Origin of the sequence: Aliivibrio fischeri, assembly GCF_009727955.1 — a bacterium.
Lineage (GTDB): Bacteria > Pseudomonadota > Gammaproteobacteria > Enterobacterales > Vibrionaceae > Aliivibrio > Aliivibrio fischeri_A.
In genome coordinates, this window is record NZ_WOBR01000004.1 from 265916 (window position 1) to 323586 (window position 57671).

The 57671-nt window shown below is 37.0% G+C and carries 46 protein-coding genes, 3 tRNA genes and 1 riboswitch (1 of these 50 cut by a window edge); of the genes, 34 read left to right on the forward strand and 15 right to left on the reverse strand.

The window, feature by feature from the left end; genetic code table 11:
* Positions 1-194: 194 nt before the first annotated feature.
* Both GNP81_RS04730 and GNP81_RS04735 read right to left on the reverse strand, forming a co-directional pair.
* Complete coding sequence (locus GNP81_RS04730; protein ID WP_155674302.1) at positions 195-2003, reverse strand: DUF3413 domain-containing protein; 1809 nt, start codon at positions 2001-2003, stop codon at positions 195-197.
* A 19-nt stretch (positions 2004-2022) separates the two neighbouring features.
* Positions 2023-2250 (reverse strand): YejL family protein, encoded by a 228-nt coding sequence (locus tag GNP81_RS04735; protein WP_005419945.1) that lies wholly within the window; start codon positions 2248-2250, stop codon positions 2023-2025.
* 80 nt (positions 2251-2330) lie between these two features.
* On the opposite strand from GNP81_RS04735, the gene yejK reads away from it, so the two are divergent.
* Together yejK and GNP81_RS04745 are read left to right on the forward strand one after the other, a co-directional pair.
* Positions 2331-3347 carry a nucleoid-associated protein YejK gene (gene yejK / locus GNP81_RS04740; protein WP_026029399.1) on the forward strand — a complete coding sequence of 339 codons (1017 nt, stop codon included), beginning with the start codon at positions 2331-2333 and terminating at the stop codon, positions 3345-3347.
* A 140-nt stretch (positions 3348-3487) separates the two neighbouring features.
* Positions 3488-4678 carry a chemotaxis protein gene (locus GNP81_RS04745; RefSeq protein WP_155674303.1) on the forward strand — a complete coding sequence of 397 codons (1191 nt, stop codon included), beginning with the start codon at positions 3488-3490 and terminating at the stop codon, positions 4676-4678.
* An 86-nt stretch (positions 4679-4764) separates the two neighbouring features.
* On the opposite strand, the gene nhaC is transcribed toward GNP81_RS04745, so the two are convergent.
* Complete coding sequence (nhaC, locus tag GNP81_RS04750; protein ID WP_011262206.1) at positions 4765-6201, reverse strand: Na+/H+ antiporter NhaC; 1437 nt, start codon at positions 6199-6201, stop codon at positions 4765-4767.
* Positions 6202-6825: 624 nt separating this feature from the next.
* On the opposite strand from nhaC, the gene asd reads away from it, so the two are divergent.
* A complete protein-coding gene (gene asd, locus GNP81_RS04755) occupies positions 6826-7941 on the forward strand; it encodes an aspartate-semialdehyde dehydrogenase (RefSeq protein WP_155671623.1) in 1116 nt (371 codons plus the stop codon).
* A gap of 105 nt (positions 7942-8046) precedes the next feature.
* Here the strand turns inward: asd and ansA are convergent, their stop codons facing one another.
* Both ansA and sppA read right to left on the reverse strand, forming a co-directional pair.
* Positions 8047-9060 carry an asparaginase gene (ansA, locus tag GNP81_RS04760; RefSeq protein ID WP_005419937.1) on the reverse strand — a complete coding sequence of 338 codons (1014 nt, stop codon included), beginning with the start codon at positions 9058-9060 and terminating at the stop codon, positions 8047-8049.
* A gap of 92 nt (positions 9061-9152) precedes the next feature.
* Positions 9153-11009, reverse strand: coding sequence for a signal peptide peptidase SppA (gene sppA, locus GNP81_RS04765; RefSeq protein ID WP_155674304.1), 1857 nt, complete (start codon positions 11007-11009; stop codon positions 9153-9155).
* A gap of 218 nt (positions 11010-11227) precedes the next feature.
* Between sppA and GNP81_RS04770 the strand changes: the two genes are divergently transcribed.
* From GNP81_RS04770 to GNP81_RS04785, 4 genes are all read left to right on the forward strand, one after another.
* Positions 11228-13231, forward strand: a complete 2004-nt coding sequence (locus GNP81_RS04770) for an NADPH-dependent 2,4-dienoyl-CoA reductase (protein WP_155674305.1) — start codon at positions 11228-11230, stop codon at positions 13229-13231.
* A gap of 80 nt (positions 13232-13311) precedes the next feature.
* Entirely contained in the window at positions 13312-15255 is a 1944-nt protein-coding gene (locus GNP81_RS04775) for a DNA topoisomerase III (protein WP_196587405.1), read from the forward strand.
* 82 nt (positions 15256-15337) lie between these two features.
* A complete protein-coding gene (locus GNP81_RS04780; RefSeq protein ID WP_155674307.1) occupies positions 15338-16159 on the forward strand; it encodes a DUF5718 family protein in 822 nt (273 codons plus the stop codon).
* A 124-nt stretch (positions 16160-16283) separates the two neighbouring features.
* Positions 16284-17756, forward strand: coding sequence for a sensor domain-containing diguanylate cyclase (locus GNP81_RS04785; RefSeq protein WP_155671633.1), 1473 nt, complete (start codon positions 16284-16286; stop codon positions 17754-17756).
* Positions 17757-17801: 45 nt separating this feature from the next.
* On the opposite strand, the gene dusC is transcribed toward GNP81_RS04785, so the two are convergent.
* Together dusC and GNP81_RS04795 are read right to left on the reverse strand one after the other, a co-directional pair.
* The gene (gene dusC, locus GNP81_RS04790; RefSeq protein ID WP_155651707.1) at positions 17802-18749 is read right to left on the reverse strand and encodes a tRNA dihydrouridine(16) synthase DusC; all 948 of its coding nucleotides are present in this window, start codon (positions 18747-18749) and stop codon (positions 17802-17804) included.
* Between the two features lie 51 nt (positions 18750-18800).
* Entirely contained in the window at positions 18801-19358 is a 558-nt protein-coding gene (locus GNP81_RS04795) for a type II secretion system protein (RefSeq protein WP_155674308.1), read from the reverse strand.
* A 101-nt stretch (positions 19359-19459) separates the two neighbouring features.
* Here GNP81_RS04795 and GNP81_RS04800 point away from each other — a divergent pair, with 101 nt between their 5' ends.
* Positions 19460-20074 (forward strand): YecA family protein, encoded by a 615-nt coding sequence (locus tag GNP81_RS04800; protein WP_005419922.1) that lies wholly within the window; start codon positions 19460-19462, stop codon positions 20072-20074.
* A 70-nt stretch (positions 20075-20144) separates the two neighbouring features.
* Here GNP81_RS04800 and dsbB read toward each other — a convergent pair whose 3' ends face one another.
* Positions 20145-20654 (reverse strand): disulfide bond formation protein DsbB, encoded by a 510-nt coding sequence (gene dsbB, locus GNP81_RS04805; RefSeq protein WP_065595420.1) that lies wholly within the window; start codon positions 20652-20654, stop codon positions 20145-20147.
* Positions 20655-20722: 68 nt separating this feature from the next.
* Complete coding sequence (gene nhaB, locus GNP81_RS04810) at positions 20723-22315, reverse strand: Na(+)/H(+) antiporter NhaB (RefSeq protein ID WP_005419920.1); 1593 nt, start codon at positions 22313-22315, stop codon at positions 20723-20725.
* A gap of 447 nt (positions 22316-22762) precedes the next feature.
* Between nhaB and fadR the strand changes: the two genes are divergently transcribed.
* Both fadR and GNP81_RS04820 read left to right on the forward strand, forming a co-directional pair.
* Positions 22763-23605, forward strand: coding sequence for a fatty acid metabolism transcriptional regulator FadR (gene fadR, locus GNP81_RS04815; RefSeq protein ID WP_155671641.1), 843 nt, complete (start codon positions 22763-22765; stop codon positions 23603-23605).
* A 149-nt stretch (positions 23606-23754) separates the two neighbouring features.
* Positions 23755-24507, forward strand: a complete 753-nt coding sequence (locus GNP81_RS04820) for a MipA/OmpV family protein (protein ID WP_336495445.1) — start codon at positions 23755-23757, stop codon at positions 24505-24507.
* A gap of 277 nt (positions 24508-24784) precedes the next feature.
* Here GNP81_RS04820 and GNP81_RS04825 read toward each other — a convergent pair whose 3' ends face one another.
* On the reverse strand, positions 24785-25189 hold the full coding sequence (locus GNP81_RS04825) for an H-NS family histone-like protein (protein ID WP_005419917.1): 405 nt from the start codon (positions 25187-25189) through the stop codon (positions 24785-24787).
* Between the two features lie 243 nt (positions 25190-25432).
* Positions 25433-25616: riboswitch (Lysine riboswitch) on the forward strand.
* 81 nt (positions 25617-25697) lie between these two features.
* Here GNP81_RS04825 and GNP81_RS04830 point away from each other — a divergent pair.
* The 13 genes from GNP81_RS04830 (at position 25698) to GNP81_RS04890 (ending at position 40161) form a co-directional block, all read left to right on the forward strand.
* Entirely contained in the window at positions 25698-27284 is a 1587-nt protein-coding gene (locus GNP81_RS04830) for a Na+/H+ antiporter NhaC family protein (RefSeq protein ID WP_065604914.1), read from the forward strand.
* A 108-nt stretch (positions 27285-27392) separates the two neighbouring features.
* Positions 27393-28169 (forward strand): nucleotidyltransferase domain-containing protein, encoded by a 777-nt coding sequence (locus GNP81_RS04835; protein WP_155674310.1) that lies wholly within the window; start codon positions 27393-27395, stop codon positions 28167-28169.
* Positions 28170-28173: 4 nt separating this feature from the next.
* The gene (locus GNP81_RS04840) at positions 28174-30543 is read left to right on the forward strand and encodes a DNA polymerase II (RefSeq protein WP_155674311.1); all 2370 of its coding nucleotides are present in this window, start codon (positions 28174-28176) and stop codon (positions 30541-30543) included.
* A 177-nt stretch (positions 30544-30720) separates the two neighbouring features.
* On the forward strand, positions 30721-31365 hold the full coding sequence (gene uvrY / locus GNP81_RS04845; protein WP_005419913.1) for a UvrY/SirA/GacA family response regulator transcription factor: 645 nt from the start codon (positions 30721-30723) through the stop codon (positions 31363-31365).
* On the forward strand, positions 31365-33191 hold the full coding sequence (gene uvrC, locus GNP81_RS04850; protein ID WP_336495408.1) for an excinuclease ABC subunit UvrC: 1827 nt from the start codon (positions 31365-31367) through the stop codon (positions 33189-33191). Before uvrY ends, uvrC begins: the two co-directional genes overlap by 1 nt.
* A 45-nt stretch (positions 33192-33236) precedes the next feature.
* Complete coding sequence (gene pgsA / locus GNP81_RS04855; RefSeq protein WP_005419911.1) at positions 33237-33791, forward strand: CDP-diacylglycerol--glycerol-3-phosphate 3-phosphatidyltransferase; 555 nt, start codon at positions 33237-33239, stop codon at positions 33789-33791.
* A gap of 313 nt (positions 33792-34104) precedes the next feature.
* Positions 34105-34178: transfer RNA gene (locus GNP81_RS04860), tRNA-Cys, on the forward strand.
* 18 nt (positions 34179-34196) lie between these two features.
* Positions 34197-34272, forward strand: a tRNA-Gly gene (locus GNP81_RS04865).
* A 77-nt stretch (positions 34273-34349) separates the two neighbouring features.
* A tRNA-Leu gene (locus GNP81_RS04870) sits at positions 34350-34436 on the forward strand.
* 292 nt (positions 34437-34728) lie between these two features.
* A complete protein-coding gene (locus GNP81_RS04875; protein ID WP_155674567.1) occupies positions 34729-36897 on the forward strand; it encodes a hypothetical protein in 2169 nt (722 codons plus the stop codon).
* A gap of 167 nt (positions 36898-37064) precedes the next feature.
* Positions 37065-37616: an ECF-type riboflavin transporter substrate-binding protein gene (locus GNP81_RS04880; RefSeq protein ID WP_005419808.1), complete on the forward strand. Its 552-nt coding sequence runs from the start codon at positions 37065-37067 to the stop codon at positions 37614-37616.
* Positions 37617-37619: 3 nt separating this feature from the next.
* Positions 37620-39329, forward strand: coding sequence for an ABC transporter ATP-binding protein (locus GNP81_RS04885; RefSeq protein ID WP_155674566.1), 1710 nt, complete (start codon positions 37620-37622; stop codon positions 39327-39329).
* Entirely contained in the window at positions 39319-40161 is an 843-nt protein-coding gene (locus GNP81_RS04890; RefSeq protein WP_155672187.1) for an energy-coupling factor transporter transmembrane component T family protein, read from the forward strand. The genes GNP81_RS04885 and GNP81_RS04890 overlap by 11 nt, the downstream gene beginning before the upstream one ends.
* Before the next feature lie 31 nt (positions 40162-40192).
* Here GNP81_RS04890 and GNP81_RS04895 read toward each other — a convergent pair whose 3' ends face one another.
* Complete coding sequence (locus GNP81_RS04895; protein WP_336495410.1) at positions 40193-40561, reverse strand: VC1380 family protein; 369 nt, start codon at positions 40559-40561, stop codon at positions 40193-40195.
* Between the two features lie 199 nt (positions 40562-40760).
* Here GNP81_RS04895 and GNP81_RS04900 point away from each other — a divergent pair, with 199 nt between their 5' ends.
* Together GNP81_RS04900 and GNP81_RS04905 are read left to right on the forward strand one after the other, a co-directional pair.
* Positions 40761-42041 carry a MipA/OmpV family protein gene (locus GNP81_RS04900; RefSeq protein WP_196587429.1) on the forward strand — a complete coding sequence of 427 codons (1281 nt, stop codon included), beginning with the start codon at positions 40761-40763 and terminating at the stop codon, positions 42039-42041.
* Between the two features lie 301 nt (positions 42042-42342).
* On the forward strand, positions 42343-43674 hold the full coding sequence (locus GNP81_RS04905) for a GGDEF domain-containing protein (protein WP_155672189.1): 1332 nt from the start codon (positions 42343-42345) through the stop codon (positions 43672-43674).
* Between the two features lie 55 nt (positions 43675-43729).
* Here the strand turns inward: GNP81_RS04905 and GNP81_RS04910 are convergent, their stop codons facing one another.
* The 3 genes from GNP81_RS04910 to GNP81_RS04920 form a co-directional block, all read right to left on the reverse strand.
* On the reverse strand, positions 43730-44407 hold the full coding sequence (locus GNP81_RS04910) for a SanA/YdcF family protein (protein ID WP_155672190.1): 678 nt from the start codon (positions 44405-44407) through the stop codon (positions 43730-43732).
* A gap of 26 nt (positions 44408-44433) precedes the next feature.
* A complete protein-coding gene (locus GNP81_RS04915; RefSeq protein ID WP_065622443.1) occupies positions 44434-44766 on the reverse strand; it encodes a DUF3392 domain-containing protein in 333 nt (110 codons plus the stop codon).
* Between the two features lie 110 nt (positions 44767-44876).
* A complete protein-coding gene (locus GNP81_RS04920; protein WP_155672191.1) occupies positions 44877-46565 on the reverse strand; it encodes an NAD-dependent malic enzyme in 1689 nt (562 codons plus the stop codon).
* 154 nt (positions 46566-46719) lie between these two features.
* Between GNP81_RS04920 and GNP81_RS04925 the strand changes: the two genes are divergently transcribed.
* The 3 genes from GNP81_RS04925 to GNP81_RS04940 all read left to right on the forward strand — a co-directional run bounded on the left by GNP81_RS04925 (position 46720) and on the right by GNP81_RS04940 (position 50729).
* Positions 46720-49062, forward strand: a complete 2343-nt coding sequence (locus GNP81_RS04925; protein WP_155674565.1) for a helicase-related protein — start codon at positions 46720-46722, stop codon at positions 49060-49062.
* Between the two features lie 95 nt (positions 49063-49157).
* Complete coding sequence (locus GNP81_RS04930) at positions 49158-49931, forward strand: phospholipase A (protein WP_155672193.1); 774 nt, start codon at positions 49158-49160, stop codon at positions 49929-49931.
* Between the two features lie 150 nt (positions 49932-50081).
* Positions 50082-50729, forward strand: a complete 648-nt coding sequence (locus GNP81_RS04940) for a TPR domain-containing protein (protein WP_155672194.1) — start codon at positions 50082-50084, stop codon at positions 50727-50729.
* A gap of 90 nt (positions 50730-50819) precedes the next feature.
* Here GNP81_RS04940 and nrfA read toward each other — a convergent pair whose 3' ends face one another.
* The gene (nrfA, locus tag GNP81_RS04945) at positions 50820-52256 is read right to left on the reverse strand and encodes an ammonia-forming nitrite reductase cytochrome c552 subunit (protein WP_336495411.1); all 1437 of its coding nucleotides are present in this window, start codon (positions 52254-52256) and stop codon (positions 50820-50822) included.
* Between the two features lie 468 nt (positions 52257-52724).
* On the opposite strand from nrfA, the gene nrfB reads away from it, so the two are divergent.
* From nrfB to nrfF, 6 genes are all read left to right on the forward strand, one after another.
* Entirely contained in the window at positions 52725-53318 is a 594-nt protein-coding gene (gene nrfB / locus GNP81_RS04950; protein WP_072054661.1) for a cytochrome c nitrite reductase pentaheme subunit, read from the forward strand.
* A 1-nt stretch (position 53319) separates the two neighbouring features.
* Positions 53320-54006, forward strand: coding sequence for a cytochrome c nitrite reductase Fe-S protein (nrfC, locus tag GNP81_RS04955; RefSeq protein WP_155674564.1), 687 nt, complete (start codon positions 53320-53322; stop codon positions 54004-54006).
* A 1-nt stretch (position 54007) separates the two neighbouring features.
* A complete protein-coding gene (gene nrfD / locus GNP81_RS04960) occupies positions 54008-54964 on the forward strand; it encodes a cytochrome c nitrite reductase subunit NrfD (RefSeq protein WP_155674563.1) in 957 nt (318 codons plus the stop codon).
* 71 nt (positions 54965-55035) lie between these two features.
* Positions 55036-56922 carry a heme lyase CcmF/NrfE family subunit gene (locus tag GNP81_RS04965; protein WP_155674659.1) on the forward strand — a complete coding sequence of 629 codons (1887 nt, stop codon included), beginning with the start codon at positions 55036-55038 and terminating at the stop codon, positions 56920-56922.
* On the forward strand, positions 56919-57446 hold the full coding sequence (locus GNP81_RS04970) for a DsbE family thiol:disulfide interchange protein (protein WP_155672196.1): 528 nt from the start codon (positions 56919-56921) through the stop codon (positions 57444-57446). Before GNP81_RS04965 ends, GNP81_RS04970 begins: the two co-directional genes overlap by 4 nt.
* Positions 57446-57671: the 5' portion of a heme lyase NrfEFG subunit NrfF gene (nrfF, locus tag GNP81_RS04975; RefSeq protein WP_155672197.1), read on the forward strand. It continues 224 nt past the right edge of the window; only the first 226 of its 450 coding nucleotides appear in the window; it begins with the start codon at positions 57446-57448; the stop codon falls past the right edge of the window. The genes GNP81_RS04970 and nrfF overlap by 1 nt, the downstream gene beginning before the upstream one ends.

Sequence of the window (57671 nt, forward strand, 5' to 3'; positions counted from 1 at the left end):
ATAATAGCGATACCCTTACTTATTGTAAAGTATTCTTTTTGAAATATTTTCCGTTTGCTTTAAAAATATTCATTTTGATCGCAATTGCGACAATTTAGGATGGAAAAAGCAGTTGTTCGTATTTTATAGGTAAAAAAAATCCCTTCACAATTAAGGAAGGGATTAGAAATATCCTTGAGTTTTTAATTCACACCTTACTTTTTAGGGTGATAAAAACGCTTCAATTCAGAGATGCCTTGCATTAATAAAGACAGCTTTGGTTTTTCATCTTTCAAGCGACGGTAGTTTTCATCGTAAACTCGATAGTTACCAAAAGTATCAATAACAACAGTATTTGTTCCTGTTATTAACGCGATGTTTTTTCTGTCTCCGGCAAGTAACCAGTTTCGTTCTTCTGTTTGATTAAATAGATTTATACCGCTGCTATAACTGTTTGCAGGTGTTGTTGTACCTAAAAACTCTTCCATTAGGGTAGGAGTTAGATCTAAATGACTTGATGTTGTCGTTATTAGTTCTGGTTCTACATTTGGCCAATGAATAAGCATAGGAACACGTAGTTGATATTCACTAAAGTTGGTACTTGAACCCCAGCTGTTTGTCTGCGTTTCATCAAATTCCATACCATGGTTAGATGTGATGATAACGATGGTTTTTTCCCAATCTGGAGATTGCTTTAACGTCGATAAAACTGTTTTAAGCTGTTTGTCAGTTCTTTGTACCGCTTTACGATAATTTACTTCAAACAGGCTTTGGTTTACGTTTTCAGTAGAAATTGGTTCAGCATCATCATATTCAGACACAGATGTAAGTTCTAAGTAACTAAACCAAGGTTTTTCACTTGTTTGTTTACCGAACCACTCTTTCCATTGTGAAATCGCTTTTTTATCATTCATTTTTTCTGTTGATTGAGCAATCTCACCTTTGGTAAAGATGATTTGTTTATACAGAGATGAATCAAAATCATCGCCGCTAAATAGACCAAATTGATAATTTCTAGCGTGTAACTCGGTTAAAATTGGAGATTCGATGTGTGAATTTCTAAAACTGTCTACGTAATTGCCAGGCAGACCATAGAATAACCCGAATAAACTCGTTGGATTATTACTCGCACTATAGTGATTGTTATAGTTCAGGTTATTTTGTGCAAATCGAGTTAAATTTGGCGTGTCAGTATGATTAAGCGTATCTGCTCGAAGGCTATCAATCATAATGATTTGCAAGTTGTAATCTTTTTGTTTTGTTTTAAATACAATAGGTTCAAGAGGGTAACGCATGGCTTCTGTTGCGCCACCAGTCCCTTCATTTTGAATTTGTTTTGCAAGTGCTTCGCGATCAATGAAGCCGTGCTTTTCTAAAAATGAACGAGCTGTCATAGGGTAAGAGAGCGGGAATGTAGCACGTTGAGCAGTTACTGGACCATAAGCTGATGCATCAGCCCATGTGTGAATTAAGTGACTACCAATAAAAGCGATGGCAAATGTGATCGCAAATGGACGACCAACGTGCTTATGTGCAAGTCTACGTAACTTATTCCAAACCCATTCAGATAATGAGAGTTGCAGTAGGAATATTACAGGTACCACAATGAATAAGTACTGCCATTGTGTATTTAAATTAGATTTATCATTGTTAAGCAACATATCCCACACAAGCGGCGTGATATGCAAATGAAGATTCTGATAAGCGTATGTGTCTAATAAGAGTAGAGTCATTCCTGCCGTTGCAATGATGACACTTAAAATACGCATAAGTCGTTGTGATGGCGTAATAAAGGTCAGCGGAAACAGAACAAGAATATAAAAACCAAAGATTAAGAAACCAAAATGACCTATCCAGTTTAATACAAGATAGGTTTGACCAAGAAAGGTCTCAGGCCATGGTGATTGCGCTATATAACGCGTACCAATAAGCATTGCTGCTATGATATTGAAAAAGCTAAACCAGTGACCCCAAGTAATTAACTTAGAAACTTTGTCGCCGTATGTATTCCCGCTATCAACCATGGTCTGTGAATTCTCGCTCTTAGTGAGTTTTTGGTTTATCTAGTGAGCTAAGTAGTGCTTGAGCAAATTTTTCAGCGATGATTTGGCGCTGTTCTGCTGGCACTTCTTGGTTTAGAACGTTTGTTGCAATGTTACCAACTAGCATTAGAGATAAATCAGCTGGTGCACGATGTTTGTCTAATACATCGACCATCTCTGTTAACATTTGTTCAATTTGTTTGTTGCTGTATTTTGAAGTAATAGCCATAAGTCTTTTCAGTCAGTTAATGATAGTGAAAGCGGCTTATGATAACCTACTATGTACGTCAACTAAAAACCTTTTCTATTATGAGTTTAACCCTTTCAAACGTAATTTTACATAAATTAGTAAAAAATGAGCAAGATGAACTTGAAGTTTGTCTAAGAAATCAAACTCTTGAGAACGAAGAGTTCACAGAAGCTCTTGTTTCTGAGTTACATCGTGTATTTAATTCAAAAGCGGGTAAAGGCTTCGGTGTTTTCAAAACTGAAAGTGAGTTTGGTCATTGGTTATCATCTGTTCGTAAGAACGAAACGCCATTTTTAGAGTTTAGCAATAATTCAGCAGAGAAGTTAAAGTCTGAGCTGATTAAATATCCATTTGCGGAAGAAGGTATTTTAGTTATCGCTGAATACCAATCATTGGCTACAGAATACCTGTTTGTTGCAGTATTGCCTTCAAATGAAAGTATGAAAGTTACTGAGCAGCTAGATATTAGTGCGACTGATTACCTTGATATTGCAAAAATGGACATTGCAGCACGTATCGACTTATCTACTTGGGAAACAGATTCAGATTCAAATCGTTACCTGACTTTCATTAAAGGTCGTGTTGGTCGTAAAGTTTCTGATTTCTTCTTAGATTTTTTACAAGCTGATGTTGGTATGGATACTAAGGTTCAAAACCAAGTATTAATGCAAGCGGTTGAAGATTTTTGTGCTGATGAACGTTTAGATAAAGAAGAAAAACAACAATATCGTAAACAAGTTTATGATTACTGTAATGGTCAACTGCAAGCGGGTGAAGAATTAACAGTTAAAGAATTGGCAAGTGAATTACCAACGTCTGAATCTGGTTCTAATTTTTATCAATTTGCAGAAGAGCAAGGCTATGAGTTAGAAGAGTCTTTTCCTGTTGATCGTACAGCATTACGTAAATTAACTAAATTTGTTGGTGCTGGTGGTGGTTTATCATTAAATTTTGATGCAATGCTGCTTGGTGAGCGTGTTTTTTATGATCCAGAAACAGATACGTTAACGATCAAGGGCACACCACCAAACCTTAAAGATCAATTAACGCGTCGATTAGGTTCTTCTGAATCATAATTATTGTTTATATGATCAAAAGTAAGCTGTCTATTTGAGTACGTTTTGACAACTCTTCTCAAATATTTGATAGCTTGCTTTTTACAAAATGATACCCTATCTATTCTTTAATTATCATTTTTGGTTAGGTAGGGTTGTTCATGAAACACACCTCTAAATTCTTTTCTATTATTATCTCTCTTTTGATGCTTAATGGCTGTTCTCTTCTTGAAGTTAAGTTAGAGTCTCAATCCGTGCCATTAACAACAGCAGAGTTAAACACACGTATTTTAACTCGTGAATACAGTAAGCATTTCTTTAGTGAAGTAGAATCTGCTGCAGATGAAATCGCATCAACTTACCCTAAAGACGACACCTTACATCAGTCTTATGTTTTATTATGGAAGATTCATGCAGAAGAGGGGCTTCAACGTGCGGCTTATCAGGTCTCCCCAAAAGTTGCTCTAATTGATACTTGGGTATTTGCTGCACAAATGGAGCAGTTTTTCTCTCCTGAAGGTAAAGGTGCAGAGCTTTTTGATAGCGATATTGATTATAAAACCAGTCAGGCTTTATACGTCGATATTGAAAATATGGCAGAAAAACTATTATCTGGCTCAGAATTTAAATCAGGGAAAGAGTTTGTTACTCAATTTGTAAAAGATCATGCATTTGATAGTTTAATGATGCGTAGAACACCTGCATTAAAGGCTTGGTTAGCTCATCAAAATATTGATGAAACAGAAGCAGTAGCGACACTAGGTACTATGCCTGAAGCTCTAGGAGATGTTTCTGATCGTCTTGGTTTAGTTTCTGAACAAACGCCAAAAATTATGACGTGGAAAGCTGAATTGATTGCCATGAATAGTACTATTAATGGTAATGACGTGAACAAAACACTAGAGAGCTTACGAAATACATCGCAATCGTTCCAAGATTTTGTGAAAAACAACCCAGAATATATGCAAAACCTTGCCGAGCAGATGAGCATTCAGTTGCAGCCATTGCTTGATGATTTGGATATGAAAACCGATGATAAACTGAATCAATTAAGTGCAGAGCGTATTGCTTTAGAAGCTATGGTCGCTCGTGAACGTAAAGAATTGGTTGATATGGTTGAAAGAGAGCGTAAGGCGATTGCTATCATTGTAACTCAAGAGCGTGAGAAGTTTACTCAGGATTTAGATCAAGTATCCCAAGATGTTTTAACTCTTGCTATGGATAAAGTGATCGATTTAATTAAGAGTACAATCATTTACTTCATTTTGTTTATCTTAGCTATTTTCTTTGCTCCTTTGGGTTTAGGCTATTTCTTAGGAAAAAGAGCGGCAGTTAAGAAAACCGCAGTGTAATAAACATAACCCGAATAATTAAGCGTTAGATACAAAAAATGCCAGTGATCATCACTGGCATTTTTATTTAATGAGTAATCTAAGAATTATGCTGTTTTTGTTTCTACAGCGATAGCTTCATCAGTTTCTTCTACTGTTACTGTTGGTTCGCATTTATCAACAAACCAACCGAAGTACGAAGTTACAATCGTTACGATAATACATACGAAGCTTAACCACATGAATGGAGCATAAGACAGTGTAGCGACGCCTAAGATACTTGCCATGTAGATACCATTATCACTCCAAGGAACCATACCTGAAGTTAACGTACCACCAAACTCAGCATTACGAGATAGGTTCTTACGTTTGTAACCTAAACGGTCGTAGTTTTTCGCACAAATTTTTGGTGTAAGGATAAGCGATACATACATCGCTGAACCGAAGATGTTACCAAAGAAAGCAGTAGCAATCGTACTCGTTGCAAGAGAACCTGGACCTTGAACTCGTTTTTCAAATAGTTTCGCAACGGTTTCAAGAACACCTACTTTATCTAATAGACCACCAAAACCTAGACCAAATACGATAACGGCAACTGATCCAAGCATTGAAGACATACCACCACGATTTAGGATCGCATCAATAAACTCAACACCAGATGAAATTGAGAAAGGTGCCCATGCTGTATTAAATGCTGTCAAGAAATCGATATCTTGTACCATTACTGCCCAAACGATACCTAGAAGAGAGCCAAAGCTGATCACTGGGAAAGAAGGCATTCTCATCGCCAATAGGCCAAGAACAATAACAACAGGTACAAATGAGAATGGAGAGATAACAAATTGCTCTTCCATTGCTAAGATAACAGAATCAACTTGGCTCATGTCTACGTTACCAGCAAAGTGGAAACCGAATGCAGTAAACATAATACCAGTGATGATGTAGCTGATAAGAGCAACAGGCAGCATGCCTTTAATATGCTCCATAACTTCAACGTTAGACATTGAAGAAGCAAGGATTACAGAATCTGAAAGAGGTGACATTTTGTCGCCAAAATAACAGCCTGAAAGGATTGCACCTGCAGTAATTGGTGCTGGAACACCAAGACCTTGACCGATCCCCATCATTGCGATACCCGCTGTACCTGCTGCGCCCCAAGACGTACCCGTAGCAAGAGCGGTTAATGAACAGATGATCATTGTTGCAAGAAGGAAGATAGAAGGGTGAATTGCTTTCAAACCATAGTAAATAATGGTTGGAACAATACCGCCAGATATCCAAGTACCCACTAACGCGCCAACAGCCAAGAGAATTAATACCGCTCCTAGTCCATTGGAGATGCCATTTAGAGCTGCTTTTTCTAAAGATTTGTAGTCATGGCCTAATTTGATACCTAATGTCATGATAATGAACCAGCCAATGTAAAGAGCTAGTTGGATAGGTAGATCAAGTTGTGCCGTGAACGAAAAGGCAAGAAGTAGAAATAGCCCTAAAGATATAATCACCTGCGTAATCGAAGGTAACTTTGTTGTTGCTTGCTTCATGTATAAAGCCTCTTTTTTGTATGTATGAATAAAATTCACACGATAAGGGATTGTGTTTTCTAAACGAGGTGCACTTTACCTTATGATCAACAATAGATCGATTAACTCTAGTTGATTTGTGATTTTTATCTCTACTCTTGTTAATTCAATAATAAAAGCGTAATTATCATGTTAATAAATGGTTTTTATTTATGGTGTCGTTGATTTTAATCCTAGGTTAATGTGTTTATTTTGTATTAAAAAATGGCGTAAAAAGTAACTTAACCTTAAATTTTGTCTGTGATTACTAGTTTAAACGTTTGCTTTTTTTGTATCTGGCAAGATTTTGTGAAATGTAACTAGGTGTAAGATATGTAAAGTGTTCACTTTTAAAGGGTTTTAATGTTTATTAGTGTAAAGCTCATAAAAGTTATATTTATGTTGTTTTAAATTTTCGTTTAATAAAAAGATAAATATTTTATTGGTGAATAAATGCACTTTGTTCTTTTTAGGTATTCGTTAATTTGTAAGGAAAAAAGACGAGATTAATTTTACGCCATACAAAAATAGTTCTTGAGATTTTATTCTGTTCATCATATAGATGGAGGAAGCATATTTATTTTTTAAGATTACAGGGAGAGTAAAATGAGAGTAGGTTTAGTTGGTTGGCGCGGTATGGTTGGTTCTGTATTGATGCAACGTATGGTTGAAGAACGCGATTTCGATCATATCGAACCTGTATTTTACACCACATCGCAAGTTGGAATTCCAGCTCCAAACCTTGGTAAAGATGCAGGGTTATTACAAGATGCGTTTGATATTCAATCACTATCAAAATTAGATGCCATCATTACGTGTCAGGGTGGTAGCTATACTGAAAAAGTGTACCCAGCACTTAGACAAGCGGGTTGGAAAGGTTACTGGATTGATGCTGCATCAACATTACGTATGAAAGATGATGCTATTATTACTCTTGATCCTGTTAACTTTGATCAAATTCAACAAGGTATTCATGCAGGAACAAATACCTACGTAGGTGGTAACTGTACTGTTAGTTTAATGCTTATGGGGTTAGGTGGCTTGTATAAAGCTGGCCTAGTTGAATGGATGAGTGCAATGACGTATCAAGCGGCTTCTGGTGCTGGTGCGAAAAACATGCGTGAATTGATCTCACAAATGGGCGTGATTAACGATTGTGTGACTTCTGAGTTGGCAAATCCTGCGAGTTCAATTTTAGATATTGATAGAAAAGTAGCAGAAACCATTCGTTCTGGTTCTTTCCCTACCTCTGAATTTGGTGCTCCATTAGCAGGCTCGTTGATCCCATGGATTGATGTAAAGCGTGAAAATGGCCAAAGTAAAGAAGAATGGAAAGCAACAGTAGAAACGAACAAGATTCTAGGGCTTGAAAATGCGCCAGTGCCAATTGATGGAACGTGTGTACGTATTGGTGCAATGCGTTGTCACTCTCAAGCATTGACGATTAAACTAAAACAAGATGTTCCAATGGATGAGATTGAAGAGATCATCGCAACGCATAACGATTGGGTTAAAGTAATCCCTAATGAACGTGATATTACGGCACAAGAATTAACACCTGCAAAAGTAACAGGGACGTTATCTGTTCCTGTTGGCCGTTTACGTAAAATGTCGATGGGTAATGAGTTCTTAAATGCCTTTACCGTTGGTGATCAGTTGCTATGGGGTGCAGCAGAGCCACTTCGTCGTACATTACGTATTATTTTGAACGAAAAAAGATAAGCTGTTAATACTTATTGATTGGAATTAAAAAAGGCTTCCTATGAGAATATCAGGGAAGCCTTTTTCCTACGAAATTATCTGAACAATTACTTATTCGGATTGATATTAATGCGTTAATTCACCACATAAATTCTGCTGCATCATCGTACGCATGGTTTCATATGGTAATTCTTTGCTTAAAATATAATGAAGCTTAGCTAGAGCCGCTTCTGGCGTCATATCATACCCACTAATTACACCAGCTTCAGCTAGAGCACAACCTGTCGCATATCCACCCATGTTTACTTTTCCAGATAAACATTGAGTTAAGTTAACCACTACAACACCACGTTCCGATGCTTCTTTTAATTGAGCAAGAAGCTCTGGATTTTGCGGAGCATTACCAACACCAAAGGTCAGTAAGATCATCGCATTCACTGGTTGGCGCAGTGTGTTTTTGATCACTTCTGCTGAGATCCCAGGGTACATTGTCACTACACCGATTGGTTGTGGTGTGATGTTATTTACCGTGAACTCACCTTCAGGTTGTTTGTTGATCTCTGCACCATTAATTTGGATATTAATACCAGCCTCTAATAGAGGTGGTAAATTTGGTGAAGAAAACGCATCAAAACCATCCGCATGGGATTTCGTACTACGGTTACCGCGGATCAACTTGTTATTAAAGAATAACGTTACTTCGTTGATAGGGTAGTTTGCTGCAATATGTAATGCATTTAATAAGTTGCTTTGGCCATCAGAGCGAAGTTCTGCAAGAGGAATTTGTGAACCCGTTACAATAACTGGTTTACCAAGGTTCTCTAGCATGAAAGAAAGAGCTGATGCTGTATAGGCCATGGTATCCGTACCATGAAGAATTACAAATCCGTCGTATTTGTCGTAATTTGCACGAATATCGTCAGCAATACGCTGCCAATCTTCAGGCGTCATGTCTGAAGAGTCAATCAAAGGCTCGTATTCGTGAATGGTGAAAATTGGCATTTCTGCACGGTGAAACTCTGGCATTTGTTTTAGTTGATGTTGCATGAATCCAGCAGCTGGAACATAACCATGGTCATCAGACTTAATCATGCCGATTGTGCCGCCTGTATAGGCGATGTAAATGTGTTTTCTTTCCATAATAACAACGGTACAGAGTTATGGGAGGTGGGGGGATTATACTGTGCATTTGGCATAAAGAAAGCCCGACATGTGTCGGGCTCGTCATGCTTTTAAAGATTGCTACAGTTTAAACAGAAGAGATATTGCCCTTTTGGATCATTAAAGTTATTTAACATATTGATATCTGTTGCAACTTTATTAATCGTAGGTTGCAAAGCTTCAGGGGCAAATGAAAATAACTCTGTTCTGACACTCGCATTTAGGTTCATGCTTAATTCTTCTAAGAACTGCTCCATTGGCGTTAGTGGTTCTTTTACCCAATATAGGTTGTATGATTCCATATTTGCTAATTGAGCAGCTGCTTGTACTGCATCATCAAAATCACCCAGCTGATCAACAAGACCATGTTTTAACGCATCTTTACCTGTCCAAACTCGGCCTTGCGCCACTTTGTCTACGGCCTCTAATGATAGGTTACGATGATCGCTGACTAATTTGATGAAGCGATGATAACCATGTTCAATACCTAGCTGCATAACTTGAGCAACATCATCATTTAAAGGACGAGTAATACCAACACCATTAAAAGGAGAGGTAGAGATACCATCACTGTGGATTCCCATTTTCTCTAACCCTTTCTCAAACGTCGTTAAAATACCAAAAATACCAATAGAACCTGTGATTGTTGTTGGCTGAGCAATAATTTTATCAGCACTTGCTGAAATCCAATAACCACCAGAGGCCGCTACACTAGACATAGACACAACGACTGGTTTTCCAGCTTCTTTTAATGCATCAATTTCGTTACGAATGACTTCAGAAGCAAACGCACTACCTCCTGGACTATCAACACGAAGAACAACTGCTTTTACTTTGTCATCGCCACGAGCTTGACGCAGAAGAGACGCGGTTGAATCACCACCAACAGTACCTTGGCGCTGTGTTCCATCCATAATTGCACCACTAGCGACAACAACTGCAATATCTTGAGCATCAGGAATGACGGTTGGTTGAACTTGCGGCAAGTAATCGTAATAGCTAATTTGTTTAAAACTGTCGTAACCATTTGAACCAAATTGCTCAATGAGGTCCTTGCGAACTTCTTGTCGTGTCGCTAGCTTATCGACTAAACCTAGCTCTACCGTCATTTGCGATAGATCGCCATTCACTGATTTTAATTTAGCAATAAATTGATCCATTGGCATAGTGAGTGTTTTTGGATCGATTTGACGATTGGTTGAAACGTCATCTAGATAAGCATCCCAAAGCTGCGTTAACCAAGCTGAAGCTGATTCTTTTGCAGCATCAGACATGTCATTACGAAGGTAGGGTTCAACTGCCGATTTATATGTACCGACACGGAATACATGAGTAGACACATTCAATTTTTCTAACAAATCTTTGTAGTAAAGTGTATACGCACCATAACCACGTAACAAAACAGTACCATCTGGAGCCATGAAGACCTTATCTGCATAACTTGCTAAATAATATTGGCTTTGATTGTAATAATCGCCAATAGCATAGACTGGTTTGCCTGCTGCTTTGAATGTATTGATTGCTTTAGCAATGTAGCGCAGTTTAGTTAGGCTGGTTTCGTTCATTTCTTTTAGATGAAGCACCAAGCCAGACACATTATTATCATGTGCTGCAAAACGAATCGTATCGACGATATCAAATAACACATTTTCTTGTGATTTTTGGCTACCTAAAACATCAGAAGTAATTCGTTCTAATGGCTCTCTAAATTTGCTTTCTTCAACAATTGGGCCAGATAAGTCGAGAATTAATGCTTTGGGTTCAACAATTTTATCTTCTGTTGATGGGGGAGTGCTATCTAAGAATGCGAAAGCAATGACGCCAATAAAAATGAGAAAAAACAGATTAAGTACGAGCTGGCGCGTAAAGGAAAGTAACTTCCATATCGCTTGAAAACATTTGCCTATGAAGTGGAATAACCCTTTCATATATTTCCTTATTATACATTTTATGATCTATGTCTATATCCTACTCTAAGTAGTAAATAAAGTAACTAGGCCAAAAGGTCTAAGTGAGAATTAGTCTGATTTATGCGTAATAAGTAAAAGATTTGATGAATGTTGCATAATTGTAAAAAGGTAATTGTAACAAACGTATATTGATACTATTCTGGTCAGACCACAATAATTATAAGTGATGGATTGATATGAGCTACCCACATTTGTTTCAGCCGTTAGATTTAGGATTTACTCAGTTAAAAAACCGAGTGCTGATGGGATCCATGCATACTGGCCTTGAAGAAAGTAATGATGGATTTAAAAAGTTATCTGCTTTTTATGCCGCAAGAGCAAAAGGTGGTGTTGGGCTCATTGTCACAGGTGGTTTTGCTCCAAATTTTAGAGGTCGTTTAACTCCATTTAGTGCACAGTTTAGCTCGTCTCGTGCAGCAGAAAAACATAAAACACTAACTCAGGCTGTGCATGATAATGATGGTAAGATTGCCCTTCAGTTATTGCATGCAGGTCGCTATGCCATGCATCCACTTGCATTAAGTGCTTCAGATATTAGAGCACCTATCGGTATGTTTACCCCGTCTCAAATGAGTGAGCGACAGATTCAAAAAACAATCCGTGATTTTGCTAATAGTGCCTATTTTGCGAAACAAGCAAATTATGATGGTATAGAAGTCATGGGCTCTGAAGGGTATCTAATCAATCAATTTATCTGTGCTCGTACTAATGTTCGTTATGATAATTGGGGAGGGAGCTACCAAAATCGAATTCGTTTCCCTCTAGAAATTATTAAAGCCATAAGAGAAAAAGTGGGTTCTGACTTCATCATTATTTTCCGCTTATCTATGCTTGATTTGGTTGAACAAGGCAGCACTTTTGAAGAGGTCGTTGAACTTGCACAAGAGTTAGAAAAAGCAGGCGTCACGATTTTAAATACAGGGATTGGTTGGCATGAAGCTCGTATCCCAACAATTGCGACCCAAGTACCAAGAGCGGCGTTTAGTTGGGTAACTGAAAAATTAAAAGATAAAGTATCGATACCTTTGGTTACTTGTAATCGAATCAATACACCAGAAGTAGCGGAAGATATATTAGCAACGGGGCAAGCTGATATGGTGTCAATGGCTCGTCCATTTTTAGCGGATCCTGAGTTTGTAAATAAGGCAGAACAAAACAAAGCGGAGCTCATTAACACTTGCATAGGATGTAACCAAGCATGTTTAGATCATGTGTTTAAGGCTAAAAGAGCAACCTGCCTAGTTAATCCTCAAGCGTGTTATGAAACTGAATTATTCTTAGAACCAAGTAATAAAACGAAATCTATTGCGGTGGTTGGTGCTGGGATGGCGGGTTTATCTTGTGCGGTATCATTGGCTGAGCGTGGCTATCAGATCACCGTTTTTGAACGCAATGAGCGTATCGGTGGGCAATTTAATTTAGCAATGCAAATCCCAGGTAAAGAAGAGTTTAAAGAGACCATTCGTTATTTTACCAATAAGCTCGACCACCAGAACATTGTCGTGAAATTAAATTACAGCGTTGAAATGGATGAATTACGCCAATTTGATGACGTCGTCGTAGCAACGGGGGTCAAACCAAGAGCTCCTCACTTAGAAGGGAGTGAACATCCTAAAGTGATTGATTATCAAACCTATATTAAAACCCAACCGACATTAGGGCAAAAAGTAGCGGTTGTTGGTGCGGGAGGAATCGGTGTTGATGTCGCTACAATGATAACTGAACCGGGAAATCAGACATTAGAAACATGGTTACGAGATTGGGATATTGATAAAAATATTGAATTTGAAGGTGGATTAAAGCCTCAAGATACCCATAAATCATCACGAGAAGTGTGGCTCATGCAGCGTAAAAAAGGAAGCATAGGTAAAGGACCTGGAAAAACCACGGGTTGGATTCATAAGCGTACGTTAGAAAAACGTGGCGTGAATATGCTAGCAGGTGTTGAATATTTAAAAGTGAATGATGATGGTCTTTATATTCGACATAATGATGAGGTTAAGTTGTTAGATGTCGACCATGTCATTATGTGTGCAGGGCAGGTGTCTGTTAATGAGTTAGCTGAAGCATTAACAATAAATGAAATCAATCATCATGTTATTGGTGGGGCTGATTATGCAGGTGAACTGGATGCGAAAAGAGCGATTCGTCAAGGAGTAGAGTTGGCTTCAAAGTTATAGCCTCTTAATAAACAAAAACTTGATAACTGTCTATTCATACAGGTATAGTGCTGATGTTATTCACAACATCAGCATTTTTTATGTCACGATTATTTATTGCCGAAAAACCAAGCCTTGGCAGAGCGATTGCCGCAGGCCTAGCAAAACCACAAAAAAATCAACAAGGCTACATTGAATGCGGCAATGGAGATATTGTGACATGGTGTATTGGTCACCTATTAGAACAAGTTGAACCTGATGCGTATGATGATAAGTATAAATCATGGCGTATGGAACACTTACCTATCATTCCTGAGCAATGGCAGCTTAGACCAAGAAAAGCCTCCAGTAAGCAATTAACGGTAATTCGAAAATTGCTAAAAAATGCAACGCAAATCGTTCATGCTGGCGACCCCGATAGGGAAGGTCAGTTGTTAGTGGATGAAGTGCTAGATTATTTAAAATTATCTAAGACAAAGAAGACTGCAACTCAACGTTTATTGATTAGTGATTTAAACCTTCCAGCGGTGAAGCGTGCGTTGACTTCTATGCGAAGTAATCAAGAGTTTATTCCTCTCTCTATTTCGGCCTTAGCTCGTTCTCGTGCCGATTGGTTATATGGTATGAATATGACACGAGCTTACACGCTATTAGGCCAACGAGGTGGTTATCAAGGTGTGTTATCGGTAGGAAGAGTACAAACTCCTGTTTTAGGTTTAGTTACTCGTCGTGATGAAGAAATTGCCAATTTTGTACCAAAAGCATATTACACGCTAGATGCCCTTATTCCTTATCAAAATGATCAATTAAACGACGGTGTTCCTTTTGATATCAGAGCAAAATGGAAACCGAGTGAAGCGTGTCAGCCATGGCAGGATGAAGAGGGGCGAGTTCTTAATCTTAAATTGGTTGAAAATGTCGCTCAGCGCATAGCGAATCAATCGGCGACAGTAACTAAAGCTGAAAATAAAGAAACCAAACAAAATGCGCCTTTGCCATATTCTTTGTCATCACTTCAAATCGATGCGTCTAAACGTTACGGATTAAGTGCACAGCAAGTGCTAGATGCATGTCAGGCATTATATGAAAAACATAAATTAATAACCTATCCACGTTCAGATAGCCGTCATTTACCAAAAGATCATTATAAACAGCGTGAGCAAGTGTGTGCAGCGATAGGGAATAATGATAAGCAACTATCAACTGCCGTTACAAAAGCCGACCTCTCACTAAAGTCTCGAGCTTGGAATGACAGTAAGGTGGATGCTCACCATGCCATTATTCCAACACCAAAATCCAGTGGGTCAGCCGGATTATCTGGCTATGAAGAGAAAGTGTATCATTTAATTGCACGTCAATATCTTATGCAGTTTTATCCTGCTGCGGTATATGCTGAGGCGGAATTGGTCTTTGATATTGCAGGTGGGGTGTTTGTTGCAAAAGGAAAACAAATGCTATTTGCGGGATGGAGAGTATTACTTGGTAAAGTTCAATCTCAAAATAATGAGGACGATGTTGCCAATAAAGTTCCACCATTAAAGAAAGGTGAGGTTCACACTTGCCGAGAAGGTGAAATAAAACATCGCATGACTGAGCCGCCAAAGCACTTTACCGAAGCTACATTATTGCAAGCAATGACAGGTATTGCGCGCTTTGTAGAAGATAAAGAGCTGAAAAAAATACTAAGAGATACGGATGGCCTTGGAACAGAAGCGACTCGTGCGGGGATTTTAGATACGCTATTTAAACGCCAGCTATTAACACGAAATGGAAAGTCAATTCATGCCAGTGAAGCAGGCAGAGGGCTTATCCATGCTCTACCAAAAGAAGCAACTTACTCGGACATGACTGCTCATTGGGAATTTCAGCTACAAGGTATGACAGAGAAAACTCATGCTTATCGACCTTTTATGTCGGAATTAGAAATAAAAGTGACTAATTTTATGCAAGGTGTTCAGCAAGGCCCAATCCCTCAGTCATTGAGAACATTAAAAAGCTCAGTTAAACCACAATTTAAACGTAAAAGAAAAGCAAAGAAATCTTAAAATACGATCCCCATCATCGATTCATTTTTAAGAATACACTATTGTGCCTTGGTATTTATAACTCATAATAAAAAGGCACGATATGTTTAAAGATGTAATTGGTTTTGGTGTTGCAGGTAATTTTGCTGGTCATTTAGAGCAAGCGGGTGAAGCGACTGATTTTTTGAATGTAAAAGTTGAGAACAATATTCAACCTAAAGCATTATTTCCTTTTTATGTTCCATCACAGCATGCAGGTTTTCTATCTCAATATCCATTATCTTCTGACACTATTGTTCCGCCAAATGATGCCGATAACCTACAAATTGAACCAGAAGTTGCGATTGTTTTTGATATTAGTTACCAAGACAATAAAGTGGTGGCACTGACTCCCGTTAAATTTGCAGCATACAATGATTGTTCAATAAGAAAACCCAATGCAAAAAAAATCAGTGAGAAGAAAAATTGGGGTGCAGAAACAAAAGGCATTTCTAAAGATTTCATCGAATTATCATCATTTACTAAAGGTTGTGAGTTAGATAAATATCGTATTGCAAGTTTTCATATGCGAAATGGTGAGCTTAATCGATACGGAGAAGACAGCGCTGCGATTGATTACAGCTACTTTCATGAGCAATTAAATGATTGGATTATCGATAAAATGAATAATCAGAAAGATGAAGGGCCTGCGGAAAATCTATCTATTTATTTGGCTAATGCTAATTACCCTGAGCAGACAATTATTAGTATTGGAGCGACAAGATACACTCCATACGGTGAGACGAATTTTTTAAAGTCGGGGGATCAAAGTATTGTAGTTGTTTATGATGGTGAAAAATATACAAGCGACGAAATTGAAATAATGGCAAAAATGAATTCGTTTGAAAAATCAGGTATTTCACTATTAAATCAACAGGTTATCTAAGCAGTAGATATAATGAAGCACACCATTAAAATGTCAGTTGTCTGTTAAAACTGACATTTTTGGAAGAAATAGCACAGAAATGTATGTAATATAGCCTGTTCACTTTGTATTGAAGAATTTATACATGCCGAAATTTAATTTAAAACATATTTTCCTTATACCAACACTATTCTTAGTGTTGATCGTAGGTTTTATCTTAAATAACCATATTAACTCAGTACAACGTCAAGTTAACCGTGAATACGATCGTATTATAAATTCACTTCAACGATCAATTAAAGTAATTATTTCGTTAGATTACAATATTTCGCAGCTATATAAGCAAAATCAAGGTAGTTTTTATAATCACAACTTTGAATTAAAGAAAGAAAGTGGTCTTTGTGTTATTCGTCCAAGCGAAAATTTAGATGCGGTAATGGCAGAACAAGACATTAGTGTTGCAGAAGGACGTCTTGATTATAGCATTGCAGGCAAAAAAGATTTATGTGATCCATCGTCTGAAGTATATGAAATAGCATCAAAGAAGGTGAGCCTTGCCCCGGTTATTTCTTTTATTCATGATTATGAAAGTTATCTTCATGGGATCTATTTCATTTCAAAATATAATTATATTATTTCGTCACCAAAAGAAATTGCTGAGAACTTAACACAAAAGAAACTGGATGTTATTTATTCACGACCATACTGGAAAAATAGTATGAAAAACGACAGTGAAAAATACATTACGTTTACACCTCCATATACTGATGCTTTTGCTGATGGTCTTGAAGTATTAACGTTTTCAACCCCTATCTACTATAAAGGTATTTTCAAAGGTGTATTAGTTATTGATCTATCGGTAGACAAACTTTTACGTTCTCAAAATGAAATATCACAACATATCCAGTTGCTTAATAGTGCTGAATATAAGCGATTTGAACAATATCGCTTTATGCAACCAGTTAATTTAGATTTCACAGATTTTACGTACTTTTTGTATTATAAAACCACAGTGAAAGAAGAGCTAAAAGGGTTCTTATTACATGATTCTAATTCGTTAATTTTAACGTTAGTAATGTATATCCTATCTTTGCTATCTATGTTTTATTACCAAAGTCGCGTATCTCAAAAATACTATCGTGATTTGGCTAAACAAGATCCAATGACAGGTTTATATAATCGTCGTGGTTTTGAGATGAGCTTACAAGATCGTGTCGTGAAGAAGTACGTTGGTTTTGCTATTTACGATATTGATGACTTCAAACAAATTAATGACGTGTTTGGGCATGATGTGGGTGATGAGGCGATTAAATATGTCGCGAGAATGCTGAATAAGAGTGTACGTGATAGTGATATTGTGTCTCGATTTGGTGGTGAAGAGTTTGTTATCTGTATTAATGCTGAATCAAGGAATAGTTTAGAAAGTGTTTGTGAGCGTGTAAGAAAATCAATTCAGGACTCATCAGGAAAAGTGGTTAAAGGTGGTTTTACTGTTTCTGGTGGTGTGACGGTAATTGATTCACATCAGGAGTTTTCTTTTGAACATGTGATTAAGAAAGCCGATGCTTTGCTTTATAAGGCGAAACAAGATGGTAAAAACCGAGTTTACTTCTCATAAACTCGGCTATTTATTAGGATAAATAAACGCTAACAAAATTAAGAATTAGCTTACCTTTTCTAATTCTTGGTTGAGGCGTGCAACGATAGGTTCTGATTTTTTATGGCTTCTAATATCCATAAAAATATCTCTTGCTTCGGTGTACTCTTGACGAAGATAAACAAGCCATTGTTTTACTCGGTTTGAATAATATTGCCCCTTGTCTCCCGCCATTTGAAGCTTCGAATAATGAATAAGCAAAGCAATGACTTCAGGCCAAGGCATTTTTGAATGGTTGTGTTTAACTACATTACCTAAATTGGGAACATTAAAAGCGCCACGGCATACCATTAATGAATCGATCCCTGTCGCAGCGATACAGCGTTGGCCGTCATCATAGTTCCAAATTTCACCATTTGCGATAATTGGAATATCAATTTTTTGGCGAACTTGATTAATGTAATCCCATTTAATCTCTTCTGCTTTATAACCATCTACTTTGGTTCTTGCGTGAATGGTTAACTCATCCGCACCAGCTTGTTTGATGGCATCGGCAATCACAAAGCATTCTTCAGGATTCTCCCAGCCCAAACGAATTTTAGCCGTCACTTTCTTATCTTTACTTACAGCATCTCTACAAGCCTTAACGACTTGATAGATGAGCTCTGGCTCTTTTAAAAGCGCGGCTCCGCCACGACTTTTGTTTACGGCTTTAGCTGGGCAGCCAAAATTCAGATCAATACCGTCAGAGCCCAGTTCAATTGCTCTCGCAGCATTTTCTGCCATCCAGTTAGGCTCTTGACCTAATAGTTGAAGACGAATTGGGGTACCTGATTTAGTTTTACTGTTATTTAGTAGCTCAGGACAAATACGATGGAATACATGAGGAGGTAGCAGTTGATCGACAACGCGAACAAACTCTGTGACACAGAAGTCGTAATCATTAATTTCAGTTAGTAACTCGCGCATTAAATGATCGAGTACGCCCTCCATAGGGCCTAGTATTACTTGCATATCCCACCTCTTTTATTGGAGGTGGGATTGTAGGAGGAAAGAAAGCTTATGTCACTTACTTCCTTTGTTATAAGTAGTAATTATTGTTTCTCCCGTCGATGGGAAATAATTCAGTCGATAACCCTGCTGATTTTTATTAGTGATGTCTGATGTATAGTAATACATACAAGCTTGTGGTTTACCTGTAACAGGTGAACCATACCAATATTCAATATCTGTACTAGAAGTAATAAAATCATCACCTTTATATTCAGAAATAGTTAAGTCTTGATTTAGTAGTGCATTCCAAAGCTCACCACAACCTTCTCCGGTAATAGTGCCTTGATGGTTTGTTGTACCAAGTGGAAACCCTTCAGCAGATGGAAATATCTTTTCGTCTCCGTACTCTACAGCTACACCTGAACTGACTGATGGTTCACCTTGTGTTAACCAAGCAGCATGGTACAAATTAACTCCAGAGGTGAATTCGGCAAAGACACCTTTAGCTCTAGATTTATGAGCATCGTTTTGCAAGCTTAAAAATCGTGGTGCAGCCGTAACGGCTAAAATTCCTAAGATAACAATAACAACGATCAACTCTATGAGTGTAAATCCTCGATTTTTTTTCATAATGTTCTCAACAAGCAAAAATTAATAATAACGGCACTTAGGCTCTAATAATTATTTGCGCTATACTACGCCGAAAACTTAATTTAAAAAGTGAAAAAATAATGAAGTACCAATTAATTTCTCTAAGTGATGCAGATTTAAGCTGTACAAATGTATTTCTTGAAGGTGCTGTGCTAGCTGCAAATATGGCAACAAAACCTTTAGAGCCAGAAGTGTGGTTGAATGGTCTTGTTGGTACTGATGTAACTTTGAATATTAAAAATGCAGTTATTCATCAAATTGAACAGCAATACACATTACTTAAACGTAATGAATATGAAATTGCCAATTTGATTGATACTGAGAACGTTGACTTATTGGCTGATTTCGCTGAAGGCTTTATGAGTGTTTGGCCTTTAATTGAAGATATGTGGGCTGAAGTAAGCATTGGTGATGGTACTTCTCGTATGTTATCAGCATTACTAACAACGTTAATGCTTGCGCTTGATGAAGAGCAAACACAGGCTCAAATGAAAGAAGCGGGGATTGACACACCACCAACTCTAAAAAGCATGCTTCCACAATTAGATATGATGATTCTTGAAGTCGCAATGGCTGCTGATGAGTTGCAAATTGGCTATAAAGGCCAGAAAGTAAATCCATATAAAGATATTGGCCGTAATGATGCTTGTCCGTGCAATAGCGGTAAAAAATTTAAACAATGCTGTGGTAAATAAAGCACTAAAAATAAAAAACCGCCATTAATACGTAATTAGTGGCGGTTTTTTACTATTAGCAATATTGCTATTATTTTTTATTGAAGAATTGTGCGATAACAAAAATAGCCAAAGCAATTAAGTTACCTGCAAAAATAATAACTAGCCACTGAGGCATCGTTAGCGTTAAGAATTGCCATACGATCTTGCTACAGTCACCATAAGCTTCAAACATCCACGGTGCCCATTTATTTAATGGAGCCCATGAAGGGAAGGTTACAAATAAATCGCAGGTTGAAAATGGTGAAGGGTTTAATTGGAAATCAACATGTTCAAGCGCAAGTTTAAGCCCCCACCCAGCACTGATCCCCCATGCAACAAAGCCACACCAGCGGATAATAAGGTTATTTGGATTTAATAACCCAATAATCGCGGCGCCACCAATCCCCATCATTGCAACACGCTCATAAATACACATAACACAAGGTGGAAGTTTCATTATGTGTTGAAAGGTCAGTGCGGAGGCTTCGAAAAAAATAATACAAAGGAGTAGCAGAAACCAAGATAGGCGAATGCGTGAGAAATGATTAAGGGCTTGCATTTTTATTCCTTATAAAAATAAAGGCCCCGTATCTACAGAGCCTTTGCTATCAAAAGTAGTTTACCTTATTAATGACCACTAGAAATCGCAGAAGTTGCACTTTCTATTGTTCCAGGTGCAATCCAACCAAGATCGTAGAACATTGCTGTCATAGGTTCAAGGAAGAAAATGATACCAAACATACCAACTAGTGCTAATACAATTGTATAAGGAAGAGCCATCCATACCATACGGCCGTATGATAATTGAATTAACGGAGCAAGAGCAGACGTTAATAAGAATAGGAAAGCTGCTTGACCATTTGGTGTAGCAACAGACGGTAAATTTGTACCTGTATTGATAGCTACAGCTAGTAGGTCAAATTGGTCACGCGTAATAACACCATCCATTAATGCCGCTTTTACTTCATTAATGTAAACCGTACCAACGAATACGTTATCTGAAACCATCGAAAGAACGCCATTTGCTACATAGAATAAAGCAAGCTGAGCCCCTTTGTCTTCTACTGCAAGTACAGCGTCAATAATTGGTTTAAACAGTTCTTGGTCAATGATTACGGCTACAACGGCAAAGAATACGGCTAATAGTGCGGTGAATGGCAGAGCCTCTTCAAACGCTTTACCCATAGAGTGTTCTTCAATAACACCTGTAAATGCTGTCGCAAGGATAATCACTGATAAACCAATTAGACCAACGGCAGCAAGATGAAGTGCCAAACCAACAATTAGCCATACCGCAATTAAACCTTGGATGATTAATTTAGCGTTATCGATATTAGTACGGTTTTTACGTTCTTCAGCTTCGTAATCTTCTAGAATTTTGCGTACGTTCTCAGGTAATTTTGCACCGTAGCCACAGATACCTAATTTTTCAACTGCGATACAAGTTAAAATGCCACAGATAAATACCGGCGCTGTAATTGGAAGCATACGGATAATGAATTCACCAAACATCCAACCAGCTTGGTCTGCAATGATCAAGTTTTGTGGTTCACCCACCATTGTCATTACACCACCAAGTGCGGTACCAACACCTGCATGCATTAATAAGCTACGTAAGAAAGCACGGTAGTCTTCTAAATCTTCACGTGTTAATTCATCAACATCGCTATCACAAGTATGGTCGTGAGTTTGTGAACCACCTTGACCTGATGCTACACGGTGATAAATTGCATAGAAGCCAACAGCAACACTAATTACAACTGCAATTACCGTTAACGCATCAAGGAAAGCTGATAAAAATGCAGCGGTAAAACAGAATGCAACAGATAGTGCAGTTTTTGATTTAATACCAATAAGTATTTTAGTGAAGATAAATAGAAGCAATTGCTTCATGAAGTAGATACCAGCAACCATGAATACTAGTAGTAAAAGTACTTCGATATTGGCTACGAGTTCATGTTTCACTTGTTCAGGGCTTGTCATACCAATAGCAATAGCTTCAATAGCTAATAAACCACCAGGTTGTAATGGGTAACATTTTAACGCCATTGCAAGAGTAAAAATAAACTCAACAACAAGCAACCAACCTGCAGTAAATGGATCTACAAAGAAGAAAACAAGTGGGTTGATTACAAGAAAAGAAAGTATTGCGATTTTGTACCAATCGGGGGCTTTACCAAGAAAATTTTTGATAAATGCATTCCCTAGCGAAATAGACATGTGATGCTCTCTACATTATTACGATAATTCTAAAAAATAAGGTTAAGTAGGGAGTTGATAATAATCGCCTAACATATTGTTATTAGTAAAGATAAACAACTATTTAGAAAAACAACAAGGCTTATTTTACTGCTTTGCCAAATAACTACCTATATATACCTAACCTTATATACCAAACGCCTGAACTTTACTCTTAATTCCTTAATAGTCAATATTTGAAAAGAGGTAAATTGATCAAAATGTGCCTTTGCTCGGTTTTATTAATAAAACTAAAGAAATGTATAGAAAAAAGGTAGCAGATTTCTTGATTTATTAGGGAGATTAAGGCTTAAAAATTGGAAATGTGTTTCTAAATTACAGGTAAATTTAATAAATAGTTAAGGATTTATTGAACTGGTGGTATGATGAGTGCAGTTATCTTATTTAAAGAACGGATTTTAAACTTGTATGGTTATTAAGGCAAAAAGTCCTGCAGCATTCGCTGAAAAGTACATTATTGAAAGTATTTGGAATGGTCGTTTCCCACCGGGCTCAATTTTACCAGCTGAGCGAGAGCTTTCTGAATTAATCGGTGTAACGAGAACGACATTACGAGAAGTATTACAGCGTTTAGCTCGTGATGGTTGGTTGACAATTCAACATGGTAAACCAACAAAAGTGAACAATTATATGGAAACCTCTGGTTTGCATATTTTGGATACATTAATGACATTAGTTGATGCAAATAATGCCACTTCAATTGTTGAAGACTTATTAGCAGCTCGAACTAACATTAGTTGTATTTTTATGAGACAAGCATTCAAGACAAATAAAGAAGGCTCTTTAAGAACACTTAATCGCGTCATTGAATCATGCGAACAGTTACTTGCTGCTGAAAGTTGGGATAGTTTCATCGAATCCTCTCCGTTCGGTGCCAAGATTAAAGCTGAAGTAAAAGAAGATAACGAAAAAGATCCTGCAAAACGTGAAGAGATCTTGATTGCTAAAACCTTCAACTATTATGATTATATGCTTTTCCAAGGTGTTGCTTTCAAATCGGGCAATCAAATTTATGGTCTTATCTTTAATGGTTTGAAAAAGCTTTATGCACGAGTTGGTAGTTACTATTTCTCTAACTCCGAAGCTCGAGAGTTAGCTTTACAATTTTATCGTGACTTAAAGCTTATTTGTGAAGAAGAACGTAAAGATGCTGTAATGCCTAGAATGCGCCAGTACGGTATGGAAGGTAATTTGATTTGGAATGAAATGAAATTAAATTTACCAAGCAACTTTAGAGAAGATGATAGTTAATCCGATTTAGAATTTAATCAAGCAGGCATTTAGCCTGCTTTTTTTATACCTAAAATAAACAAAAAAATCTAAATAACTATGAAATGGTGTGTGGTTATGTATAATCGCACGCTGTATTGTTAATTCTATGGTTATATAAGGTTGTCATTGTGAGTAAATTAATAAGTCGCTCTGTTTTTTGTCTTTTGGTGTTATTTAATAGCAGTGTTAATGCAAAAATTTCACAATGGTCTCTTGGTGCCGCGGCAGCATATTCCCCTTCTTTTTATAAAGAGACGCCTTCGAATACAACCATTATTCCTATGATTGGTTATGAGGGGGAGCATCTATTTCTTAGAGGGTTTAGTGGTGGTTATCGTTTACAACCTGTAGGTTCACCTCAAAATATAATATTTCGATTTGTCTATGATCCTAGAACGTTTAAGCCCAATGATTCAAATGATGCTGCAATGCAAAAATTAGATGAGCGTAAGAGTACCGTGCTTGGCGGGGTGAGTTATCAGATGATTACTCATGTTGGAATTGTCGAGTTTACAGGAGGGACAGACGTAGGTCGTACTCATAATGGTTTTTATGCAGAAGCGGCTTGGCGTTTACCAATAAGAGGAAAAGGATGGGCAATTACCCCATCACTAGGATATTCATATAATAGTGAGAAATTAAATAATCATTTATATGGAGTAACCAAGGAAGAAGCGTTACGAACAGGAATTGACCAATTTAATGCAGATTGGGATGGACAGTTTTTTATTGGATTATCGACTTATTTCCACATTACACCAAATGTTCGAGTGACTGGCGGTTTACGTTATGTGAATCTTGAAGGGAACCTAGAAAATAGTCCAATGATTGAACATACAACAAGTTCAACTGGTAATGTCGGTATAGCGTACGTGTTCTAGGAATTTTTATATATTATTTAGTTCGCTTTATTAATGACTAAGAGCTTATGATTTATAAAAAAGGACGTGATTAATAATATTGTTAATGAAGGTGTATTTAAAAAACTAACAATAAAGTAATTATTCGATAAAAATTTAGTGGGTTTTATCTTATTCAGATTGAACTGAAGTCCATTTAAAGTTTCGAGCAATAATACGTTTCTAAATGTAATAAAATGAAAATAAAAAAAAGACCACTTAGAGTAAGTGGTCTTTTTTTATGTTCTTAAGAGTATTATTAGATTAAAAACTCTTCTAGTTTTTTACCAGCATCAAGCTGTGCTTGAAGAGCTGAAGGAGTACGGCCTTGGCCTGTCCATGTTTTCTCTTCACCAGCGTGATCTTGGAATTTATATTTTGCAGGGCGAGGTGCACGTTTTTGTTTTGTTTTTACTGTTGTAGCAGACATAGTATCTAATAGATCTTCAGGAGCGATGCCGCTGTCGATCATCATTTGGCGGAACTCTTCAAGTTTAGCTTGTTTTTCAGCTAGTTGAGCACGCTCTTCAGCTTCAGATTCTTGACGTTCTGCAACAACAGATTGAAGTTTTTCTAATGCTTCTTCTAATTGCTCTAAAGTCATTTCACGAGATAAAGCACGTAGGCTGCGTAGGTTAAGCAGCGTTTTAATTGTATCAGACATATTTGATTCCATAATTATTTTGATAATATGATTATAATATAACAGAAAAATAATATAACAAATTTCTAGATAAAGGAATAAAAAAATATTAATGATATTAATATTAATAATATCCATTCTTAAGGATAAGACGCCTGCTAAATAGTTTTAAAATGTTTCATTCTAATTAGCTAGATAACTTAATGTTAAAATACTCAGATATAGTATTGCAAAATTGTTTTCAATCCGTACAATAACCGCACCTAAAAGGGTAGAGGCGCACCGCCTAAGAGTAAATTGTAAGAGGGTGATACTTACGACGACAATTGAAAGGAGTCGGTGCCGAAGTTAATTACGTTAATCGAGCGTATTAGCTGGGGTTATTTCGAAGAGGAATAACACTGCCATAGTCAATTTTATTTTTTAACTATGGAGCGCTACTGTAGGGGAATGTTATTCATTCACTTCCTTAATAACGATATTTATCGTATCTGCAGTAGATCTCCAACCAGACTGGTTGTTGTAGATCATGAACTTAGCTGATTTTTCAAATTCTCCAATTTCAATTTTGCCCCCACTTATAGCTCTGGGTTTGGCAATTTTAACTCGCCGAGTATTACTTTCTCTTGGTGTAGGTATCGTGTTAGGCGCTATTCTGCTGTCTAGTTTTTCCGTATCAGGAACCGCTTCTTATGTGTTTAGTTCTGTTAAAGGTGTTTTCATCGATGGCGGTTCAATTAACTCATGGAATATGAGCATTGTTGCTTTCCTTATATTATTAGGAATGACAACAGCTTTATTAACTCTTTCAGGTGGCACACGTGCTTTTGCTGAATGGGCACAGACAAGAATTAAAAGTAAACGCGGCGCAAAGCTACTTGCTGCTTTTTTAGGCGTGTTTATTTTTGTTGATGATTACTTTAATAGCTTAGCCGTTGGTTCAATATCCCGCCCTGTTACTGACCGTTTTTATGTATCACGTGCTAAGTTAGCTTATATTCTAGATTCAACAGCTGCTCCAATGTGTGTATTAATGCCAGCATCAAGTTGGGGTGCGTACATTATTACTATTATTGGTGGCATTTTAGTTTCACATGGTGTGACTGAATATTCTGCTCTAGGTGCTTATGTCCGTTTAATTCCAATGAACTTTTACGCTGTATTTGCACTATTAATGGTATTCGCTGTTGTTTGGTTCCAACTTGATGTTGGCCCAATGCGTCACCACGAAAATGAAGCTGCTCGTGGTAATGGTTTTGATGATCAAGCGGTTAATTCTGAATCGAAAGATTTAAATGAAGAATTAAATATTGTTGAGAGTGAAACGGGTAAAGTTTCTGATTTAATTTTCCCAATTATTACGTTAATTGTCGCAACGATCTCTTTCATGGTTTATACCGGCGGCGAAGCGTTAGCAGCAGATGGTAAAGCGTTTAATATATTAGGCGCATTTGAAAATACCGATGTTGGTGCTTCACTTTGTTATGGTGGTTTAATTGGTCTAGCATCTGCGCTAATTACTGTATTCCGTCAAGGTCTGTCAGTTAAAGATATAGGCATGACAATGTGGATCGGTGCGAAATCAATGTTTGGTGCTATTTTAATTCTGTTCTTTGCTTGGACTATTGGTTCAGTTATCGGTGATATGAAAACTGGTACATACTTGTCTAGTTTGGCGCAAGGTAGTATTGGTATTCACTGGATCCCTGTAATCTTATTCTTATTGTCAGGAATTATGGCATTCAGTACTGGTACATCATGGGGTACTTTCGGCATTATGTTACCTATCGCTGGTGACATGGCTGGTGCTACCGATATCGCATTAATTCTTCCTATGTTAGGTGCGGTTTTAGCTGGTTCAGTATTTGGTGACCACTGTTCACCTATTTCAGATACTACGATTCTGTCTTCGACAGGTGCTCGTTGTTGTCATATTGATCACGTATCAACTCAACTACCTTATGCATTATCCATTGCTGCGGTTTCAGCAGTTGGCTATATTGTTCTTGGTTTTACAAGTTCAGTATTGGTTGCATTTGCTGGTGCAAGTGTTGCGTTTGTTTTAGCATGTTTTGCTTTAATGATGATGTCGAAAAGACGCTCAGCGACAGCATAACTAGTTAGATTTTAAAATAAACCGGCTTTAAATGGCCGGTTTTTTATTGCTTTTTTGATGTTAAATCGCGATCATAAGTCCCTAAATATTCTTTATGTGGGGTGCATTTTGTCTCGTTTTACTTTACCAATTATTGATAAACACTCTCCATTTCAAAACGAGTTTGAATCGGTAATTCATGATTTAATTACCCATGTTCGCTCTGCTGCACCAAAATCAGTTCATAGCATTTATTTATACGGCAGTGTTGCTAGACGTGAAGCTATTGTTGGTCGTTCGAACCTTGATGTTACCCTGATCACATCAGCACCATTGACTAATAAAGAACAAACGTTGATTAACACTATTAAAATTCGTTTCCAATCTAAATACCCTCAAATTACCGGAGTGACATTTAACATTGGTGAGGCGGCAGATGCGCTTCAATTAGAGTCAATTTTTAGTTGGGGTTTCTGGTTAAGACATTGTTGTGTTTGTATCTATGGTGATGATTTATCAGAACGTTTTGGTGATTTTGAGCCTAGCTGGGAAATTGCGAAAAATATGAACATGGATATTGAAGAGTGGTTAGGTGTTTATATTAAAAAAATATCCACTAGCCAAGATATTATTGTTCAGGTTGAACAACAGAAAACCATCGCCAAAAAGTTATTAAGAAGCTGCTACTCTTTAGTTATGCATCGAGATAAAGGTTGGTACGATCATCCCGTACTCTGCGCTCGTAAGTTTCTAGAATATTACCCAGAAAAACAAACTGAAATAGAACGTGTGGTTTTATTATTAAAAGGGCGTAAAGTTCCAAAGCGTTCTGTTCTTGCTTTACTTAATGAATTTGGAGATTGGGTTGTGGCTGAATTTAATAAAATTGAACGAAGAATAGGTTAATAACTTGAATTCACCTCAACAGGGTTTTTTACTTACACGTCAAACTAGAGAAATTAATAATCAAAGTTTAGTTGATCTCTGGGTTAAGTGTGAAGATCATATTGCACACCTACTTATTGAGAACGAAGATGCAGTTACCTTCATATTAGAGGATAAGCGCTCTCAGTATGAAGCCTGTTTACAGAAAGAAAATATCCCTTTTTATATAAAACCGACGAGATTATCCACATTTAATCATGATTCAGTGCTCGGTTTGTATTTTAAAAATACCTATCAAAAACGATCGGCTACGCAATTTATTGAGCAATTACCTCTACCTATATATGAAAGTGATATCCGCTTAGCTGATCGTTATTTAATGGAACGTTTTATTTGTGGTGGGCTGTCATTTATTGGCGACCCAGTACAAAAAAAAGACCATGTTGAATATCGTAATGTAAAAGTTAAAACAACGGATCGTTCACCTAAATTCAGTATGGTTTCATTAGATGTTGAGTGTTCAGAAAAAGGCATTCTATATTCCATTGCTCTACATAGTGAACTGGATACTCGTATTATTATGGTGGGTGATTCACAAGAAAGCGATCTGTCTATTCAATGGGTCGAAAATGAAAAAGCGTTGCTTCTTGCTTTAGAGTCTTGGTTTTATCAATTTGATCCAGACATTATCATTGGTTGGAATGTGATTAATTTTGATTTTCGATTATTAATTCAGAGAGCAAAATGGCACAAATTGCCCTTTCGTATTGGTCGGGGTAATAGTTCACTTTATTGGCGTGATTCGGATAAAAATCGACAACAAGGTTTCTTATCTTTCCCTGGGCGTGTTGTGTTAGATGGCATTGACGCTCTGAAAACTGCCACCTATCATTTTTCGAGTTGGTCACTTGAATCCGTCGCTCAAGAGTTATTGAAAGAAGGTAAATCGATTAATGATCAAAGCGATAAAATGTCTGAGATCAATCGGATGTATCGAGAAGATAAGCTTTCTTTAGCCAAATATAACCTCCAAGATTGTGTCTTGGTTACTCGTATATTTGAACATACTCATTTGTTAGAGTTTTTGATTGAGCGAACGAAATTAACTGGTGTCGAGCTTGACCGAGTAGGTGGTTCAGTCGCAGCATTTACTAATTTGTATTTACCAAGGCTCCATAGGGCTGGGTATATTGCACCTAATTTAGAAAGTGAGAATTGGATTGCAAGTCCTGGCGGCTATGTAATGAACTCTAAACCAGGTTTATATCAATCTGTTATCGTTCTTGATTTTAAGTCTCTTTATCCCTCAATTATTCGTACGTTTAATATTGATCCTTTAGGTTTGATTGAAGGATTAAAACAAGAAGTAGGAACGGAAGATAATCAAGCCATTGATGGTTTTAGAGGGGGACGATTTCATCGAACTAAACACTTTTTACCTAAATTAATTGAAAACTTATGGTCAGCTCGAGATGAAGCAAAAAGAAATAATGAAAAGGCATTTTCTCAAGCAATAAAAATCATAATGAACTCATTTTATGGTGTGCTAGGGTCGTCAGGTTGTCGTTTTTTTGATCATCGATTGGCCTCTTCAATAACCATGCGTGGGCATGAGATTATGAAAATGACTCGTGAGTTAATTGAAGCAGAAGGTTATGAAGTGATATACGGTGATACTGACTCTACGTTTGTTACTCTTGGACAATCAATGACATCTAAAGAAGCTGACGCTATTGGTTCATCTTTGGTTGAAAAGATAAATCAATGGTGGATTTCTCACTTATCTGAAAAATATGCAATTGATTCAGCATTGGAAATTGAATATGAAACTCATTATCGAACGTTTTTAATGCCTACGATCCGAGGGTCAGAAACTGGGTCTAAAAAGCGTTATGCTGGTTTAGTAAAAAAAGAAGGTAAGGAAGAAATTGTATTTAAAGGATTAGAGACAGTTAGAACGGATTGGACTCCATTATCACAAGAATTTCAGAAAACATTATTCCATAAAGTGTTTCATCAACAAGATGTAAAGGAATACGTTCGACAATACGTCGATGATACTAAGCAAGGTAACTTAGATAAGCAGCTTATTTATAGAAAGCGTTTGAGAAGACAGTTGGATGAATACCAAAAGAACGTTCCTCCTCACGTTAAAGCGGCACGATTAGCGGATTATCGGAATCAACAAATAGGAAAAAGGCCTCAATATCAATACGGTGGATGGATAGAGTATGTTATTACCACTGCGGGCCCAGAACCAATTGAATATATAAATAATCCGATTGATTATGACCATTATGTAGAGAAACAATTGAAACCAATCGCGGATGGAATTCTTCCTTTTATCGGTTTAGATTTTAATGAATTATCTAACTCTCAATTAGGTCTATTTTAAGAATTATTTTTATTGTATATTGAAGAAACCGGATCAAAGTCAATAGCATTTTAATAGCAAAACTTTGCGGCCTAACGCATAATCAATATGCTTTTATCTATTTTTTTAAGGTAAAATAGACAGTTAGTTAAGACCTCTATTATAGAGGTGGCTGTAGATTAAATCGGAGTGTCAGTTGTGATTAAAGTATTCCTTGTAGATGATCATGAGCTGGTTCGCACAGGGATTAGACGTATTCTTGAAGACGTCCGTGGAATTAAAGTAGTAGGGGAAGCTGACAGCGGTGAAGATGCCGTTAAATGGTGTCGAACAGAGCAGGCAGATATTGTTCTTATGGATATGAACATGCCTGGCATTGGTGGCTTAGAAGCAACCAAAAAGATTTTAAGATTTAACCCAGATGTGAAAGTTATAGTTTTGACTATTCATACTGAAAACCCATTTCCGACTAAAGTTATGCAAGCCGGTGCTGCTGGTTATTTAACTAAGGGAGCCGGTCCTGACGAAATGGTTAATGCGATTCGTATGGTACAAAGTGGCCAACGCTACTTATCGCCTGAAATTGCACAACAGATGGCGTTAAGTCAATTCACGCCAGATGCTGAGAATCCATTTAAAGAGCTTTCTGAGCGAGAGTTACAAATAATGATGATGATCACTAAAGGCGAAAAAGTGACGGATATTTCCGAACAACTGAATTTAAGTCCTAAAACAGTGAACAGCTATCGTTATCGCTTATTCAGTAAGTTAAATATAAGTGGAGACGTTGAATTAACTCATCTAGCTATTCGTCATGGTATTTTAGATGCTGAGACGCTGTAGTGCCTTCCTTTGATTCAAAAGCGTTCCTAAAATCTGTAACACATCAGCCTGGCGTTTATCGAATGTATAACGCCGAGGCTGACGTTATTTATGTAGGCAAAGCAAAAGATTTAAAAAAACGATTATCCAGTTATTTTCGTAGTAATGTACCTTCGGAAAAAACTAAGGCGCTAGTTAGTCATATTCATCAAGTTGATGTTACTGTTACTCACTCTGAAACAGAAGCTCTTATTCTTGAACACAATTATATTAAACAATACTTACCTAAATATAATGTGCTTCTTCGAGATGATAAATCGTATCCTTATATTTTCATTTCACAGCATAAGCATCCAAGGATCTCCATCCATCGAGGTGTTAAACGCAAAAAAGGTGAGTACTTTGGCCCTTACCCTGATTCTGGAGCCGTTAGAGAAAGTCTTCATCTCATCCAAAAGTTATTCCCTATTCGTCAATGTGAAGATTCGGTATATGCAAATCGCCATAGACCTTGTTTGATGCACCAAATTGGGCGTTGTCTAGCCCCTTGTGTAAAAGGGATTGTTAGTGATGCAGAATATAAAGAGCAGACTGATTTTATTCGGTTGTTTTTACAAGGTAAGGATAGACAAGTTATCCAAACGCTTGTTGCGCAAATGGAGATTGCCAGCCAATCCTTAAATTTTGAAAAAGCAGCGATCATTCGAGATCAAATTCAAGCCATGAGACGAGTGCAGGAGCAACAATATGTTTCTGATGATAGTGGTGATGATCTTGATGTTCTAGGGTTTGCAATTGAAAATGGCTTGGCGTGTGTTCACTTATTAATGATTCGTCAGGGGAAGATTTTAGGTAGTCGTAGTTTTTTCCCGAAGATCCCAGCTAACACAGATAAAGAGGAAGTCTTTTTAAGCTTTTTGACTCAATATTATTTAAATCATACGCAAGGTCGAACTATTCCTAACCGTGTAGTAACTAGCTTTGAATTTAATAGTGATAGCTTAGAAGCAGCATTAACTGAATTATCTGGACGAAAAGTGAGTTTTCAATTAAATCCAAAAGGAATGAAAGGGCGTTATTTAAAATTAGCTGATACCAATGCATTAACGGCTTTAACCAGCAAATCAAATCATAAACTAACAATGTATCAGCGCTTTAAACAATTAGAAGAAGCGTTAGTATTATCTTCTATTCAGCGCATGGAATGTTTCGATATCAGCCATACAATGGGGGAGAAAACAGTCGCATCGTGTGTTGTTTTTAATCAGGAAGGACCAGTAAAATCAGAGTATCGACGTTATAATATATCAGGTATTACTGGTGGGGATGATTATGCTGCCATGGCGCAAGTTCTTGAACGACGTTATAGTAAACAATTAGATATTGATAAAATCCCTGATGTTATTTTTATTGATGGTGGTAAAGGGCAATTGAATCGAGCTTATGAGGTTATCAGTAAGCACTGGGAAGATTGGCCTAAGCAGCCATTATTACTAGGTATCGCAAAAGGTGTTACTCGTAAACATGGGTTAGAAACACTAGTGAAAATTAGTGGAGAAGAGTTTTCAATGCCAAGTGATTCTCCAGCTTTGCATTTGATACAACATATTCGTGATGAGAGTCACAACCATGCTATTGGTGGACACCGAGCACAGCGTGCTAAAGTAAGAAAAACGAGTACCCTTCAAAATATTGATGGGGTTGGTCCAAAACGAAGACAAGCATTGTTGCAATATTTAGGTGGCCTACAAGAATTAAAAAGTGCAAGTGTCGAAGAAATAGCCAAAGTGCCGGGCATTAGCCATTCTTTGGCAGAAAAAATACATGATGCGTTGAAACACGGGTAAAAAAAGCGCACCATACACTCGCGGACCAAAACTTAAGAATTATTTATGCGATTAACAATACCAAATATACTCACGTTTATCCGACTAGCACTGATCCCTGTGTTTGTTGTTGTGTTCTACTTGCCTTATGAATGGTCAGCTGTAGCTGCTGCAATGGTATTCTGGGTTGCAGGTTTTACTGATTGGTTAGATGGACTTTTAGCTCGTAAACTGGGGCAAACTTCTCGCTTTGGTGCTTTTTTAGACCCAGTTGCTGATAAAGTCATGGTGGCTGCTGCTTTAATTTTAATTACTGAGCATTATCATACAATTTGGATCACCATCCCTGCGATTACCATGATTGCACGTGAAATTATTATTTCTGCATTACGAGAGTGGATGGCTGAAATAGGAAAACGAGCAAGTGTTGCCGTATCTTGGGTTGGGAAAGTAAAAACTGTATCTCAAATGTTTGCGCTTTGGGTTCTTATCTGGCGTTACGATGATTGGATGATCTGGTTAGGTTATGCCGCTCTATATATTGCAACTATTTTGACATATTGGTCGATGGTGCAGTACTTAGCTGCAGCAAAAGATGATCTACTTAATGCAGATGAATAGATATAAATGAATTGAAAAGCGAACTTAGGTTCGCTTTTTTTATATTTGAAATATTATTTTGCATAGTCAGCTGATATTACAGACTTTATCGTTTTGATTTTTTAATCTCAGAATGATAAAAGAGCAGTTATTCAGAAAAAAAACATCTTAAATAAGCCTGTTTTCGTTTGTTTTCTATTCATTTTGATCGCATTTTATTCAAACGAAACAAAAACAGAAAAATAGTGTTGACTCTAAGTGCTGAATCAGTAGAATGCATCCCGTACCCAAGAGGAAGGCGCTGAATTAAGTTGCTGAATGCTTGAGGTAATAAGGCGCCTTGGCAGAGTGGCTATGCAGCGGATTGCAAATCCGTGGACCTCGGTTCGATTCCGGGAGGCGCCTCCATTCTTTATGAATGATTATGCGACACTAGCTCAGCTGGTAGAGCGCAACCTTGCCAAGGTTGAGGTCACGAGTTCGAACCTCGTGTGTCGCTCCAAATTAAAAATTATTGCAATAGCGATAATTACAGATGGTGTTTTACTTTTCAGTAATCGGCATCGCAAGAAATTGCGTGCCCTGGTGGTGGAATTGGTAGACACAAGGGATTTAAAATCCCTCGGCGTTCGCGCTGTGCCGGTTCAAGTCCGGCCCGGGGCACCATCTTTTAAGAAGGCTCATCAGAAATGATGAGCCTTTTTTATTTCAAAAAAAATCATAAACCCACAATAATCCACATCGCTATCTTCATATCCATTTACTATTCGATTTAATTGTTATCTATTTTTGTTTTAAGCTGATTCTAATCGACACTTTACGTGCAACTTATAAAGTTGTTAGTTAGCATCATGTTATCTCAGCCCTAAAGTTATTTTATTGTATAAAAACAATGCAGGTACGTTGTTAGATAAACGATAAAATTACCAATTATTGGTTATCAATTTAAGGGAATAAAATGAGACACCTACAGAAATTCGTATTTACTTTACTAAGTTTATTTTTAGTTGGATGTGGTGGTAGTGATGACGATGGAGGAGGGGGAACTGCTTCTATAACATTAAATGTCAGTCAAATTACAGCGTCTGTATATCAAAATGATACTTATGAAGTAGATGTGACCGTAAATTATCAAGGTGAAGGCGTATTGGTCGGAATGCCGAAGGGAGTAAATGAAGTCCCTATTTGGCTAGGTGTAGATGAGCAGAGTATAAGCTCAAAACAAGCTGTCTTTCGAGTTTATTTACATGGAAACATTGATACAGGAGTTTATAACTCAGTATTACGATTTGTGACAGCGTATAACAACGGTAGCGTAGCATATAAAGATGTTCCTATTGAATTAACAATAAAAGAGCCGCTTGTATTTACAGTTGTTGCTGGAAAGCAAAATGTATCTTTAGAAAGTATGATTTCTGTTTTAGATTCGGGGCCAGTTGAAGGGAATAGTACCTATATCACGTATGATGCATATAGCGATTGGGATTGGTTAGATGTTGAAGTTGTTAATAATCAATACAAAGCTAAAATCATTAAAACAGATCTGAGTGTTGGAGAGCATATTGGATATATTGAGTTTTTAGATCAAAATTATCGCTTTAGAAAAGTGAAGATTGTTTATATCGTAACAGAGCCTGAATTTAATCTTGGCAATGTAAATAAATTAACGATAAATAACGAAACGGTAGCATCTGAACTAGATATGACTATACCTGTTACAGCTACAAGTGAGGGGGTAACATGGAATGTTCTTAGTTCAAGCCCTATGCTCTCTGTTACTCAGAATTCAAATAGTGTCGATATTAGCCTCGAATTGGATCTTTTATCTCAAAATAACGGTATATATCAACAGTGGATTGAGTTTGAATACCAATATGGTGAACTACTGCTACCAAAAACACGTAAAATTGAGTTTGATGTAGAGATAGATTTTACTGATATTCAACAGATCTCCCCGTATGTTTTTTATACATCAAATGAAGTTACCGCAAGGGTATGGGGTAATAATTTGATGTCATTAACAGAGGAGGACTTCAAAGCATTTACTCCAATTATTCAATCAGTCAATTATATTAGTGATAATGAAGTTGAGCTTAATATCAAAGCCAATACAACAGAGCAAGAAATTAACTTTACTATTGAAAATCGCTTGGACTATTTACGAGGAGAAGCAAGAGTTGTTGTTCGCCATGCTCCTGTATTTCCTGTTATGTCCGTTGATTTACCCGAGAAACCAGCATCGAAAGTGATTTATGACTCAGAGAGAGAACGTTTTTATTTTAGGACTTTCTCGAATTGGACCAATTTATTATATGAAATTTCTCATGATAATGAGCAATGGATAGTAGAGCAAATTGTAGGGGAAAGTCCTAAAGGATTAGCGATTATTGATAATGGTACACAGCTATTAACATCCAGTGCTTCATGCTCTATGACGAAAATTGATTTGGATACAAAAGTGACTGTGGATGCACCAAGTGTCACACATTGTGGTTACATGGAGTTTGGTTTTATCGGTCAATATTATACTGGAGAAACCATCGTAGCAGATACAAACCAGTCAGTCAGTGTTTATACTTATCCTGATTGGGAACTAGCGACAGTCAATTATCCAAGTGTTTATTCAGCTAATGCTATATTGAGTAAGAATGGAACGCACTTAATATGGACGGATTCAACAGGTATATCTTCTCCAAGAAATGCTTACATCTATGATGTACGAAGTAATCAGTTTAACCAGCTTAATACCGATGATAGTTATGATTTTTACGTTGATTCATTTTCGGTCAGTGCAAATGGAGAGCGTATGTCATATAAAAATGCTATCTACAATGGCAGCGCAATTCTGATCGGTCATGTAGGCGCCAATGATGACACGTGGGATCGAACATTTGTTTCTATTGATGGTTCGTATGCTGCGCACTATGATTTTAGTGAGAAACAAATACAGATATATAACATACAGTCTAATGAAGGGGCGTTTTTGTCGGTCGGTTTACCGCTTTTAGTTAATGAAGAGGCTGAGTTTGTTAAGGAGATAAAATTCTCAGAAGATAACCGTTATGTCTTTGTTTTTTCATCTAATGTAAGTACAGAAGTTTATAAGATGTATGTATATGAGCGTTAGTTAATAACGATAAGATAATTACCTTGATTAAAGCTCACAATAACAGTGAGCTTTTTTATATAAAAACATATAGCCGTCTAGATGTAAACATTTCCAAACCGAGTGAGTTACTGTATAATGCGCGCCTTTCTTTCCCGTAATCTCATTTTTGCTTCAAGGCGAACATTATGAACCTTTCTGCTAAAACTGTTGTTGTTATTGCTATAGGCGCTGCGCTTTATGGTATTGGTGGTTTACCTATGTTTGGTATTCCAGTATTTGCAAATACAACATTAAAACCCGCTATGGCTGTGCTTGCGCTATTCTCTGTGCTATATGGCCCAATTGTAGGCTTTCTGGTTGGTTTTATCGGTCACTGGGTGACTGACCTATTTGCAGGTTGGGGTGTTTGGCTTACATGGGTATTAGGCTCAGGTATTGTTGGTATGATTATTGGCTTATTTCCGATCATTACCAAGAATCGAATTGAATCGGGTTTATTTGATAAGAAAGACTTCTTAATTTTCGTTGTATTAGCTTTTTTCGGCAATGTGTTTGGTTATGGTACTTCTGCATTTTTAGATACTATTTTATACGCAGAACCATTTACTAAGGTATTTATGCAACTGTGTATTATCGCAGCGGGTAATACGTTCTTAATCGCAATTGTTGGCTATTTTATTTTAAACAATTTAGCAAAGCGTAAAAAACAAAGTACTAATTTAACAGAGGCGCCATAATTAATGAGCGTAACCTTTTCTAATTTCTCTTTTCGATATGCGTCACAGGATAAACCGACGCTGAAAAATATTAATCTAAGGATAGAGCAAGGTGAAAAGATCCTAATTATAGGACCAAGTGGAAGCGGCAAATCAACATTAGGTCAATGTCTAAATGGCTTAATTCCGCATACCATTAAAGGTGAATCACAAGGTCAATTGACGATTAATGATACGAATGTATCTGAATGGAAGATTGAACAGTATACAGAGAACGTAGGTACAGTTTTACAAGATACAGACAGTCAGTTTGTAGGGTTAACTGTGGGTGAAGATATTGCTTTTGCACTTGAAAATCAGATGATTTCAAGAGTAAAAATGTATCCGATAGTTCGTGATACCGCGAAGATGGTTGATTTAGAATCATTATTGAAAAAATCTCCTTACGATCTTAGTGGTGGCCAAAAACAACGAGTATCGCTAGGTGGTATTCTTGTCGATGATGTTGATCTTTTACTGTTTGATGAACCTTTAGCGAGTTTAGACCCTAAAACGGGTAAAGCTACAATAGAGATTATTGACGATCTGCATAAAAATAGTAGTAAGACTGTTGTTATTATTGAGCATCGATTAGAAGATGTTCTGCACAGATCTGTTGACCGTATTATTTTAATGGATCAAGGTGAAATCATTGCCGATATGACGCCTGATGCTTTATTAAAATCTTCACTATTAGAGATGCATGGTATCCGTGAGCCTCTATACATCTCATTATTAAAACGAACAAACGTTGATTTGGGTGCTTTAGAGCCGATTACGCCATTAGGCGAATTAAACCAGTGTCAATTTCATAAAGAAGTGACTAGCTGGTTTAAAGGGAAATCATTTAATGAAGCGATAGTGGATACAACTCAAACGCTATTAACGATTAAGGATCTGACCTATTCTTATGATGGTGAAGTGAATGCACTCGAAAATGTTAGCTTTACTGTCAATAAAGGCGAATTCGTTTCTATTCTTGGTAAAAATGGTTCGGGTAAATCAACAATTACTAAACTGATCATGGGAGTTTTGCAACCAGATCAAGGTAGTATTTTTTTAAACGGAGCTGATTTATCTGAATTGTCCATTTATGAGCGTTCTCAGAAAGTTGGCGTTGTACTACAAAATCCGAATCACATGATCTCACATCATATGATCTATGATGAAGTTGCTTTCGGCTTAGTTAATAGTGGATTATCTGAAAGTGATATTGAGAAAAAAGTACTTAATGCCTTAGAGCTGTGTGGTTTAAGCCGTTTTCGTCATTGGCCAATTGATGCTTTAAGCTATGGTCAGAAAAAACGAGTCACAATCGCCTCAATTTTGGTATTAGAGCCAGAGTTATTAATCCTTGATGAGCCGACCGCTGGACAAGATTATCGTAATTATACGTCCATGCTTGGTTTTATTAATCAGTTAAATAGAGATCTTGGATTAACCGTTATTATTATTTCACACGATATGCATTTGGTTCTTGAACATACAACAAGAGCGATTGTTATTGCTGATAGTCACTGTATTGCTGATGAGCCTGTTACGCAGGTATTTAGTCAACCAGAGTTGCTAAGTAGAGCAAATTTAACAGTAACAAGCTTATTTGAGTTAGCTCAGAAAGTGGATATTGAAAATATTAATGGGTTTATAACGCAGTTTATTACTGAAGAGTGTGAGAGTACGAAAAATGTCCACTAAGAAGCAAAGCTTTGGAATTAACTATGTAGATATTGATACATGGTTACATCGTTTAAATGGCGTAACTAAGTTTCTTCTTTTTATCTCTTGGATAACAGTAGTACTAACAACGTTTGATTTACGAATTATTATTCCATTAATTTTATTTGGTTTGTTTTTATTAAAAGAAACAAAAGTACCATACACTGCTTATAAACCGTTACTTATTGGTACATTATCGGTTTTAAGTATGAATGCTGTTTTTATGTTCTTACTTGCTCCAAATCAAGGGAATGAATTGATAGGCACAACGACAGAATTGTTTCCTATTTTTGGTCATTATGTAGTTACACAAGAGACGCTTTTTTATTTGGTAACGGTAACACTAAAATATTTTAGTATGTTTCCAATTGCATTAGTGTTTGTTTTTACAACGCACCCAACAGAGTTTGCTGCAAGTCTAAATCGAATCGGATTACCTTATAAGATTGCCTATGCCGTGAGTTTAACACTTCGTTATTTACCGGAAGTGAAAAGCGACTTTGTTAATATTATGCATGCACAGCAAGCTCGAGGTGTCGATTTATCAAAAAATGTTTCTGTATTTACTCGAATTAGTAACTTGGCGAAAATCTTAGGTCCATTGATATTCTCAAGCTTAGATCGAGCTGATGAAATATCTAATGCAATGGTATTACGCGGTTTTGGTCGAGGAAAAAGCAGAACTTGGTTTAGCGAAAAAAGTATTACTAAAACAGATAAATTAATAATGCTTAGTTTATTTTTGGTTGTTTCTTTAGCCATTACTAAAAAAATAATGGATACATCGTTGTTTTGGTATCCTTTATCTTAATATTATTAATTAAGACAAAAAAATAGGCGTGTTATACGCCTATTTTTTTATTTTCTAATTGACTAAAATGTTCGACAACATCGCAACTAATATTTTCATGACTAAATACGAGCATGTCGGTTAGTTTATCTACCATCATTTCTGGTTCTAGTTCGCTAAAAATTACATTGTTTACTAATTGTTTTATTAAAATCTCTTCGTGCTCTAGAAAACCGCGGGCGTCTATCTCTGCTGGAATATCGCAAGGTAAGCGATCAAACTTTAAAAAAGCCATATTATGATTAACTGAAGATGTTAACAGTTGTTCTGGGAACCACTCTTCACCTGTAACGACTTCAATATCATTGCCATGTTCTTTTTGAATGCTTTGTAAATTTTGAATCAATTCTGAAATTTTCACGTTAATTTCTCAAGGCGATGATTTATATTTTTTAATAACGACACTATACTCAAATTATAAAGTTGATTGAATTGTTTTTTACTTCAATTGCTTATCTGTTCATCACATATATCAAAATTCATTCATTTAGAGAGCTATTTTGTCGAATCTTTTTTATTTTCAAAAAAAATCATTGAACTGGATATTTTCATTTTTATTTATGAGTTTTTTCTCTTTTGCAGAAGAAACTAAAAATACAAATGAAGAATCATTAGAAACTGAAAAAAACTGGGGTATTGCCGGGGTAATCAGAACAGCAAGCATTCCTTATGAAGCTGAATCAGAAACGGTTTCAACCTTCATTCCAATGATGTTTTTTGAAAATGAATACGTGTTTATAAACGGCATGGAAGGTGGGGTCTATATTTATGAAGCGAGCGATTGGCAATTTAGTGCTTTAATGAGGCTGCGTTATTTTGATTTACCAAAAGAAGTGCAGAATAAAGCGGGTGGAGATGTTGTTGATACTGGCCTTCAAGCGCGTTATCAAATAAACGATGAGTGGTTTTTTGATTCAGAAGTGATGGTAGATCCTGAGTTTCGTTCCTATTTAAATTTTAAGTTAGGAGCTGAGATTAGTTCTGGTGATTGGTGGTTTAATCCAACAATCGAAACTCGATTTAAAGAAGCTGAGTTTAATAATTACTATTACGGCCTGAGTGATGACTCTAACCAAAGCATCGGTTCGGGTATTGATTTTAAAGCGGGTTTTATGTCTCGCTACCATGTTATTTCAAATCTTTACCTTCTTGGTGGAACTTATGTTTCTCGGTTAGATGATAATGCATACGATAGTCAATATATTGATAATCGTTGGGAATATGAATATTTTTTAGGGGTTGGTTTTTTTGCTGACAACACACATCCGACAAGAAAAAATATTGGAAATAAACCCTACTTGAGAGTAGCGCACGGCTGGGCAACACCATCTAATATTGGTGATATTATTCGTTTAGATTCCGAAAAAGATCCGCATAATAACCAAATGACGTCAGTATTTTATGGTTTACCTTTGACTGATGAACTGTTTTCACTTCCTCTTGACTTATATTTAACTCCTGGTTATGTCCAGCATTGGGAATCAGATGTTCAGAATCTTAGTTCAGAATTTGTTGTTGCCATAAAGGCTTATGCGACTATTCCTTGGCCAACAAAATGGCGCTTTGGTGTAGCTGAGGGGCTATCATACATCAATCACGTATCATATATAGAACAAACAGAGATGGATCGAAAAGGATATAGAGAAAGTAAATTATTAAATTATTTAGATTTTTCTTTTGATATTAATTTGGGCGATCTTTTTAATAAAAGAGAATGGGATAGTGTTTGGTTAGGATATAGTATTCATCATCGTTCTGCTATTTTTGAAAATTCTTCACAATATGGAAGAATTAAAGGTGGAAGTAATTACAATTCAGTTTACTTACAATTTGATTTATAACTTTAATTTTTATCCTCCTCTTTAAGATAAGCGCCTAAATAGGCGCTTTTTTATTGATAGCATGTTTTAGAAGTTGTGACGGAAATATGACGATAAGACAGTTTAATGACATTTAAATCAATGGGTTATCTTTGCTGTATGAACGTGCTTATTGTTTTTTGAGCTGTATCATAAAATAGAATGTAAGTTCTTCTTTTTGCGATATATAGTATTTTTATTTCTTTGCGATGAAAAATAAGTGGGGTATTATTTTTTTTGGAATGAAGATCAAAATAATTAAGAGTTTGGGTAAAGGATTACTATGAGAATTTTTCAAAAAATTGCAGTGGTGATGTTAATACTGTCGATTGGCATTCTTGTTTGGTATCACTTTGATGGTGACTCGAAAACATTAGTCATCAGCCCCGAGAAATATCAATATTTTGCAACAGATGATCGCAAAGTTGGTGGTATTAGTGATTCCATTTTAGTTCAAACTAATAATAAGCCGACGATTAAGTGCGATCTTAAACAAGGTAATTATGCTTGGCCATACTGCGAAGCTGCAATTCATTTATCTGACAGTATATTTGAGGGTATTGATCTTTCCGATTATTCAAAGCTTGTTTTAGATATTGATTATAAAAACTCGGATCCGAATGGACGTTTGCGTGTTTATTTACGTAATAGTAATCCGGCATACACTAAACGTAATGATGCCGCATCACTGAAATTTAATGGTATTGAGTATGAACCAGGTTTTAATACCGGTCCTAAAGAAATCAGTTTATCAGATTTCCAAGTGCTAACTTGGTGGATTGCAGATTATAAAGTTGCAGTAGAACATGCTTCTCCTGAATTTTCGAATGTATCAATCATTGAAATAGCAACAGCTTCAGGCGTAAATGAAGGTCATTTCGAAATGACGATAAACAGTATTGAATTACGAGGTGTTTGGATTAAAGAAACAACCTTATTAAAAACGATTCTAGGGGCATGGCTTGTTGTCATTATTGCTTATGTTTTATATGAACAGCGTGCATTGAATAAACGATTAAAAGCCAGTACTTATCGTGAAAGCCGTTTACGTAAACTGAATGATACATTAAAAGAGAAAAATGTAGAGTTTGCAGAATTAGCACATCGAGATTCTTTAACTGGTGCTCGTAACCGTAATGCGGTTCGTGATTGGTTAGAACGTATGTCACAGCAAGTTCGCTGGGGTAAACAGACTTTTTCTGTAATTTATATTGATATTGATTTCTTTAAAAAAGTGAATGATGATTTAGGGCACCAAACAGGTGATGATATTTTACGAGAGTTTGTTCTAGTGATTACTGGAGCAATTAAAAGTACTGATTTTTTGGTTCGCTGGGGAGGGGAAGAGTTTATCGTATTTTCTCCAAATAATGATCTTCAACAGGCAGAAGATAAAGCGGAGCATATACGTCGTACTGTAGAGCATCATTTATGGTGTCACAATGAACGCTTAACATGCAGTCTTGGTGTTGCTGAGATGAAGGATGAACGGATAACTGAAGTGATAGCTCGAGCTGATGATGCTTTATTTAAAGCAAAAAATGCAGGGCGAAATAATGTAAAAACCAGTTCTAATATTGTTAACTCAAGTTCAAATATACATTATATGAATTAAGTTTAAACCCTAGCTTAAGTCTAGGGTTTTTTTATATCTAATGGTTTCGGGATAATTATTCTTTAGGAAGGGATCTGTGGTCAATTGGTTCTTTAGGTCCAAGGAATTTGGGTTGTACATTAAAAATATACAAATCTAGTACGGCTTTGGTTCTTGCTAATACTTCTCTAAATCTAATTTTTGTATTCGCCCACCCAGAAGGGGATGGAACCACTAAGCAAACAGTGTCCATGTCAAAATGATTCGCAATGAAAACAGCTCGTTGGCAGTGAAATTGTTGTGAAACTATCGTTAAGCTGTTTGCATCAAAAATTTCTTTTGCTCGCTGAACTGAATCTAGAGTACGAAACCCTGCATAGTCTAATGTTATTCTATCTTCTGGTATTCCAGCTTTTAATAGGTCACGTTTCATTGTCCACGGTTCATTGTATGAACGATGGGCATTATCGCCACTGAGTAAAAAATGCGATACTTTATTCTGTTTGAATAACTCGATTGCAGCGTCTATACGGTATTGATAATAAGGGTTTAGCGTACGACGAATGTACTTACTTGTACCAAGAACCAGAGCCGTTTCTTGCTCTGGTAGAGCCTCAACCTGCTTATAAAGTTGCGATTGGGTCGATAGTGACATATAGATATCTGGAGCCAAAATAGCCGATGTAGCAGCGATAGCCACTAACAATACTATTTTTGTCCATTTCTTAAATGTCTCTATTTTTAAAACTACCATTATCCCTCAACTTTAATGAATCATGATCATACTTGACGATTTTTTTGTGCCCATATACCGATAATAATAAAGGTCGAAAAAACAATAGCAAGCATAAAAGCAGGTTGTATAGAACGCAAAGCAGATGTGAGAAATGGAGAAGCTTTTACAATCAATAATCCATAGCCAAAAGCATTAATGCCAATAAAAGCACAGGTACGAATTAAAAAATGCTTTCCTGCTAAAAAAGCCCTTAGGGCACGGTTAATATCGCCGCCAAGCATCACGAGAGCACAAGCAATCATAGCTACTGAGACATCAGATAAATAGGGAGTAAGGTAACTGCCTAGGGTATTAAAAAAAGAAAGTATTTGGTTCATAAGGTATACACGATTATTTATTCATAATAAATATATCGGCCAAGCTTAGTAAAAGTTGAAAAAAAACCAGAGTAATAGTTACTCTGGTTTATAGTGAAATCAGTTACTTATTAGAATGCTGTTCGTTTGTAACGGCGGTAAACTGGTTTCCAGAAGTAGCTTTCAATTTTTTGATGAAGGGCTTCATCTGTAATTTCAAGTGCGTGGCCTTGTTCAATGGCTTTTTTAGCTACAGCAAATGCGATTCGCTTCGATACGCTGTGAATTTCTTCCAGTGGTGGAAGTAATGCGCCAGTACCGTTAATTGCAAGCGGTGAACATTCTGCAAGAGCACGACTTGATTCCATTAGCATTTCATCGGTAACGCGAGTTGCTTTAATTGCAAGTACACCTAAACCAATACCAGGGAAAATAAAGCTATTGTTACACTGAGCAATTGGATAAGTCTGACCATTGTGTGACACAGGATCAAACGGACTTCCCGTTGCGACTAGCGCTTGACCATTAGTCCAACGAATAATATCGTTTGGAGTTGCTTCAACACGGCTTGTTGGATTTGATAGAGGGAAAACAATCGGACGTTCACAATGTTTATGCATCTCTTGGATCACTTCTTTACTGAATAATCCAGGAGCGCCAGATACACCAATTAATACGGTTGGTTTTGCATTACGCATAACATCGACAAGTGAGAAGTTAGGTTCCTCAGAAACCCAATCTTTTGTATTTTCGGTTTTTTGTACAAGACGTTGTTGGAAGTCTAATAGATTAGGCATGCCTTCTTGTAATAAGCCCCAACGGTCAACCATATATACTTGCGAGCGTGCTTGAGCATCTGAAATGCCTTCAGAAACCATTTGTGCAATGATTGCTTCGGCAATGCCACAACCCGCCGAGCCAGCACCTAGGAATGTTACACGTTGTTCTGATAGAGAACTGCCAGCAGCTTTACAAGCGGCAAGTAATGAACCAACAGTAACCGCTGCAGTACCTTGAATATCATCATTAAAACAACAAATGCGATTTTTGTAGCGTTCAAGAAGAGGCATCGCATTTTTTTGTGCAAAATCTTCAAACTGAACAAGCGCTTCAGGCCAACGGCGTTGAACTGCTTGAATGAAGTCTTCAACAAAATCCGCGTACTCATCACCAGTAACACGAGGATGACGCCAGCCCATGTACATAGGATCAGCAAGACGTTGCGGGTTATTTGTACCAACATCAAGAACAATAGGTAATGTATGAGCAGGGCTAATACCACCACATGCGGTATACAATGCAAGCTTCCCGATAGGAATCCCCATACCGCCAATCCCCTGGTCACCAAGACCAAGAATACGTTCACCATCAGTAACTACGATTACTTTTACGTTTTGGTTAGCCGCATTATTTAATAAATCATCTATGCGGTTTTTGTTTTCATAAGAGATAAACAAACCACGACCACGACGGTAAATGTTTGAGAAGTTCTCACAAGCAGCACCTACCGTTGGTGTATAAATGATAGGCATCATTTCACTAATGTGGTTTTGTACTAAACGGTAGAAAAGTGTTTCGTTTGTATCTTGAATATTGCGCAGGTAAATGTGCTTATCCATATCATTTTCAAAGCTTTGATATTGCTTATAAGCACGACCTGTTTGTTCTTCAATACTCTCAATAGCCTCAGGAAGCAAACCTTCTAAGTTAAAATATTTACGCTCTGTAGTACTGAATGCGCTACCTTTATTGAGTAGAGGAGTACTTAGAAGTGCAGGACCTGCATAAGGGATATATAGGGGACGTTTATTGTTATTCATCGTTAGGCTTCTTCAAATCGAGAATGAACCACAGATCCTATGCCTACTTTAAGCAAATATCAAAGCGTGATTGAAAATAAAGTGCGAATAGAGTCATGTTTTTATCAATCAAATCCGCTAAAGTAGTGAAATATTCTATTATCTTTCGGTTTATATGTCTTTATTACCAATTAATGCCTTATACGATGACTTTTCATCTTTAGTTAACCATAAAAATTTAGTGGTTGAATCTGAAACCGGTTCTGGAAAATCCACTCACTTACCTCTGTGGGTGGCTGAACATGGGAGAGTATTAGTTGTGGAACCACGTCGTATAGCTTGTACTGCTTTAGCTGATTACTTATCGGGTCAAAGAGAACAAGTTATAGGGGATGATATTGGGTATGCTATTAAGCTAGATGCTCAATATACAGATAAAAGTAAAGTGGTATTTGTAACTCCGGGTATCGCATTAAAATGGTTCATGGAAGATAGATTAGTTGATTTTAGCTTCATTATTATTGATGAGTTTCATGAACGTCGCTGGGATAGTGATCTATTACTATCATTATTAAAAATACATCAACAACACCGCCTTATTTTAACATCTGCTACTATGGATAGTACTTCATTAGCTCAATATATTGATGCTGATGTATTAAAATCAGAAGGCCGTCAGTATCCAGTAACTCATCGTTATATCTCTGCACACTCTCAAGACATGCCTTCAAATAAGGATTTAGATGTACGTATACTAAATATATTAATGGATTTAAGTACTCAAAATGAGCATGGCGACATATTAATATTCTTGCCAGGAAAAAAAGAAATTCAGCAATGTATTCAAGCTGTACAAAAAAAATTTCAAGATGTTCTTATTCTTCCTTTGTATGCAGGAGTGAGTGATGATATTCGGCAACAAGTATTGAGTACATCAGAACAGCAACGATTTGTATTTTCAACGAACGTGGCTGAAACGTCTCTGACTATTCCCAATATTACGGTTGTTATTGATTCTGGATTAGAGCGAAGAACTCATCAAAGAAATGGTCGAACAACGCTATCATTACAAGCGATTTCTAAAGCAAGTGTTTCTCAACGCTCTGGTCGTGCAGGGAGAACACAATCTGGCATTACTATTCATATGTATGGTGAATTTGCGCCATTAGAAAAAACAACACCACCAGAATTACAACGAGAAGAGTTAGTCGAACCTATGTTGGCGGCAGCAAGCTGTGGTTCTATTCTGCGTAACTTACCATTTTTGGAAGTATTACCGACGAAATCTCTGAGTAATGCTGAATTGAAACTTCAAGCGATGAAAGCGCTGAATGAGCAAGGTGAGATAACCGATTATGGTCGTCGACTTTTTCCTCTACCTATTGATACGTTATTTTCACATATGCTTTCGGTGATTATTGGTAGAGCGGAGAAAGAAACTATTGTGGATTTAGTTTCAGCTTTATCGGTATCAAGCAAACTTTATTCAATGTCTAGAAATCAAGATGCCTTAGAAGATTTTAATCGTTGGAATCCTAAAGGTTGTGATCTAGTTACATTAGTTTCTATTATTCGTGGTTGCTCTTGTGATGGAGTGGTCGTTGATAAAGAACTGCAGTTTGAAGCTCGCCAGCTATCAAAGCAAATTAGACATGAACTCGCTCTACCTGATTTAGAGGTCAGTAGCCGTATTAAACGTGATGAAGTTTTACAACAATTGGTAGAAAAGCTACCTGAACTTGTCTTTGTAAGAAGAGAAAAAAGAAAAGAAGCATTTGGTAATGGTAAACAAGAAGTCTTGCTAGGACGTCATAGCTGTTTTCCATCATCGTATGAAGCTGCGCTGGTTTTTGATCAGTTTTCTTTACCAGGAAGAGGCTCTAAGCAGACATTAACTATTGCGACGGCACTGGCACCGATTGATTTATCGCTAGTTTTAAATTCTGGATTAGCTGAATGTAGAACAGGCGAGGTCGTAAATCAGGATGATGAATTTAAAATAATACGCGAATACTTTTATGCAAATCGGAAATTGAAAACGGAATTTGTCACCCCTGAGAATACCGATAATATTGCAGTAATTCTCAACCAAGTCTGTAGCGGTTTACTTATGCCTCAATTAAAAGAGACAAAAGAGAAAGAAATTGCCGCTTGGAAACTTTATTGTCAGTTAAACAATAAAACAAGCTCACCGATCTCATTTGAAATTTGGTTTAAAGAGCAGTTAGAGAGTCTTGGAGTAACTTCAGTTGACGAGATGGAATTATTTGATGAAACGGATTTTGTTTTTCATGGTATCCCAGAGTGGGAGCTTCAAGACTTTCTAGATTCTTACCCTCAGAAAGTTGTGCTACCAGATCTTGTATTGTCAGTTGAATATTTTCCGCTAAGTAAGCGTATTTTACTGCATTATCATAAAGGGCTGCGTAAAGGTGATGTTAAGCGCTGGGAACTACCAAGTTGGTCAGGATGGAGATTACAATATAAGAAAGCAAGTCGAACAGTAGATATCAAATAGCATTAACATTATGAATGTATAGATAAAACTCTTTATTATTAGGTATGGTTTTTGCATTAAGATTAAGAAGGCAAGTTAATGACAAAAGGTCGACTATGAAAAAATGGATGCTATTAATTGCATTGGTAATACCCTCTTTATCGTTCGCAAAAGAGTTAAATCGTATACACGCCTATGAAGATAGCTATATTTTAGGTTCTTATATTAGTGATTTGAATAAACAAACTTACATTGATGGTGGTTTTGAAGATGCTGATGGTCTTCACGATGTCGAAGTAAAGTTTAAATTTTCATTTGCAGTACCTTTGTTTCCTGTTAGTCAAAGTTCCTCGATCATGTTTGCTTATACACAAAAGTCATTATGGCAGTTGGGTAATAGCGATATTTCATCCCCTTTTAGAGAGACTAACTATAAGCCACAATTTTTCTTGATGCATCAATCTAATATGCTGATTTTTAATAACGCTGAAATTGGTTATATGCATGAATCTAATGGTCAGACGGCGAGTTTATCTCGTAGTTGGGATCGCATTTATGGCGCATTAGAGCGAATTGATGGTCCTGTACAGTATGGCGTCAGAACTTGGTATGTTATTGCTGATGAAGAGAATAACGAAGATATTACAGATTATTTAGGTCATTATGATGTTTGGGCGTCTGTTGGCAATGATATTGGAACACTTAGTACCCGTTTCCATTATAATTTCGAAACGGATAAAGGCGGTGCAGAGCTTGGCTATACATTAAACGTCAATAAATTTGTTGGTTTATACGTTCAGGCATGGAAAGGTTATGGGGAAACCTTAATTGATTATAATCATGATCAAACTCGAATTGGTCTTGGTATTAAATTAATGCCGCCAAATTAATGCCAATGCTATTTATTGCGAAATAATTTAAAGCTTCTGTGATCAAGAAGCTTTTTTTATGTTTGGAGAAAGGCCATCTATGATGGCGATCATTGCGAAAAATGATGATTTCAATTACGATCTGGCCGATTTTTTATTTGGATACTCAGTATGATTATAACGATGTTGTTAAGTTTTGTTCTTATTGGGGCAGTATTATGGTGGTTTTATAGCCGTGGAAATGCCGCTTCATTAAATCCTGTATGGATGATATTTGTTGTTGTAGTCAGTGTGATTGTTGTATTTTCTTCAGGATTAAGACCAGAAAAATACGCAGTACAGAATGAATTAATTACAGAGCCATTAGGCCCTCTTTCTTATGAAGATAAGATGCGCTATTTAGAAGATCAACTGAAACAGAGCCCAAACGATGCAGAGTTGTGGTTTGAAATAGGGCAGGGTTATCTACTTAATGGTGAATTAAACAATGCGAATATCTGTTTTGGATATGCAATTCGTTTAACAGAAGAGCCAACAGCAAATCAATATGCAGCAAAAGCGACGACACAGTATTATTTACATTCTCAAATTATGAGTGATGAAGTTGAAGAGTTACTTAAGAAAGCGTTAACTCTGGATGAATATAACCAAGCTGCTCTAACATTAATTGCGTCAGATCATTTTGTTACTTTCCGTTATCAGAAAGCCATTAATGCGTGGCAGAAAATTTTAGATTCGGAGCGAGTTGAGGTTGATCGAGTTACAATTATTAACTCAATTAATGAAGCTAAGCAGTTGATGCACGCACGCCGTAATTAAACGGTATCAGTTGTACAAATAAATAAGAAATATAAAAAGCCGACTTAAATGTCGGCTTTTTGTTTAAGTTTATATTAATAAGTATTGATCTTACATTGGATCGTAATCTCGTGCTTCACGTTCTTTTGCTTGTTCTTCCCACTCCGGAACAACGGTTTCTAAGAAGTGTTTCTTCTCAGCTTTCATTGCTTCCATATCCATTCCTAATGCTTTTTGTGCTGCAGCTTTCGTTGAAATATCAGGAATAGCTACTGGCTCTGTAATGCCTTTTTTCGCAAGTAAGCGCACAAGTTTAGTTCGAGCGTCTGCTGCTTTATCGACAGCGGTACCTAACACTTCTAGAGCCACTTCTGGCGCGTGCATATGAACACCATGTGAAGCAATCGCATAGTCCCATCGCCATTGTGCATGACGAATATCTTGTAGGATTGGCGCCATTTCTTTTTCCGTTGCACCTGCATCCCACGCAGCACCTGCCTCAAAATGAGCAGCAACGATTTGACGCTCTGCTGTGAGTTTCATTTTTAAAACTTGAGCTTTACGTGTTGCAACAACACTTTGAAGCATTTCTTTAGATTGTGTGTGACAGTTTGCACAGGTATCTTCGAAACGATCAAATGGATTACCCACTTTATGGTCAGTGTACACAGTGCCATCTTCTTTTGTTACTTTAGGCATATGACAATCAACACACGTCACTTTGTTTTTGCCATGAATGCCATCACGCCAAGTTTCATAACCAGGGTGCTGCGCTTTTAACATTGGCGCTTTAGATACTTTGTGAGTCCAGTCTTTAAAGCCGATCTCATCATAATATTCTTCCATTTCGTCAACGGTAGTGCCTTTATCCCAAGGGAATTTCACGGCTTTAGTTTTACCTGTAAAGTAATATTCTACGTGACATTGACCACATACCGCTGCTTGCTGGTCTAGGCGAGATTGGTCACCAAAAGGTTTGCCAATGGCATCCATTGCACGTTCAACGTGAGGTTTAGTTAAGGCGAGTGCAGGACCACCATTTTTAAACTCATCGCTACGAGTATCATGGCAATCTGCACAGCCGATAGGGTTTTGGATTTCACTGCCTAAGCGAGCCCATTTTCCTGAGAAATAACCATCTTCGCCTTGTTCTTCGATAACTCGACCAACATCTGGGCTTTTACAGCTCCAACATGCCATTGGCATTGGGCCAGAATTTTCATCGGTTGGGCCACCAGTACGAAGAGTTTGTCTTACATCATCGACAGCATAAAAGTGTCCACGAGCTTTGTTGTAGTCTTTTGCAAAACCGTAGCCAGCCCATAAGATCACCATATTTGGATCTTCAGCTAATGCATCTTCGATTTGCACACTATCAGAGGTAGATCGCCATGAATCATATTGATCGGCATGATCTTTTGCGTAGGCTTCATTACGAGGGTCAACTCGTTCATTATTTTCAGAGGCAGCGAAGCTGTGGCTACTTAATAATAAAGTAGTCACCATTGCTATTGCAGCGGCTGAACGACGGGTCCATTGCTTTTTCACTATTGTATCTCCAATATTCTTTTAATTAATTAGCCAAGCGTTGTGAAAGCGACCATCAATCAGAATTGGAAACAGGTTAATTGTATACTAATTAGAGGTTATTAATTTTTACATCAATATAGGAGTTGATTTACATCAAGTTACATAAGTGATCAATGTCACTATTAAAGCTGTATACCTCTTTAGTGTTATTTGTGGGTGGTGTTATTAATAATGATTCTTATTTTGTTTAAATAACAGAGAGATATACCAACTTGGCCTATATCACAAAAGTAGTAGATAATTGTAACAATAGGCTCATAAGTTGTATTATTTAGACACATTTGGTTATAAAATGTCTTTGTTAAGCGTTGTGGCTAACTATCCAATGAGAATTGATACCAAAGAAGAGCACGAGCTCTTTAACAACAATTACTCATCCAACTATTTATGAATTTGATAAATAGAATGGAAAGGGAAGGATATAAAATGGGCAAAGTCAAATTAGCCATAGCCACAATGTTGAAGCTTACCTTCGCATTTTGCCTCTATGGTTTGTCTCTGAATGTTGCTGCAGATGAATCGCCCCAAGTAGAGGCCAACTCATCCAATCGACATGAAGTGACATTAACTCGAGATCGCGATTATGCGTGTACACAATGTCATAAAGACGAAAAAGAGACACTGAAAGGATCACACGGGGAAGATTCATTTGCGATTCTTAAACGTGATGTGAATTGTGTAGAGTGTCATAAATCAATTGGGCCTGATCATCGAGAAGGCGCTCCGCAAGTCATTAAATACTCGGCAGCACAATCAAAAGTCGGCACGGAAAAAGTGACCCTCTCGTTTGATGAAATTTTACAAGCTAATAGCCAATGTACTGATTGTCATACGCCAGATAGATTACGTGAAGATAGTTGGACACACGACGTTCACGCTAAAAACTTAACCTGCTCATCTTGTCATATCGTTCATGGAGAGAAAGAAGCCGTGCTTTCTTTTGACCATTCAGCGAAGATCAAAATGTGTGTTGACTGCCATGCTGATTTTAATCAGAAAGAAAATAAGCTAGGAGAATAGTATGAGTTGTTCTAGACGAAATTTTTTAGCTGGTTCAGGTGCGGTTATTTTCACAACAGGTGTCGCGACAACATCATTAATAAACAGTAAAAAAACCTTAGCCTATTCTATGGAAGATGGTTCAAAGCGTTATGGTATGGTTCATGATGAAAACGCGTGTATCGGCTGCACAGCATGTACGGAAGCATGTAGAGAAGTAAACAGTGTTCCTGAAGGAGTAACGCGTTTAGAAATTATCCGTAGTGAGCCTAGAGGTGAGTTTCCTGATGTTGAATACCGTTTTACTCGTAAATCATGTCAACATTGTGAAAATGCCCCTTGTGTGATGGTTTGCCCTACAGGAGCAGCATATAAAGATGAAACAACAGGGATTGTTGATGTTCATAACGAAAAATGTGTTGGTTGTGGTTACTGTTTGGCAGCTTGTCCATATCAAGTTCGTTTCTTTAATCCTGTGACTAAATCGGCAGATAAGTGTGATTTTTGTCGTGAAACAAATTTAGCTGAAGGTAAGCAACCAGCTTGTGTTGAATCTTGTCCGACGAAAGCACTGACTTTTGGTGACCTCAATGACAAAAATAGCGAGATAAATGCCGTATTAAATACGAATCCGGTATACCGTGACAAAGTGGATCTAGGTACCAAACCTAAATTGTATAAGATCCCATATTTAAAAGGGGAGATTTAAGATGAGTGCATGGGAAGCAGCGTTTAATTTCGACTCTTTAGTATGGGATTGGATCATTGCGATCTATCTTTTCTTAGCTGGTATGTCTGCTGGTGCGGTTATGATATCTATTTACTTAAAACGTAAAGTGATTGAAGGTAACCCTGCAGATAACGGCATTATTAAAGCAACCGCAATTTTAGCGCCATTTGGCATTATTGCGGGCTTAACTATTTTGATTTTCCACTTAACTAAACCGCTCTCTTTTTGGAAAATTATGATTTTCTTTAACCCAACATCCGTGATGTCCATGGGGGTTATTCTATTCCAAGTGTATATGGCTGTGCTATTTGCTTGGCTTGGCGTGATGTTTAGAAAGGATATCATGAGCTTTCTAAAAGGAAAGTTTGGTTTTATTGATACTATTTTGCTTAAGATTGAACAGTTTGAAAATGCATTAGAAATCTTTTTAGCAGTGCTGGCTATTATGCTTGCGGCTTATACTGGTTTCTTATTATCCGCATTACAAACCTACCCAATGTTAAATAACCCGGTATTGCCAATTTTATTCTTGTTCTCAAGTTTATCGTCTGGTGCGGCGGCGTGTTTACTGTTTGGTATTTTAGGCTTTAAAGAACCAAGTCATAGCGATTCGGTAAAATGGATCCATAACTTTGAACGACCTGTTGTATTGTTTGAGTTATTCGTACTTGTTACCTTTTTTACAGGTTTAATCTTTAGTGGAGGGCAGGGCGAAGTTGCTACATGGGCTGCTATCGGTGGTGGTTTCTGGGGAACATGGTTCTGGGTTGGTGTTATTGGTTTAGGAATGATTGCCCCTTTAACTTTGAATGCGTTTGCTCCAAAGGAATTGGCTCACGGTAAAGGGTTCATTTTTGTTGTGACATCACTAAGTTTAATTGGTGTATTAATGCTTCGTACGTTTGTGTTGTATGCAGGACAAATGACCGTCGTATAATGTGGTAATGCCATGCTTATATTTATTATGAGTATAAGCATGGCTTTTATGTGAAAAATGTATGGAGCAATATGATTGCTGAAATTGGTCAATTTTGGTTAATAACCACTATGGTGTTGTCTGCTGTTGCTTGTGTGAGTGCAAGTTACGGTATTATTAGAAATGAAGACAATTGGGCCGTATCTATTTTCCCACTTTCATTGTTAACGACTCTTTTCTGTATTTTATCAATATCCGCTTTAGGTTATGGGTTTTATATTGATGACTTTTCTATTCGATATATTGCCGAACATTCTAATTCGGCACTGCCTGTCTTTTTTAAAATTGCTGCGATTTGGGGAGGGCATGAAGGTTCATTGTTATTTTGGGTATTAACACTAACCTTATGGGCTGGTTTAATTACATTAAAAAGAAAAAGCATTGAACAATCTTATTTAGTACGTGTTCTTTTAGTATTAAATGGATTAATTGTTATCTTCTCAGCATTTACGTTATTTGCATCTAATCCTTTTATTATTTATGCAAATACGCCTTTAGAAGGACGAGATTTGAATCCAATGTTGCAAGATATTGGATTGATATTTCATCCCCCATTGTTATATCTCGGTTATGTTGGTTTTGCCGCTACATTTTCATTTGCACTCGCTGCATTAATGATGAAAAAAGTGCCATCTGAATGGGTCGGTTATGCCAGAAATTGGACATTGCTTGCTTGGTCATTGCTTACTGCTGGGATCAGTCTTGGCTCATGGTGGGCCTATTATGAGCTAGGTTGGGGTGGATGGTGGTTTTGGGACCCAGTAGAAAATGCTTCTTTGTTGCCTTGGTTAACGTCTACCGCATTGTTGCATTCATTAATTGCCAGCCATAAGAAAAAACTGTTGCTAAAAACATCACTTATTTTAGCGTTAGTTACATTCTGCTTAAGTATTTTGGGTACTTTTGTTGTTCGTTCTGGTGTATTAACATCCGTTCATGCGTTTGCAGTAGATCCAACAAGAGGCATCATATTATTACTGATTTTGTTTATTGCTATGTTATTTTCTTTTGGTCTTTATTCATTAAAGAGTAAACAGATTCAGAGTGAGCCTATTCGTCAATTTATCAGCCGTGACTTTATGTTTCTAGTCCTTTGTGGCTTATTTACTATTGCGACAATTACCGTATTACTTGGTACATTTTATCCTATGATTTTCCAGATTTTAGGATTAGGAAATATATCGGTAGGTGCTCCATATTTTAATTTACTTTTTGTTCCAATGGCACTTGTCGCACTATGTATGATGACGCTGTCTATTTTTGTTCAGTGGGGTAAGAAAACAGAAGTTGCGACGGTAAAAAATGCAATTATTTTAGTAAGTATCGCAGTAATTAGCGGCTTACTCATTTATAAACTTCAATATCATCGCATTTATGTTATTCCACTTGCCGTATGGATTCTCTCTATCGCCGTTATTATTGGATCTGTATGGGGAATAAAGCTGTCCACTGGTAAAAATCTAAGCATGGCGATAGCACATATTGGCGTAGCTATTGTTATGATTGGTGCTGCGATGAACAGTTATCATTCCTTTGAAAGCAGTGCCAAAATGGAACCGGGAATGAGTGCAAAGCTAGCGAATTATGACATTTATTATAAAGAGACTGAGTTGTTAGTTGCTTCTAATTATACCGCCGAGCAAGCGAATTTAGTCATTTATGATAACGATAAAGAGATAGCGAATGTTTATCCTCAACGGCGTCATTATCAAGTACGAGTTATGAACATGAGTGAACCGGCAATGCATTGGTTTTGGCACGGTGATATATACGTTACACTGGGTGAGAAGCTGAAAGATGGAAGTTTTGCGTTGCGACTTCAATATAAAGCGTATGTTCGGTGGATTTGGTTTGGTTCGATATTAATGTGTATTGGTGGGTTAGTAGCGATGATGAAAAGAAAGAGAAAAACAGCATGAAACAAATAGCTAAGGTTTTCACTGCTATCATTTTGTGTATTGTGGTTTTTTTTGTTTTATTAAGTGGTTTAGAAACCAAGGAATCCTCAGGCTCTACGGCAATGATAGGGGAAATGGTTCCTGCTTTTAAATTATCAGATGTAACAGAAGCTTCTACGTATGTAACAGAAGCTCATTTTTATAATGAACCACTTACTTTACTTAATGTCTGGGCGGCCTGGTGTGGGATATGCAAAACAGAGCATCAATTCTTACATCAATTAAAAGACCGAGGAATTCCTATCATAGGTTTAGATTATCGTGATGATAGAAGTGCAGCTAAACATGTATTAGAGCAAACTGGTAATCCGTATCAGTCAGTTATTTATGATCCTCAAGGAATTTTAGCAATGGACTTGGGTGTTTATGGTACGCCTACGACGTTTTTGATTAATCAACAGGGTAAAATATTACATCGATTTACAGGCGCGTTGAATGAAGAAAAGTGGCAACGTGAATTTGCTGGTTTTTTTGAGGAAAAATAATGAAGCATTCTTTTAAATCATTGTTGTATTTGCTCTGCTTATTGGGTGTGTTTTCAGCCAATGCCGCATTAGATAGTAGCAATGGTTTATTCGTTTCTGCGGATAAAGAGACGATTGAAAGTGTTGAGTTGTTTGAGTTTGATTCTCAAGCTCAACAAAAGCAAGCGATTGAACTTGCAAAGCGTTTACGGTGTCCACAATGCCAAAATCAAAACTTAATAGAAT

What these genes read in the sequence shown, in the direction of transcription:
- GNP81_RS04885 (WP_155674566.1), top strand. Translation starts at nt 37,620, where the DNA reads ATGAGCGTAACCTTTTCTAATTTCTCTTTTCGATATGCGTCACAGGAT.
- GNP81_RS04965 (WP_155674659.1), top strand. Translation starts at nt 55,036, where the DNA reads ATGATTGCTGAAATTGGTCAATTTTGGTTAATAACCACTATGGTGTTG.
- GNP81_RS04735 (WP_005419945.1), bottom strand. Translation starts at nt 2,250, where the DNA reads ATGGCTATTACTTCAAAATACAGCAACAAACAAATTGAACAAATGTTA.
- GNP81_RS04795 (WP_155674308.1), bottom strand. Translation starts at nt 19,358, where the DNA reads ATGAAAAAAAATCGAGGATTTACACTCATAGAGTTGATCGTTGTTATT.
- nhaB (WP_005419920.1), bottom strand. Translation starts at nt 22,315, where the DNA reads ATGTCTATTTCGCTAGGGAATGCATTTATCAAAAATTTTCTTGGTAAA.
- sppA (WP_155674304.1), bottom strand. Translation starts at nt 11,009, where the DNA reads ATGAAAGGGTTATTCCACTTCATAGGCAAATGTTTTCAAGCGATATGG.
- nrfD (WP_155674563.1), top strand. Translation starts at nt 54,008, where the DNA reads ATGAGTGCATGGGAAGCAGCGTTTAATTTCGACTCTTTAGTATGGGAT.
- GNP81_RS04775 (WP_196587405.1), top strand. Translation starts at nt 13,312, where the DNA reads ATGTCACGATTATTTATTGCCGAAAAACCAAGCCTTGGCAGAGCGATT.
- asd (WP_155671623.1), top strand. Translation starts at nt 6,826, where the DNA reads ATGAGAGTAGGTTTAGTTGGTTGGCGCGGTATGGTTGGTTCTGTATTG.
- GNP81_RS04785 (WP_155671633.1), top strand. Translation starts at nt 16,284, where the DNA reads ATGCCGAAATTTAATTTAAAACATATTTTCCTTATACCAACACTATTC.
- GNP81_RS04940 (WP_155672194.1), top strand. Translation starts at nt 50,082, where the DNA reads ATGATTATAACGATGTTGTTAAGTTTTGTTCTTATTGGGGCAGTATTA.
- GNP81_RS04730 (WP_155674302.1), bottom strand. Translation starts at nt 2,003, where the DNA reads ATGGTTGATAGCGGGAATACATACGGCGACAAAGTTTCTAAGTTAATT.
- fadR (WP_155671641.1), top strand. Translation starts at nt 22,763, where the DNA reads ATGGTTATTAAGGCAAAAAGTCCTGCAGCATTCGCTGAAAAGTACATT.
- GNP81_RS04920 (WP_155672191.1), bottom strand. Translation starts at nt 46,565, where the DNA reads ATGAATAACAATAAACGTCCCCTATATATCCCTTATGCAGGTCCTGCA.
- GNP81_RS04745 (WP_155674303.1), top strand. Translation starts at nt 3,488, where the DNA reads ATGAAACACACCTCTAAATTCTTTTCTATTATTATCTCTCTTTTGATG.
- ansA (WP_005419937.1), bottom strand. Translation starts at nt 9,060, where the DNA reads ATGGAAAGAAAACACATTTACATCGCCTATACAGGCGGCACAATCGGC.
- GNP81_RS04830 (WP_065604914.1), top strand. Translation starts at nt 25,698, where the DNA reads ATGAACTTAGCTGATTTTTCAAATTCTCCAATTTCAATTTTGCCCCCA.
- yejK (WP_026029399.1), top strand. Translation starts at nt 2,331, where the DNA reads ATGAGTTTAACCCTTTCAAACGTAATTTTACATAAATTAGTAAAAAAT.
- GNP81_RS04770 (WP_155674305.1), top strand. Translation starts at nt 11,228, where the DNA reads ATGAGCTACCCACATTTGTTTCAGCCGTTAGATTTAGGATTTACTCAG.
- nrfC (WP_155674564.1), top strand. Translation starts at nt 53,320, where the DNA reads ATGAGTTGTTCTAGACGAAATTTTTTAGCTGGTTCAGGTGCGGTTATT.
- dusC (WP_155651707.1), bottom strand. Translation starts at nt 18,749, where the DNA reads ATGCAAGTAATACTAGGCCCTATGGAGGGCGTACTCGATCATTTAATG.
- GNP81_RS04875 (WP_155674567.1), top strand. Translation starts at nt 34,729, where the DNA reads ATGAGACACCTACAGAAATTCGTATTTACTTTACTAAGTTTATTTTTA.
- GNP81_RS04910 (WP_155672190.1), bottom strand. Translation starts at nt 44,407, where the DNA reads ATGGTAGTTTTAAAAATAGAGACATTTAAGAAATGGACAAAAATAGTA.
- GNP81_RS04800 (WP_005419922.1), top strand. Translation starts at nt 19,460, where the DNA reads ATGAAGTACCAATTAATTTCTCTAAGTGATGCAGATTTAAGCTGTACA.
- GNP81_RS04925 (WP_155674565.1), top strand. Translation starts at nt 46,720, where the DNA reads ATGTCTTTATTACCAATTAATGCCTTATACGATGACTTTTCATCTTTA.
- GNP81_RS04970 (WP_155672196.1), top strand. Translation starts at nt 56,919, where the DNA reads ATGAAACAAATAGCTAAGGTTTTCACTGCTATCATTTTGTGTATTGTG.
- GNP81_RS04825 (WP_005419917.1), bottom strand. Translation starts at nt 25,189, where the DNA reads ATGTCTGATACAATTAAAACGCTGCTTAACCTACGCAGCCTACGTGCT.
- dsbB (WP_065595420.1), bottom strand. Translation starts at nt 20,654, where the DNA reads ATGCAAGCCCTTAATCATTTCTCACGCATTCGCCTATCTTGGTTTCTG.
- pgsA (WP_005419911.1), top strand. Translation starts at nt 33,237, where the DNA reads ATGCGATTAACAATACCAAATATACTCACGTTTATCCGACTAGCACTG.
- nrfB (WP_072054661.1), top strand. Translation starts at nt 52,725, where the DNA reads ATGGGCAAAGTCAAATTAGCCATAGCCACAATGTTGAAGCTTACCTTC.
- nhaC (WP_011262206.1), bottom strand. Translation starts at nt 6,201, where the DNA reads ATGAAGCAAGCAACAACAAAGTTACCTTCGATTACGCAGGTGATTATA.
- GNP81_RS04915 (WP_065622443.1), bottom strand. Translation starts at nt 44,766, where the DNA reads ATGAACCAAATACTTTCTTTTTTTAATACCCTAGGCAGTTACCTTACT.
- GNP81_RS04890 (WP_155672187.1), top strand. Translation starts at nt 39,319, where the DNA reads ATGTCCACTAAGAAGCAAAGCTTTGGAATTAACTATGTAGATATTGAT.
- GNP81_RS04905 (WP_155672189.1), top strand. Translation starts at nt 42,343, where the DNA reads ATGAGAATTTTTCAAAAAATTGCAGTGGTGATGTTAATACTGTCGATT.
- GNP81_RS04900 (WP_196587429.1), top strand. Translation starts at nt 40,761, where the DNA reads ATGAGTTTTTTCTCTTTTGCAGAAGAAACTAAAAATACAAATGAAGAA.
- GNP81_RS04780 (WP_155674307.1), top strand. Translation starts at nt 15,338, where the DNA reads ATGTTTAAAGATGTAATTGGTTTTGGTGTTGCAGGTAATTTTGCTGGT.
- GNP81_RS04930 (WP_155672193.1), top strand. Translation starts at nt 49,158, where the DNA reads ATGAAAAAATGGATGCTATTAATTGCATTGGTAATACCCTCTTTATCG.
- GNP81_RS04880 (WP_005419808.1), top strand. Translation starts at nt 37,065, where the DNA reads ATGAACCTTTCTGCTAAAACTGTTGTTGTTATTGCTATAGGCGCTGCG.